The sequence below is a fragment of the Geobacter grbiciae genome (assembly GCF_018531165.1).
Classification (GTDB): Bacteria; Desulfobacterota; Desulfuromonadia; order Geobacterales; family Geobacteraceae; genus Geobacter; species Geobacter metallireducens.
Genome location: NZ_JAHDIW010000022.1, coordinates 1 through 42,193 on the forward strand (window position 1 = coordinate 1; position 42,193 = coordinate 42,193).

Genomic DNA, 42,193 nt, shown 5'->3' on the forward strand with positions numbered 1-42,193 from the left:
TGTCAAATCCGATGTACTTCCCTCTATCTAATCTCCTTCCTCCTGAATCTACGCTGCAACTAATTCACGAAAGAACCGTTTTTTGCGAGTGCTCTCAATGCAGGAGAAGGCATAATTTCTTTGTGAACATACGTTATTAGCAAGTCAACAACGCTCTGATCATCGATAGACATACTGAAAGAAGGCAAATTTACCGCCCCCAAACCAAAACATATGATTTCTTCATTATTTTTTGCGGGGTTGAAAAAAACAGCCAAGTCTTCCTTTTCTAAATATCTTAATAAGGTTAGATACTTAATTATAGTTTCTGTAAGTTGTGTCTGTTTGCTAATGCCCCACTGGCATTCTTCGGCGGTTGGTTCTTGTTGCTGTATTTGAAATAAAAAATTTGCTTTTCTATTTTTCTTATCAATTTCGATGCGTGTGCCTTCGAGATTATTTCGGCTATCGATCAAGTTTACAAAATTCCTTGCGCACCCTTTGCCGTTGAGTATTTTGTCGATTATCTGTTTCTCCTCTTCATCGAATATTCTCATAATTCTCCTGTCGTTCAACTCGTGATTGAGCGGTTCACGCGCGCACGCGCGTGAACCGCTCATCCTCCCGAATGGAACATTTCTACCTGTTCATTCCCCACAACCGAACAAGCATGTCTGTTTTTCGTGAGCCCACACCGTGCCATAGCGAAACAAGTCCGATGTACTCTTCAGTCACTTCGTAGATGATGCAGTATTTCACCGGGCCGGAATCAACATACAACTCTTTCAGCACCACCTGTTGGCCGGCAAGCAGATAGGGCGCATCGGCGCCGGCAAAGTTGTTTGAGTAGAGGAGTTTTTCCGCCGTTTCAATCCGCTCCAGAAACGCCTCCGCCACCTCAACCCGGTAACGCTCCGCCAGATTCTCCGCATACATCCGAACTCGGGCCTGGTATTCCAGCGAACGCTTAAGCGGACGTTTTGCCATTCCGCAGCTCATTTTTTAAGGTATCGAAGAATTCATCTTCTTCCGAAACGACCGTGCCCAACCCGGAACGAAGTTCGTACCAGCCCCGCTCAACCGAATCGAAGAACTCCTTCTGCTCATCGGCGTGCCGCACGTACATACGCAACGAGTCCCGGAGCACGTCCTGCTCGTTGCGTCCTTCCCGTTGAGCAATCCGCTTCAGGTTCATGCTGTCGGTTTCATCAAGTCTGAGCCCCATTTGTCTGCTACTTCCCATACATTTCACCCTCCCCGGTATCATTGATACCAATATACATCACCGCATATCAACCAACAAGATATCTATCTCCACTGGCGGCTAACGTCGGACGATGGGAGATCGCATCTACATTTTCTTAAGATCGTCACCGTCAACTTCCTGGCCATGGTCTACCGCAGCATTACCGGAAAACCGGTACGGCGGGGTGTGGTAACCATTGCCGTCCGCAAGGGCATTTCGACGTGACCGTTCAGATCTTGCGGCTGTCGTAAGCCCAGTGCAACAATGCCTGGCGCTGTTTTCTCCGGCAATCAAGATCTCCCGGAACACAATTCAACCTCAGCTGCGCTACATGCCTTCTCATGGCTTTCCACCGGCCGATCTGCCGGGCATCATCCGCACATCTCCGCCCCATGAAGTAGCGGCAGTACCACTGGAACCACCCCCGGGGGTCTTCGTGATAGATCCACCCCCTGGCCCGCCAGTAGGACAATGGTTTGGAGGCGTTGACGCCGAAATGGTTCAATTCGGGAACGTGGCGTTCGTGACAGAGCTTGGCATTGGTGAACCACTCTTCAGGGAACTCGTCGGTGCAGTCAGTCATGTACTTCCCGCCGAAAACGCCCAGCTCAAGCATCTCCCTTGGCCTCAGTTCGGGCTTGAATTCAGGATGGAAATTCATGCCCACCGGTTCTGACAGGGTATAGATGTAGTTCCTCTGCATGAGGTCGTCCACGACTACTTTTCTTTGATCCATGGTCCGTCTCTTTCTGCTACAGCCCTGCGGATCGCATGAGCTGTTCTTACAAACTTTGCAGCGGACGAGGTGCAGGGCTCACACATGGTTGCGCAGCATCAGCTCGGCCGGATGAGGCGACAGGTAGTACTGCTGCTGCAGGTAGCTCTGACCATACTTGCCGACATAATGCTTCACCAGGGTAAGCGGAACAATGAGGGGGACCAGCCGGTCATGATATTCCTTGATTACCCCGAGTAGTTCTTCCTTTTCAGCGGCGCTCAGATCCCGCTTGAAATAGCCCATGATGTGCATCAGCACGTTGGTGTTCTTCTTGACCGTGGCATGCAGGGCAAGGGCCTTCATGAAGAGCGCTTCGTAGCTTTGGGCCAGCTCGGTCCAAGACATCCCTTTTCCGTGCGCCACTAGGCTTCCCATTTCCCGGTAGATGCTGGTGCTGTGAGCCAGGATGAGCAGCTTGTGACGGGCATGGAAGGTCACCAGGCGGCCCAGGTCGGGACTGTCCAGCAGGAAATCCTTCCAGCGGCGGTAGCAGAAGATCCGCTCGATGAAATTTTCCCGGATGGCCGCGTCATTGAGCCTTCCCTCTTCCTCTGCCGGAAGGAGAGGGAAATACTTGACCACTGCTGCGGCAAACAGGCCGCTGCCGCTCCTGGCCGGCATCCCCTCGTTGTGAACCTTGACCCGGAACAGGCCTGAACTGGGGGAATCTTTCTTGAAGATGAAACCGCACAGCTCTTCATCCGCCAATTCCGTGACCTTTTGCTTACAGAAGGCGCGCATCTGTTCCGTCTTGTCGATGCGGGTCTTGTTCGTCACGAGCCGGGGATGCTCGGGGTCTCCCTCAAGGCGCATTGCCTCGCGAGGGACCGGCATGCCGCAGCCGACCTCCGGGCAGACCGGCACGAAGGTAAAGAACGTGCCCAGTACGTCGGTTATGTAGTGATCGTGCTTGTGGCCGCCGTCATAGCGCACCTTCTCTCCCAGGAGGCAGGAACTGACGCCAACCTTTATCGGTCTGTCGCTGGTGCACCACCCAGGCGCCTGGCCGTTGCGATCGACAAGGAACTTGGTGAAATTCCCTTTGACCGCCTCAGGCATAAACATCCTCCCATATCTCACTATCCTCGGGCCACGGCGACTCTTCGGCAAACTTCACCGCATCGGCAACCGTCACCAGGGCCTGCTGTTTGATCCCCTCCAGCTGGGCCTCGGTGGCTATCTCTTCCTCCACCAGCCGGTTCGCGAAGGCCGGGATGGGGTCGCGGCTCTTCCACAGCTCCACCTCGGCAAGGCTGCGGTATTTGCCCGGATCGGACATGGAGTGCCCCCGGAAGCGGTAGGTGATCGCCTCGATGAGGAAGGGGCGGTTGTGCTCCCGCACCCACTCGGCCGCCCATTTGACCGCCTCGTACACCGCGATCACGTCCATGCCGTAGACCCGCTCCGACGGGATGTCGTAGCCGCAGGTCCGCCGGTGGATGTCGGGGAGTGCCGAGGCCCGCGCCACCGATGTGCCGATGCCGTAACTGTTGTTCTCGCAGATGAAGAGGACCGGTAACTCCCAGAGCCGGGCCCAGTTGAGGGATTCGTGGAAGGTCCCCTGGTTCGCGGCGCCATCGCCGAAAAAGCAGGCGACGATCCGCCCCTCCTTCCGGAATTTGGCGGCAAAGGCGAGCCCCACGGCGATGGGGAACTGGCCGCCGACAATGGCGTATCCCCCCATGAAGGAGAGATTCGGGTCGAAGAGGTGCATGGAGCCCCCCTTCCCCTTGCAGATGCCGGTCCGCTTCCCGAAGAGCTCGGCCATGACCCGTCGCGGCTCGGCCCCCCGGACGATGGCCTGGGCGTGCTCCCGGTAGGCGGAGAGAATGTAGTCGTCCCGGTGGAGACCGGCGGTGGCCCCAACGGCCACGGCCTCCTGACCGCTGTAAAGGTGGAGGAAGCCGGTGATGTGCCCCTTGGTGTACTGCTCGGCGCAGGACTCCTCGAACTCGCGGGAAAGGACCATCTGCTCGTACATCCTGATAAGTTCGGCGTCGGGAAGAATGGCGCGGAGTTTTTCTTCCATGGTGACCTCGCTATCCGGGCGGGCAGTGCCCGCCCTGGGGGCAAACTCGGTGAGTTCAGTGTATTCTTTCAACCTGGGCCTGCTCCAGCAGGCTGTCGATGTGGAGCTTCATGCGCTGGATTTCCGCCACGACCCGCTCCAGGCACTGCTCCCCCCCTTCGCCGATCTGCCCGGCATGATCTTCCGCAAGGATGCGGCTGAAACTCTCCATGTGCCGCAGGGGGGCCCGCAGGTCATGGGAAACCGAATAGCTGAAGGACTCCAGTTCCCGGTTGGAGTTCTCGAGCTGCACCGTCCGCTCGGCGACCCGCAGTTCAAGGTCGGCATTGAGGCGGCGCAACTCGTCCTCGGCACGCTGCCGCTCCCGGATTTGCGCCTCCAGCTGCCGGTTGGCCTTCTCCAGGTCCGCCGTCCGCAGGAGAACCTCCTGGCGGAGCTTTTCCGGTTGTCTCAGCATGAGATAGGCGAGAAGCGCCAGGATGCCGCTGATGCCGCCAACCATGAGGTATTCCACGTAAAGGAACGGGGAAACCTGCCAACCCCGTTTCGGCGCCACGGCCAGCTTCCAGGTGCCGTTGGGGACGTCGATGGTGCTTTCCACCGGCGCCGGGAGCGGTCCGTCGGAGCGGGCAATGTATTCCCACCGGCCCGTGTCCGGGTTGAGCCTGGTGAGCTCATACCCGTATTCCCCCTTATCGAGGGCTTCCAGATTGCTTGCGGCGAGGAGGTCCGGGAGACGCATCAAGACATTGACGAACCCCCAGAAACGCTCCCTCCTGTCCGGTTCGGGAAGAAAAACCGCCAGCCTGCCAACGGCTCCTACCCCCCCCTGCCTCAGCTCGAAGGGGCCGGCAAGGGTCATTTGCCGGCTCTCGATCGCCCGCTGCGCCTCGACGCGACGGAGGGGATCGTTGAGGAGGTCGTGGCCTATGGCCTTTTCGTTGCCGGCAAGGGGGTAGATGGTGGTAATGACCCCTGCCGGGGCGAGTTGGAGGCTGCTGATACCGCCGTAGGTCCGGATCATCTCGGCGGCGAGGGCATCAAAGTCCTTAATGGTGCCGGCCTGGCGCAGGATGGCGGCAAAGGCGTAGGTGGCGGAGAGGGAGCCGGATATCTGGCGCTCCAGCGAAAAGGCGGCACCCGCGGCGAGCTGGGCCACGTTCCGGCGCTGCTCGCGGCAACGCCCTTCTTCCACCTGGCGCACGAAGACCGACCCGGCTCCCAGGAACAAAGCGAAGAGCAGGATCGCCCCCCGTATCGGACCGCCATTCTTCATGGCCGAATCCTCCCCACGCCACTACTCCTCACCCAGGGTAAAGAAGAAGGTGGCTCCACGGCCGACCGCCCCCTCCGCCCAGATCCGCCCCCCGTGGCGAAGGATTATCCGCCGCACCGTGGCCAGACCGACGCCGGTCCCCTCGAACTCCGCGGCGCCGTGCAGCCGTTGGAACACGCCGAAGAGCCTGTCGGCGTATTTCATGTCGAAGCCGGCGCCGTTGTCCCGGACGAAAAAAAACCGCTCTCCCTCCTCGGACTCCACCCCGAACTCGATCAGCGCCCCCTCTTTCCCCCCGGTATATTTCCAGGCATTGCCCAGGAGGTTTTCCAGGGCAACCCGCAGAAGCCCCGCATCGCCCGACACCACAACCCTGTCGGCAATGCGGAAGGTCACGGAACGGCCAGGATCGCCCCCCTGGAAATCCGCGGCGATTTCCCGGGCCATGGCGCCAAGATCGACGCTCTGGCGAACCAGTTCGCCGCCGCTCACCCGGGACAGCTCGAGGAGATGGCCGATGAGCTCCTTCATCCGGTCACCCGCCTTGCATATCCGCATCAGGACCTGCGTGCCGTTTTCGTCCAGGGAGCCGGCGTGCTCTTCCCTGATGGTCCGGGTAAAGCCTTCAATGGTGTCCAGAGGCGCCCGAAGGTCGTGGGAAACCGAATAGGTGAACACTTCCAGTTCCTGGTTGACGGCCGCCAACTGGGAAGTCCTCTCGGCAACCCGCTGCTCCAGATCGGCATTGAGACGCCGAACCTCCTCCTCGACCCGCGCCCGCTCCCGTGCTTCCTCTTCGAGACGCCCCCTGGCCGTCTGGAGCTCGGCCGTCCGTTTTACCACTTCGCTCCGCAACAGCTCCGGCTGCCGCTGAAACAGGTAGGCGAGGCTCCCCATCGCCAGGCTGACCAGGATAACCGTGGCGCCGTACCACACTATTTCCGAGCGCGTGAGCCATCCCCCCGACGGCGACACCGAGAGTGCCCATTTCCCGTTGGGCACGTCGAAGGCAAACTCCACCGGATCTGTCAGGAGAGTCCCCCCCCCTTGGGCAAAGACAATTTTTTCACCGCTGCCGGGATGGAGGCGGGACACCCGATACGCATAGCCGTTTTTTGCGAGAAGGTTCAGGTTGCTGGCGTCCATAAGGGTCCGCAGCCGGATGATGGCCGCCGTAAACCCCCAGAACCGCTCGCCTCCCCGGCTGTCGGGAAGGAACACCGCCTGCCGCCCCACAACCGCCTTCCCCCCCTGTTTGAGCTCGAAGGGACCATCGAGGGAAAGTCGGCGGGACTCGATGGCCCGCAGCGCTTCGAAGCTGCGAACAGGATCCCGGAGGATGTCGAACCCGACGGCCTTTTCGTTGCCGGCCAGGGGGTAGACCTCGGTTATGACCCCCTCGGGCACCAGTTGAAGAGCGTCGATGCCGCCGTAGACCTTGATCATCTCCGCCGCCAGGGGGGCGAAATTCTCAATCCTGCCCTGTTGCCGGAGGATCGCAGCCAGGGCGTTGGTGGCCGACAGGGAGCGAAAAAGCTGATGCTCAAGGGAGTGGGCCGCGTTGGCGGCAATCTGGGACACGGTTTGGCGGTACTCCTGCTTCCGCTCGCGCGCCAGCTCTCCGGCAAGCACCGCGCCTATCCCCATGAAGAGCGAAAATACCAGCAGTGCCCACAGGGCCGCTCTGTTCAGACTCACCGGCTTGTGCTCCACGGCTCATCCCTTCCCGTATGCCCTTACCCCTTCGTACCGCCTTTTTTCACAAAGTTCAGGGTCCCCCCGGCCAGAAGCTCCTGTCGCTGCCGGTCGGAGACCTCCAGAATGGTGACAATCTCCCGTCCGCCCACCTGCACCGGTATCTCGGCCGCGCCGGAGGCCACGAGCCGGCGCACATCGGGGAACACGAGGCGGTCCCCCTGCTTCACCAGGTCGTAGTCGGCGGGATTTCTGAACGTAAGGGGGAGGATGCCGAAGTTCACCAGGTTCGCCTTGTGGATCCGGGCGAAGCTTTTGACGATCTTGGCCCGGATGCCGAGGTAGCGCGGCGCCAGGGCCGCATGCTCCCGGCTCGACCCCTGGCCGTAGTTCTCCCCGCCAACGACCACGCCGCTCCCCTTCTCCTTGGCCCGCTTGTGGAAATCGGGGTCCAGATGCTCGAAGACGAACTGGCTGATGGCGGGGATGTTGCTCCGGTAGGGGAGCACCTTGTTGCCGGCCGGCATGATGGTGTCGGTAGAGATATTGTCCCCCACGGTGATGATGACCTCCGCCTCCAGGGTTTCGGGGAGGGGGTCGAAGTCGGGGAAGGGGATGATGTTGGGGCCGGTGACGATCTCCACCCGCTTCGCCTCCTCGGGGGGGAGGGGGAAGATAATGCTGGAGTCGTCCAGGATGTATTTCTCAGGGTTCTGGACGTTGGGCCACGGCATGAGGCTCTCCAGTTTACGGGGATCGGTGACCTCGCCGAAAATGCCGGCGGCGGCCGCCGTCTCGGGGGAGCAGAGGTAGACCAGATCGTCTTTGGTGCCGCTGCGCCCCGGGAAGTTGCGGGGGAAGGTGCGGAGGCTCACCTGGTTGGTCCCCGGGGCCTGCCCCATGCCGATGCACCCCAGGCACCCCGGCTGGTGGATCTGGGCTCCTGCCAGCAGGAGCATCATCACCCCCCCTTCGGCCGCCACGTTTTCCAGCACCTGGCGGCTGCCGGGATTCACGTTGAAGGAGAGGTGGGGGGCGATGCGCCGGCCGTCCAGAATGCGACAGACGGTCATGAGGTCCCGGAAGGCGGAGTTGGCGGAACTCCCCACGAGCACCTGGTCCACCTTGAGCCCCTCGATGTCGGCCACCCGCACCACGCTGCCCGGCGACGACGGCTGGGCGATGAGGGGTTCCACGGTGGCGAGATCGACCTCTTCGTACTCGTCGTAGGTGGCGTCGGGGTCGGCGGCAAGCTCCTGCCAGACCTGGCCGCGCCCCTGGGCCTCCAGGAACTCCCGGGTCCGGTGGTCCGAGGGGAAGACGGAGGTGGTGGCCCCCAGCTCCGCCCCCATGTTGCCGATGATGGCCCGGTCCGTGGCCGAAAGGGTCGCCACCCCGGGGCCATAGTACTCGATAATCTTCCCGACCCCACCCTTTACGGTGTGGCGGCGGAGCATCTCCAGGATTACATCCTTTGCCGAGACCCAGGGCTGGAGCTGGCCGGTGAGCTTCACCCCCCAGATCTTCGGGCAGGGGAGGTAAAAGGGATGCCCGGCCATGGCCAGGGAAACGTCGAGCCCCCCGGCGCCGATGGCGATCATGGAAAGGCCCGCGGCGGAGGTGGTGTGGGAGTCGGCCCCGAGCATGGTCTTGCCCGGCACGCCGAAGCGCTCCAGATGCACCTGGTGGGAGACCCCGTTCCCCGGCTTGGAGACGTGGATGCCGAACCGCTGGGCCGCGGTCATGAGAAAGATATGGTCGTCGGCGTTGCGGTTGTCGGTCTGGAGGAGGTTATGGTCGATGTACTGGGCCGCCAGCTCCACCTTCACCCGGTCGACCCCCATGGCGATGAACTCCAGCATGGCCATGGTGCCGGTGGCGTCCTGCAGCAGCGCGTGGTCGATCTTCAGGGCGATCTCGGTGCCCTGCTTCAGCTCACCCTTCGCGAGGTGCGCTTCGAGGATCTTCGTTGCGAGATTTTTTCCCATGGGGATCTCCTTTTAACGGCAACCGGAATAACACAGAGCAACAGAGCAACTGAGTTAATCAAATTCGAAATCGCTCTGTCTTTTTGTTTCGACTTTTGGGCGATGGTTTCAAACCGGCTGAAAAAGATTTTTTTCTGTTGCTCTGTTGCTCTGTGTTTCAAATGAATTTTCTGGATTCACGCGTGTATCGCCCGCTTCTCCACATCCAGGGCCGCCTCCTTCATGGCCTCGGAGAGGGTCGGATGGGCGTGGAAGGTCATGGCGATGTCGGCGGCGCTGCCGCCGTAGGTCATGACCGTGACCGCCTCGGCGATGATGTCCGAGGCCCGGGGGCCGATGACGTGGATGCCGAGGACCCGGCCGGTGCCGGGGGTAGCGAGGATCTTCACAAACCCTTCGGTCTCGTCCATGCACTTGGCGCGGCCATTGGCCATGAAGGGGAACCTGCCGGCGCGGTACTCGACCCCGTCCGCTTTCAGCTCCTCCTCGGTCCGCCCCACGCTTGCTGCCTCGGGCCACGTATAAACGATACCAGGGATATAGGCGTAGTCCACCACCGACGCCTGGCCGGTGAGCCGCTCGGCAAAGACCTCCCCCTCCGCCATGGCCTTGTGGGCGAGCATGGGGCCGTGGATCAGGTCGCCGACGGCGTAAATCCCCCGAAGGGATGTCTGGTAGTTATCGTCCACCGTAATCCGTCCCGCTTCCAGCCGGACTCCCAGATCCTCCAGGCCGAGCCCCGCCGTGAGGGGACGCCGCCCCGCCGCCACCAGCACCCGGTCGCAGACGATCTCCTCCGTGGCGCCCCCCGCCTCCACGGTCACCACTCCCTTCCCGTCACGCTTGGCAAAGCCGGTCACCTTGGTCTCCATCCGGAAGGCGATCCCCTGCTTTTTCAGGGAGCGCATCAGGGTGTCGGCCACCTGGCCGTCGGTGTTGGGGAGCATCTTCGGGAGCATCTCCACCACCGTCACCTGGCTTCCGAGCCGCCGCCAGACCGAGCCGAGCTCCAGGCCGACGTACCCCGCCCCCACCACCAGGAGATGCTCCGGCACCCGGTCGAAGGAGAGGGCTTCCCGGGCGCTCACCACCACTTCACCGTCAAAGGGCATGAACGGAATCACCGCCGCCTCGCTTCCCGTGGCCAGAAGCACCCACTTTCCCCTGAGCTGCTGCGTCCCCTCGGATGCCGAAACGTCAACGCCGTGGGCTCCGTCCCGCTCGCCCGTGAGCCGGGCCGTCCCCTGCACCCGTGCAATCTTGTTCTTCTTGAAGAGGAAAGCGACGCCGTCGGTCAGCTTCTTCACCACGTCGTCCTTGCGGGCCATCATCCGGGCCAGGTCGAGCCGCGGCGGATCGATGGCTATGCCGTGGCCGGCGAACCTGTCCCTGGCCAGGGCGAAGAGCTCCGAGGAATCCAGGAGCGCCTTGCTGGGAATGCACCCCTCGTTGAGGCAGACCCCTCCCAGGGTGTCCCGCTTCTCCACCACCGCGACGCTCATCCCCAGTTGGGCCGCGCGGATGGCGGCCACGTAGCCGCCAGGGCCGGCACCGATGACAATGAGGTCGTAAAGCTCTTCAGACATGGAATCCTCCCGGAATGATTGTAGTATCCGCTGCTGAAATGGGAAACAGGCCGGCGGAAGAACTACTTTGCACCCGGCCGGTAGATGATTTCGAACGTCCCCCCCTGGATGCGGTTCCAGACCCCCTTGTCCGGGGAATATGCCGGATAGACCGGGGCAATCGCCTCCTTCAGGTGGGGAACGGAAAACCGGAGGCCGAACTCCCCCTGGTCGAGGATCACCCCCATCCCTTCAAGATGCGCTCCCCCATCGGCGGCGTCGGCCGAAGGCGCGGCACGGGGCGCCGCAATGGACGGCTCCAGGGAGCGGATCTCGGTGGGGCGTCCCGGGAGGGCAACCAGCTGCCGGAGCACGTCCCGGGCCCCCCTGCTCCCCTGGCGAGACGCCTTGCCAAGCCACCCCATGGCTGCCACCTTGTCGACCGGAACCCCATCGCCGGAGAGAAGGAGGAGGCCATAGGCATACTGGGCCTCGGCATTGCCACCAGCCGCAGCCCTGGCGATCCAGCGGGCGGCTTCCTTCTGGTCCTGCTTCACTCCCACACCTTCGTGAAAGAGGGTGCCCAGGAAGTACTGGGCCCGGACGTGCCCCCGCTCCGCGGCGATCTTCATGAACCGGACCGATTCGGCGGGATTACGCGCAACGCCCGTGCCATCGAGAAACATCAGGGCAAGCCGGAAGGCGGCGCCGGCGTCACCCCTCTGCGCCGCGCCCCTGGTCCGGGCGAACTCCTGTGCCGCCGGTGTTTTGCCATTCCTGCCGACCCGGGCCGATGCCGACGGATCAGGAACGGCCAGGAGAAGGGCCGCCAGCAGTGAGCAGGTCACTGCGGCGGTCAATCTACCCTTCAAGGAAGAGTTCCTCGGGCTCTTCCACATACTCCTTCACCTTCTTCAGGAACCCGACCGCCTCGCGACCGTCGATGATCCGGTGGTCGTAGGAGAGGGCCAGGTACATCATGGGACGGGCCACGATCTGGCCGTCGCGGACCACGGGGCGCTCCTGGACGGCGTGCATGCCAAGGACGCCGCTCTGGGGCGGGTTGAGAATGGGAGTGGAAAGGAGCGAGCCGTAAACCCCGCCGTTGGAGATGGTGAAGGTCCCCCCCTGGAGATCCGACAGCTCCAGCCGGTTGGCCTTGATCTTGTCCGCGAACCCGGCGATGGCCGTCTCGATCTCGGCAAAGGAGAGCCGGTCGGCGTCCCGGAGCACCGGCACCACGAGCCCCTTCTCGGCCCCGATGGCAATGCCGACATGGTAGTAGTGGTGGGAGACGATGTCATCCCCCTCGATGGAGCCGTTCACCGCCGGATACTCCTTCAGGGCCTCCACGCACGCCTTCACGAAGAACGACATGAAACCGAGGGAGACGCCGTGCTTCTTCTGGAAATGCTCCTTGTACTTCTTCCGCAGTTCCATCACCCGCCCCAGATCCGCCTCGTTGAAGGTGGTGAGCATGGCGGTCTGCTGCCGGGCCGCCAGGAGCCGTTCGGCGATCCGTTTGCGGATGGGGGTCATCGGCGAGCGCGTAACGCGCTCGCCTTCCGGGACCGGGGACCGGGGACCGGGGGTCGGGGAAAAACCTTGTGCAATCGCTTCGCCCTTACCTTCACTGGAAGGTGGCGCCGGAGCCAAAGCTTCACCCGATTCCACCGCTGCAACCTTCAGCAGTTCTTCGGTTTTCCCGGTCCCCGGTCCCCGGTCCCCGGTCCCGGCTGCAAAAAGGTCATCCACCGTCACCCGCCCTCCCCGTCCGGTCCCCTTGACCGTTTCGGGACTGATCCCCTTCTCCTGAGCCAGCTTCCGGGCCGCCGGCGACAGGGGAGGCGCCTCCTTCGGGGCTTCGGGCCGGGAAGGAGGGGGCGCTTCGGCCGCAGCGGCCCCTTCCGCGATGATGCCGATGACGGAGCCGATCTTCACCGTGGCCCCCTCCGGCACCATGATGGTGAGCACACCGTCGGCCCCGGCGTCGATTTCCATGGTGATCTTGTCGGTCTCGATCTCGCAGACCGGCTCGTCCTTCCGGACCGCCTCGCCGTTCTTTTTCAGCCACTTCCCCACCAGGGCCTCGTAGACCGATTCGCCCACTGACGGAACCTTTATTTCCATAGGGGACACCTCTCTCTCATTACAAAAAACAGGTCCGGTTACCTTGCGGCAAGTACCGGCACCGGCTGGAGCCCCCAGATACCGTCGTTGTACTCCCGAATGGTCCGATCGGTGGAGAACTTGCCGCTGGAGGCGCTGTTGATGATGCTCATGCGGGACCACCGCTCCCGGTCCCGGTATGCGGCGGCAACCCTCTGCTGGGCGTTGACGTAGCCGCGGAAGTCGGCGGCGACCATCCAGGGATCATGGGGACTGGTGATTGCACCGATGATCGGATCGAAGATCCCCGGCTCGAACAGGTTGAAGTGGCCGAACGCCAACAGGTTCATCACCCGCCCGAGATCAGCGTCGGCTTCAATGATGGCACCGGGGTCGTACCCCCTGCGCGCCGCCTCCACCTCCTCGGCGGTGAGCCCGAACATGAAGAAATTCTCGTCCCCCACCTCTTCCCGAATCTCGATGTTGGCGCCATCGAGGGTACCGATGGTGAGGGCGCCGTTCATCATGAACTTCATGTTGCCGGTGCCCGATGCCTCCTTGCCGGCGGTGGATATCTGCTCCGACAGGTCGGTGCCGGGACAGACGACCTCCATGGCCGTTACCCGGTAGTTGGGGAGGAACGCCACCTTGAGCCGGTCTCCCACCTGGGGGTCGGCGTTCACCACCTGGGCCACGTTGCTGGTGAGCTTGATGATGAGCTTGGCCATGAAGTAGCCGGGGGCCGCCTTGCCGCCGATGAGGACGCACCGGTTGGTCCACCCCTCGGTGTCGCCGCGCTTGATCCGGTCATAGAGATGGATGACGTGGAGGATGTTGAGGAGCTGGCGCTTGTACTCGTGGATCCGCTTCACCTGCACGTCGAAGAGGGCCTCCGGGTCGAAGGCGACGCCACACTTATCCTGGACCAGGGCCGCCAGACGCTCCTTGTTGGCCCGCTTCACCGCATGCCAGCGGCTCCGGAAGCCGGGATCGTCGGCGAAGGCGGCGATCTTTCCGATCTGCGAGAGGTCTGAAACCCAGCCGTCGCCGATGGTCTCGGTTATGAGCCGGCTCAGTCCCGGATTGCACCAGGCGAGCCAGCGGCGTGGCGTGACCCCGTTGGTCTTGTTGTTGAATTTGTGGGGCCAGAGTTCGTAGAAGTCCCGGAACAGCCCCTGGGCCAGAAGCTGGGAGTGGAGGGCGGCGACCCCGTTGACGGAAAAGCTGCCGACAATGGCCAGGTAAGCCATCCGGATCTGGGGCACCGGCCCCTCCTCGATAAGGGACATGCGGCGGAGCCGCTCATGGTCGCCGGGCCAGCGCCTGGCAACCTCTGCCAGGAAGCGGGCGTTAATCTCCAGGATGATCTCCAGAAGGCGCGGCAGAAGCTGGGCGAACAGGGAGAGCGACCACTTCTCGAGGGCCTCGGGGAGGAGGGTGTGGTTTGTATAGGCCATGGTGCTGGTGGTGATACGCCAGGCCTCGTCCCACCCCATCCCCTGCTCGTCCATGAGAAGGCGCATCAGCTCCGGCACGGCGCAGCTGGGGTGGGTGTCGTTCAGTTGGAAGCAGTTCTTCTCGGCAAAACCGCTGAAATCCCCCTTGCTGATCACGACCCAGCGTTCAATGACATCCTGGAGGCTGGCCGACGCCAGGAAATACTGCTGGCGCAGCCGCAGCGCCTTGCCGCTCTCGCTGGCGTCGTTGGGGTAGAGCACCATGGTGATGTTCTCCGCCTCGTTCTTGGCGGCGACCGACTCGGTGTAGCTGCCGGCATTGAATTCAACCAGGTTGAAGGCGTCGGTGGCGACCGACTTCCAGAGCCGCAGGGTATTGACCGTGCCGTTGGTGTACCCCGGCACCGGCGTATCATAGGGAACGGCCAGCACGTCATGGGTATCCACCCACCGGACACGGAAACCGCCGTCGCCGGTCCCGTAGCGCTCCGTGCGCCCCCCGTAGCAGACCCGCTGGGTGTACTCCTGGCGCTCGATCTCCCAGGGGTTGCCGTTTCGCAGCCAGTGGTCCGGCTCCTCCACCTGGTGGCCGTTCACGATCCGCTGCCGGAACATCCCGTACTCGTAACGGATGCCGTACCCCATGACCGGCAGCTGCAGGGTGGCGCAGCTGTCGAGGAAGCAGGCCGCCAGGCGCCCCAGGCCACCGTTGCCGAGGCCAGCGTCGATTTCGGCCTCGGCCAGGTCTTCCATGGCAATGCCCAGGTCCATGAGGGCCTTGGCCGCGGTATCGGTAACGCCAAGGTTCAGCATGGCATTGCCGAGGGCGCGCCCCATGAGGAACTCCAGCGACAGGTAGTAGCCCCGCTTGCAGTCGGCGTCCAGGTAGGAGTAACGGGTGTTCTTCCAGTCCTCCATGAGGCGGTCCCGGACCGCGAGGGCCAGGGCCTTGTAGTGGTAGTGGACCGACCGGCAGAACTTGTCGCGTCCCAGGTTGTACGTATAGTAGTGGCGGAAATCATTAATCAGGCTCGGCACGTCCCGCGGCAGGGGGGGGAGGTCGGTAAGTCCCGGGATGTGCACTGTCTTGCCTTTTTTCTTCTGAATCATCCTTGCATGCTCCTGTCAGCGATAATTTTTATCTACTCGGTCTGTGATACCACAACGATGCCGGATTCGGTCACGGTATATCCCCTGCGGCGGTCTTCCCCGTGGTCATATCCTATGGTGGTCCCGTCGGGAATGGTGATGTTCTTGTCTATGATCGCCTTTCTGATCTTCACGTTTCTGCCGACGTTGACGTTCTCGAAGAGGATCGAGTCCTCCACGAGGCTGTAGCTGTTGATCTTGGTGAGCGGGCCAACGATGGACCGGCGCACGACGCTCCCGCTGGTTATGCAGCCGGCGCAGACGTAGGAGTCGATATTCATGCCACGGCGGCCATCCTCGTCGAACACCGTCTTCGCCGGCGGGTAATTCCCCTGGTTGGTCAGGATGGGCCACTTGTAGTTATAGAGATTCAGTTGCGGGGAGACATGGATCAGCTCCATGTTGGCCTCGTAGTAGGAATCGATGGTCCCCACATCCTTCCAGTACCCTTTTTCCTCGGGCTTCATGCCGGGGATCAGGTTGTCGTTGAAGTTATAGGCAAAGACCCGGTCCTTTTTTGCAAGCATCATGGGGATCACGTGCTTGCCGAAATCGAGATCGGCATGGAGCTTCTTCCCCTCCTGCAGAACCTCGATAAGCCTTCTTGTTGAAAAGATGTAGTTGCCCATGGAGGCAAAGCAGGTATCCCGACCCGGAATGGGGACGGGATTGGCCGGTTTCTCCTCGAATGCCGTCACCCGGTTGTCATCGTCCACTGAAAAGACCCCGAACCTCCTGGCCTCGGCACACGGCACCTCCAGGGCGGCGATGGTGATGTCCGCGCGGCTCATGCGATGGTAATGGATCATCTGGCTGATATCCATCCGGTAGATGTGGTCACCGCCGAAGATGGCCACATAGTCCGCATCGGACGATTCAATGAACCGCAGATAGTGATGGATGGCATCGGCGGTCCCCTTGAACCACTCCTCGCTCTCGCTGCTCGTCTCCGGCGATATGGCCACGAAGAACTCGCCGAGACCGGCCCATTTCCCCCATGATTCCCGGATGTGCTTCATGAGGGAGTATGCCTTGTACTGGGTCAGGATGTAGACCTTCTTGATCCCCGAGTTGAACATGTTGCTCAGAACGAAATCGATGATCTTGTACTTCCCGCCAAAGGCCACGCCCGGCTTCGGCCGTCTCAGGGTAAGGGGGGCAAGCCGCTCCCCCTTTCCTCCCGCCAGAACCATCGCTATCGTGTTCCCCGCAAGATTGCCCGTTACATACATGATGGTACCCTCCTTGCTCACAATTAAAATACACATGAACTGCTCGCCATAATACGGTCAATCGCCGGGTTTGCCGGAGGAGCCCCGTCAGGGATCCGCTCCGAGCGCGTCCTCCACAATCCGCCCCTGCTCCTCCCCGTGGAGCCGGTGGGACCCCACCGCCGGGACGTCGTTTTCCGGCCGCCCCACATAGCGGGGCTCCGCGCCGAGGATTGCCACCAGGTGCGGCCGGAGGAAGCTCCATGCCCCCATGTTCCGGGGCTCCTCCTGGACCCAGGCCACATCCGCCACGCCCCGGTACGGCTCCAGTACCTCCCCCAGGAGATCGGACCGCAGGGGGTAGAGCTGCTCCACCCGCACGATGGCCACGTCCTCCCGCTTCTCCTGCTCCAGCCGTTCCAGAAGGTCGTAGAAGATCTTCCCCGTACAGAGAATGAGCCGGCTGGCCTTATCCGGCCCTGCACCGGTAGCTATCACCTCCCGGAACCCTCCCTCCGCCAGCTCCTCCAGTGGCGAGACGCAGCGCGGGTGGCGCAGGAGGCTTTTGGGGGTGAAGACCACGAGGGGCTTGCGGAAGGGGTGCTTCATCTGCCGCCGCAGGAGGTGGAAGAGCTGCCCCGGGGTGGAGGGGTAGGCCACCTGCATGTTGTTGTCGGCGCAGAGTTGCAGATACCGCTCGATGCGGGCGCTGGAGTGCTCGGCCCCCTGCCCCTCGAAGCCGTGGGGGAGGAAGAGGACGAGGCCGCTCACCCGCTGCCACTTGGACTCGCCGCCGGCAATGAACTGGTCGATGATGACCTGCCCGCCGTTGGCGAAGTCGCCGAACTGGGCCTCCCAGATGACGAGGGACTCGGGAGCCTCCACCGAGTAACCGTACTCGAACCCGAGGACCGCGAACTCGGAGAGCATGCTGTCCCAGGCATGGAATGCGGCCCCTTCCGCCGCCACACCGGCAAGGGGGACGTGGTGTGCGTCCGTTGCCATGTCGTAGAGGAAGGAGTGGCGGTGGCCGAAGGTACCCCGCCGGGAATCCTCGCCGGAGAGGCGGATGGAGACCCCCTCTGCCAGGAGCGTGGCATAGGCGAGGGTCTCGGCGTTCCCCCAATCGATCCCCTCTCCCCCCTCCACCGCCTCCCGCCGTCTGTCCAGGAGCGCCGCCACCTTCGGATGGGGGGTGAAGCCGTCGGGGATGGCAGCAAGCCGGCCGGCCAGGTCCCGCAGGATGTCCGGGGAAACACCGGTTTCGACTGACACGGGGGCATAGTCACGCCGGTACCGCTCCCACTTCCCTTCGAAGCCCCCGGGGACGGGGCCCGGCGGAGCGGCAAGGGCCGCGTCGAGGCGCCGCCCCATGGCTGTTGCCCGGGCGTCGATCTCCTCCCGGCCGATTCCCTCCTCGGCCAGCCGGGAGGCATAGAGTTCGTGGACCGGTGGCCGGTCCTTGATGAGGCTGTACATGGCGGGCTGGGTGAAGTAGGGTTCGTCTCCCTCGTTGTGGCCGTGGCGGCGGTAGCAGATGATCTCCACCACCACGTCGGCGCCGAAGGCCTGCCGGTAGTCCAGGGCAAGCTTGACCACATGGACCGCCGCCTCCGGGTCCTCGCCGTGGACATGGAAGACCGGCGACGCCACCATCTTGGCCACGTCGGTGGCGTAGAGGGACGAACGGGCATCGGCGGGAAGGGTGGTGAAGCCGATCTGGTTGTTGATGACGATGTGAAGGGTGCCGCCGGTCCGGTACCCCTCCAGTTGGGAGAGGTTGAGGGTCTCGGCAACCACCCCCTGGCCGGCGAAGGAGGCGTCGCCGTGGATCAGGACCGGGAGCACCCGCTTGTCGCTCCCCGTCCCGGCGGAGTCCTGGCGGGCCCGGCATTTCCCTTCCACCACCGGGTCCACGGCCTCCAGGTGCGAGGGGTTGAACGCCATGGTGAGGTGGAGGGAGCGCCCCGGGGCCACCTCACGGTCCCTGGAGAACCCCTTGTGGTACTTCACATCGCCGTCCCCCACAATTCCCTCGTTGTCGGCAAACTCGGCAAAGATGTTCTCCAGGGGCTTGCCGAGGATGTTCGCCAGGACGTTCAGCCTCCCCCGGTGGGCCATTCCGAGGATGAGGTCGGTGACGCCGTGCTCTGCGGCCCGTTCGACCACGGCATCGAGGAGCGGAATGAGGCTTTCCCCCCCTTCGAGGGAAAAGCGCTTCTGCCCCGGGAACTTGCGGTGGAGGAACTCCTCGAAGAGGGCCGCCTCCTGGAGCGTGCCGAGGATGCGGAGCTTCTCCTCCCGGGAGAAGGCGGGCCGGTTGCGGACCGGCTCCATCCGCCCCATGAGCCAGCTCCGGACGGCGGGATCCTGGATATGCATGAACTCCACCCCCACGGAGCGGCAGTAGGTCTCCCGCAGGGTATCGAGAATCTCCCGGAGCGTGGCCTCCTTTTTCAGGAAGCGCCGGGGATGGAAGGTTCGGTCAAGATCTTCTTCGCCCAGGTCGTAGCGGTCCAGGGCCAGGAGCGGATGCTCCAGCTTGCAGGGGGAGAGGGGATCGGTGCAGGCCAGCAGGTGCCCCAGGTCCCGGTAGCGGTAAATGAGGGAATCCACCGCCGACTGTTTGGCGGCAAGCTCGGGAGGAATGACTTCCGCGCCGGGAATTCCCCGCCCCAGTTCGTACCCGCTGAAGAAGGCATGCCACTGGGGGGAAACGGCGACGGGATCGTCGCGCCACCGCAGGTAGAGGGATTCTATGAACTCCGGGTCGGCGCCGGGGAGAATGGTCATGGCTGCGTCCTCTCGACGGGATAACGCCGAAAGTATAGCAGAGGGGGGTGGGGTTTCAAATGGAGGGGATTGCCGTGGCGGGCGGGGAAATCAGAGCGAGAAATAGAATGCCGCTCCCTCGCCGGGCTTTCCTTCAGCCCAGAGATTTCCCCCGTGATGGTTGATGATGCGCCGTACCGTGGCGAGGCCGATGCCGGAGCCCTCGTATTCAGCGGCGCTGTGAAGCCGCTGGAACGGCGCGAAGAGCTTGTCGGCGTAAGCCATGTCGAACCCGGCGCCGTTGTCCCGGACAAAACAGGCTTCACTTCCTTCAACCTCCACCGTCCCGAACTCGATGACGGCAACATTCCTTTTGGCGGTGAACTTCCAGGCGTTGCCGAGGAGGTTTTCCAGCACGTTCCGCAGGAGGTGCGGGTCTCCCTCGACCATGACATTCTCCTGAATGCGAAAGGTTGCCTGACGCTCCCCTCCCGATGACCTGAGGCCATCCACGATGTCACGGGCAATGGTTCCGAGATTGACCCGTTCCCGCTTGAGCTCGGTCCTGCCGATACGCGACAGCTCCAGGAGGGAATCGACGATCTCCTTCATCCTCTCGCTGGAACCGTGGATGCGGGACAGCATCTCCCGAACATCTGGCCCGAGCTTGTCGCCGTGGTCTTCAAGGAGAACACCGCTGTAACCGCTGATATGGCGCAATGGCGCGCGGAGATCGTGGGACACCGTGTAGCTGAAGGATTCAAGCTCGGCTATGAGCCCCCCGATCTCCCCTTCGAGCCCCTTTGCCACCCGGGTGGGATAGTGGTAGACGGAGACCGCCAGGCCGAAACCAACAACGGCGAAAAAGAGAAAAACGGCAACGGTGGAGAGGATCAGCCGGTCCGACGCCGTTTCGATGACAACGGTCCCGATGGTTTGCCGGTTGAAGACGATGGGAGCCTCGCTGCTGAGGGCCAAGGGTCTGAAAATCGGCATTCCGTGGGCTTCAACACGATCGAACATCGTCAGCGCTTTTCCCGATTCATCGAGAATCCTTACATGCATGATGTTTTTCTGGGGGAGGAAATCGTCAAGGACAGCGGCATACTTCTGGTTCTGGAACTTCCAGAGGGTGACATCCTCGCGGGCCATTTTCCCGAGCCGCTCCGCCAGTTCCCCGGCGTGGCACGTCGCGGTATTCATCTGTACTTCGGCTGCCAGAATGGCATAGACCGCCGGAAAGCCGATGCCGATGAGGAGCGCGATCGCCAGGGCGAGGGGGTAGAGCCGGTTCGCCATCTGCTTTGCTATCGCTATATGTCCCCGCTTGCCTCCCCTCATCCTCACCTCATTCCGGCAGATAGCCATGCATTTTCAGTATTTTTCTTCCCCTGCCGGAAAAAACGAATCGAAGAAACGACGTGCCGGTCCGAGAAAGCGTTCCCGGACGATGGACAAAGGCAAGGGTCTTGGACAGGGGGTATCTCCCGCTGCGCACATTGTTGTCATGGGGTTCGACCCCGTTCAGACTCAACATCTTCACGGGAAGCTTTTCCGCCACAACGGCCCCCCGATCGGTAATGCCGAGAACGTCCCGCGACCGCGCAAGGGCCTGATTCATCTCCTGGTCGGTGTAAAAGGTTGCCCAGAATTTTTTGTCGCGACTGGCATCATAGGCTTCCCCGAACCCCGGGATTTTTCCCCGCAACACGGCTATGCCGCTGTCCCGGGGCTCCCTGGTCAGGACCACGATCGTACGGCCGTTCTTCCACCGGTTCTTCTGACCGCGGTAGATCGCAACGATATCCGCGGAGCTCAGGTCCCGGTCGGGAACCGAAGGAGATACGGCAAAGACGATCGCTGTACGGGCAAACGGTTTGAATACGAGCCCCTTTTCAGCTTCGTCGGTCAGGAGGGGGCGGGAAACCATACCGATCTCCACCGCTCCGTCAGCAACGGCCGTGACTCCGCCGGCAGAACCGACGCTGGGGGGAACCCGCACCTCCATGCCAGGATGGAAACGCTGGAATTCCTCGGCAAGAATGCGGACGATGGGGATGCACGTACCGGAACCGGCCACCACAATCGGCGGGTCTTGTGCCCATGAGGACGTAACGGCCGACATCATCACCGCGACAAAAAATGTCAGCACCATCCGTTCCATCCGCTCCATCCATCATCCCCCTGAACAACACTGACCGCCATGGTGCGCGGAACAGTGCTGGCGTCAAACTTTTGAAAACAAAAACAAATTAAATTTCATTCAAATTTCTTGCCAACTTTCCTGAGAAGAATCGAGTTGGTCACAACCGACACCGACGAGAAGGCCATGGCAAGCCCGGCGTACTCGGGCTTAAGGGTGATGCCGAGGGGATAGTAGAGAACCCCCGCGGCTACGGGAATGCCGAGGATATTATAGAAGAGCGCCCAGAACAGGTTCTGTTTCACCTTGGCGAGGGTGGCCCGACCAAGCCGGATGGCCCGCACCACATCCATGAGATCGTCCCGGACAAGTATCACGTCGCCGGTCTCCTTGGCAACATCGGTGCCGCCGCCGATGGCGATCCCCACGTCGGCCCGGGCCAGGGCCGGAGCGTCGTTGATGCCGTCCCCCACCATGGCCGTGAAAAGCCCCTTCGCCTGGTACTCCTTCACCACTTCCTGCTTGCGGCCCGGAAGGACCTCCGCCTCGAAGCCGTCGACCCCTGCCTCTTGGGCAACGGCAGCGGCCACGGCCCGGTGGTCGCCGGTAATCATGAAGGTGGCGATTCCCATGGCTTTCATGGCCGCCACGGCCGCGGCCGAACCCTCCTTGAGCCGGTCGGCCAGGGCAGCGACCCCCACAGGGCGCCCCCCTGCAGCCACGAAGACCAGGGATTTCCCCTCCCCCCCCAACCGCGCCGCATCGGCCACCAGTGGTGCGGTGACGATTCCCGCCTCCTCCAGGAAGCGGGCGTTCCCGGCCATGACCGGCTCTCCGGCCACGGTGCAGACAACGCCCCCCCCTTCGATTTCCCGGTAGTCGGCCGTCTCCGCCGGCATCACGCCCCGTTCCGCCGCACCGGCCACGGCAGCCTGTGCCAGGGGGTGGGTGGAGCGGGACTCGGCTGCGGCAAGGAGCGTCAGGAGCCGCTCCTCCGTCTCCCCCAGCACCGGCACGAGGTCGGTGAGGGCCGGCTCCCCCCGGGTAAGGGTACCGGTCTTGTCGAGAAGGATCGCCTGGACCCGGGAGATGTTCTCCAGTACCGACCCCCGCTTCACGAGGATCCCCCGATTGAGCCCCACGCCGCTCCCCACCATGATGGCGGTGGGGGTGGCAAGCCCCATGGCGCAGGGGCAGGCGATGACCACCACGGCGATGGCCAGCTTGAAGGCGAAGAGGAACTCCTGGTGGAGCCCCCAGTACCAGACCGCGAAGGTGATGACGGCCAGGGCGATGACCACCGGCACAAAGACGCCGGAAACCCGGTCGGCAAAGCGCTGGATGGGGGCCTTGTCAGCCTGGGCCTCGCGCACCATCCGGACGATCTGGGAGAGGAGCGTTTCCTCGCCAATGCGGGTCGCTCGGACCGTGAGGACGCCGCTTCTGTTCACCGTGGCGCCGGTGACCGGATTCCCCGGCTTTTTCGTCACCGGCACCGACTCGCCGGTGACCATGGACTCGTCCACGGTGGAGCTCCCCTCAACCACCTCCCCGTCCACGGGAAGGGCCTCGCCCGGGAAGACCCGCACCAGGTCCCCCACCCGGACCGCGGAGGCGGGCACCTCCCGCTCCCCCTCCGGGGTCACGAGCCGCGCCTTGTCGGCCTGGAGCCGCAGAAGCTTCTTCAGGGCCTCTCCCGCCTTGCCCCGGGCCCGGGCCTCCAGGTACTTGCCGAGCCGGATGAAGGCGATGAGCATGGCCGAGGTCTCGAAGAATACATGGCCCCCGTGCTCCCCGAAGGCGCCGAAGAAAGCGAAGAGGGAGTAGAAGTAGGCGGCGGAGGTTCCCAGCGCCACCAGAACATCCATGTTGGCGCTTTTGTTTTTCAGGGCGAACCAGCTCCCCCGGTAGAAGGTGAGCCCCGCCGAGAACTGGACGATGGTGGCCAGCACCAGGTTCATCCACCCCACGGCCCGGTTGTCGTGCTGGGCCATGGTGAGCATGATGGGGAGCGAGAGAACGGCACTCAGGATGAACCAGTTCCGCTGGGAGAGGAGCTCCGACGCGGCTTCCGCCCCCCCCCGCTCCGGCTCCACCGGGGTGTACCCGGCCTCCGTCACCAGGGCGAAGATGTCGGCCTGGCCGAGGCGGGCCGGATCGAACCGGACCAGGGCCTCCTCCTGAGCCAGGTTCACCACGGCGGCGGTCACGGCAGGGTTGGAGAGGAGCTTCTTCTCTAGGTTCGCCACGCAGGAGGCGCAGTGGAGCCCCCGGACCCCGAAGCGGAGCTCCCCTGCCACCGCGGCCCGACGCGTCCCGTACCCCAACTCCTTCACCCGTGCTTCGATGACGTCTTCCGAGGTCTTCTCCTCGTCGTACTCCGCCGCCATCTCCTCGGTGGCAAAGTTCACCACCGCCATGACGACCCCGTCCATCAGGCCGATCTCCCTCTCGATCCGGGCCGCGCACCCGGCGCAGTGCATCCCGGTTATGCCGAACATCGTCTTACGCATCCCTCTCACCTCCCACCAGATACCCCTTCAGCTCCACGGCGCAGATCTTCACCACCGCCGCCACCGGCACCGCCAGCACCACCCCCCAGAAACCCATGAGCTCCCCCAGGGCCATGAGGGCAAAGACCACCGCCAGGGGGTTCAGGCGCAGGGTTCCCCGCATGAGGAGCGGCTTGATGAGGTTCCCCTCGATAATGACGTTGATGACGAAGTAGGCGGCGCAGACCTTGGGAATGATCATGAGGTCCCCGGTCTCGGCATACCCCATGAGAGCCGGGGGGATCACCGCCACCATCACTCCCACGTAGGGGACCACCGACGCGAACCCGGCCACGAAGCCGTTCAGGAGCGGAAACTCGATCCCGAGGAGGTAGAGGGCCAGGGCCGACAGGATCCCCACCAGGAGGCAATCGAAGAACTGGGCCATGACGAACCGCTCCAGGGACTCCTTGATCCGCCTCCCCACCTCCCGGAAGGAGTGGCGCTCCCGGGGGGGGACGAAGCGGAGGGTCAGGTCCTTGAAGAACTGCTTGGAGGAAAGCATGAAGAAGACGAGGATCGGCGCCAGGACCAGGTTGAACAGTCCGAAGAGGGCCGCCTTCAACTCCTGGTATCCCTTGCCCGACACGTCCAGGGCCAGTTTTTTCAGGGAATCCTGGGCACTGGCGATGAGCCATGTCCCCTCGTCGCTGCCGTAATAGGGGGAAAGCCGTGCCTTCCACACCTCCATGACCCTCTCCAGGTTCTGTACGTAGCGGGGGACTGCCCGGGGAAACGCTTCCAGCTGATGGTTCAGGTACGGGATAAGCGCAAAGAGCGAAAAGAACACCATCACCGCGATGCAGAGGTAGAGGATGGCGATGGCGGGGATACGGCCGAGCCCCTTGCGCTCCAGGTACTTCATGAAGGGGTTCAGCAGGTAGGCGATGACGAGGGAAGTGAGGATTGCCGAAAGACTGTGACGGGCCACGTGGCCCGCCAGGAGCACCACCCCGAGGGTGGCGGCCAGAAACCAGGCGATATGGGCCGCGTCCCGGGGGCGCACCTTACGCCCCTCCCGAAAGATCGCCGCGCCGCACGTGGTCCGCGACGATCCTGACCGCAGCGGCGATGGGGATGGCGAGCAGGATTCCCCAGAACCCCATGAGCTCTCCGAAGAGCATGACGACCATAATCGTCACGAGGGGGTTGAGGTCCATGGACTCCTTGAACACCAGAGGCTTCACCACGTATCCCTCAAGGAAGTAGATCACCGCGAAGGACCCGATGACCTTCAGGAGCACGAAACCGCTCTGGAACTGGACATAGGCGAAGAACAACGGAGGAAGCGTCGCCAGGATCACCCCGATGAAGGGAAGAACCGAGGCGAGGCCCGCGAAGATGCCGTTCAGGAAGGGATAGTCGATACCGAGGATGAAGAGGGCGATGATGGAAAGGATTGCCACGATGGCCGAAACGATGAGCTGCCCCCGGATGTAGCCGCCGACGCTGGCGTTGATCTCCCGCCCCAGGGTAAGGACCGCTTCGCGCCGGGAACGGGGAAGCCACGTGATGATCCCGGTCTTGATCTCATTCTTGTACCAGAGCATGAAGAAGATGAGAATGGGGGCCAGGACCAGGTTGAACAGGTTGAAGACAAAACCCGTGGCTGCCTCATAGACGCCGGCGCCCAGGCGTGCCGCCATCTTGTCGATCTGGCCGGTTGCCGTCTCGAAGAGCCAGCGCCACTCATCGTCGGCACCGGCGGGAAGAGCCTGCATCTTCCAGGAGAGGACGATCGCCTTCCCCTTCTGGAGGTAGGCGGGAAGTCCCTTGAGGAACGCCTCCCAGCGGATGCTGGCAAAGGGGACAATGAAGGCGACAAAGAAGAGCGAGAGGACCGTGAGGACCAGGTAGAGGGCGACGATCCCCCAACTGCGGCGAAGGCCCCGCCGCTCCAGGAGGACCACGGCCGGATCGAGGAGATAGGCGAGGACAAAGGAGAGGAGAAAGCAGGAAAGGGTGTGGCTGACGGCATAGCCCGCGGCTATCACGGCCGCGGCCGCAAGGAACCACATGATCCCCCTCTGCGCGGCCGGTGCTCTCTCTCCCATGGTTGTCCCCGTTCCCTTGATGCCGCCATCGCTGGCCGGCAGGCTCTTAGAATTCCTCTTCAGCTCCGAAGAGATCATGCTCTTCGAGCCAGCGCCTGATCCGCTCGGAGATGATCTCCTCCTTCATGGCCATGAAGCGGTCGAACTCCTCGGGATAGAAGGAGAGGATCTCGTCCAGTTTCCCGAAGGGCTTCTTCCCCTCGAAGGCCCGTTCGAGCATCCGCTTCAAGGCCTCATTTTCGACCCCGCGGATGAACTCGTGGAGCAGCAGGCGCTCCTGATCGTAATCGAACGCGGGAATCTGGATGAAACGCTCGCCGCTCGCCTCCAGGTCGCGCCAGAACTCCTCGTCCTCGTAGTCGGCAGGGACGGCGAATATCTCCCCCGTCTCCCGGTCGAGGAAGTACATGATCCCTTCGTCCGGATTGTCAAAGGCCTCCAGGAGATCGTCCCAGACTATCTCCACATCACGCATGAACCCCATGGCTAACCCGTCTTCCTCTCTCTATCTTTACCTTTGCAGGCCTTTTGTTCTATAGTGCCGCCATGCGCGCTATCTTCATCGCCGATGCCCATCTGCGGCACGAGGGAGACGAAAACTACCGGCTCCTCGTGGAATTTCTGACAGAACTCCGGGGAACCGTCGACACCCTCTTCATCCTCGGCGATCTCTTCGAATTCTGGATCGGCTACGAAACGGTCCCCTTCGCCCACTACCTTCCGATTCTGAAAAAGCTCCAGGAACTGGCGGAAAACGGCACGGAAATCGTCTACCTGGAGGGAAACCACGACTTCCACATGGGGCCGTTCTTCACCAAGACCCTCGGCGCCCGGGTCCATCCCGGCCCGGCCCTCGTCACCATCGAGGGAAAGCAGGTCTATCTCTGCCACGGCGACGAGGTGAACAGCCGGGATTACTCCTACCGGCTCCTCCGCTTCATCCTCCACAGCTCCCTCGTCCGGGCGGCCACCCGTGTCGTTCCCCCCTCGGTCGCCTCCCGTATCGCCGAACGGATGTCCCGCGGCAGCAGGAAGAACCATGGCCGGCGGCAGCACCGCTGGGATTACCCGGCGCTCCTGCGGGAATTCGCCGCCCGGCGCTTCCGCGAGGGGTACGACGTGGTTGTCTCGGGCCACTTCCACATCCCGTTCCTGGACGAAGCCGGCGGAAAGGTTCTCCTCTCCCTGGGGGACTGGCTCACCCACTATACCTACGGGGAGTGGCGGGACGGGGTGGTATCGCTGAGGCGATACCGGGGACCGGGGACCGGGGACCAGTAAAAAACCTTCACGTCACGTCGAGGCCAAAGAGCCTCAAATATTTCCCAACCCGCTCCTCCAGGGTCGGCGCCGCCACCAGGAGGCAGGTTTCGTCGGGGCGATACCCCCGGCAGACCGCGGGGCGCACATCATAGGCGGTACAGAGCCCTGCCTCGCCCAGATGCCGACACCTCTCCCCAACCGGCTTTCCGAGCGTCGTAATATCAGGAGCGGTACAGCAAGTGCCGCACTTCAGACACTCCATGGATCTCCCCTCGACTACCGCCCCTTGGCGAAAAACGCCTCCAGGGCCTGTTCACCCAGATATGACGCCTTGATTTTCCACTTGTCCTGATTGATGACGAGGGCGGCGAGGGCGATCTGCGGATTCTCAACGGGAGCGTAGGCGGCAAACCAGTTGTAGTGCCCCTCGGGATCAGTGCCGTTGATGGAGCCGGTCTTGGCGGCTATGTTGACATTGGCGATCCGGGGACGTCCATGGTTGTCGTGGAAGGCTCGGCGGGAAGTGCCGCTGGTGACGGTGGTGGAGAGCATTCGCGTGAGCTGGGCAGTCACTTCGGGAGCAGCGATGGAGCGGATGGTCCGGGGCTGATGCGTGTAGGTCACCTTGTTTCCGGTGTTCCTGATCTCCTCCACGAGGGAGGGGGCGAGCATGGTGCCGCCGTTGGCGATGGCTGCCATCATGACTGCCACATGAATGGGAGAAATCTTCACTTCCCGGCCGAGGCCGGCACCCATGAGGCGCAGATCGTTGTCGGTCCGGGGGTACTCGGCCCGGCTCGGCTGGACCGGGGTCCCGGGGAGGAGGTAGTGGTTGAAACCGTAGCGCTCGGCGCAGCGCAGCACCGACTCCCTCCCGGCGATGTCGCAGGCGACCCGGCCGAAGACCGGGTTGACCGATTTCCCCATGGCGGTCGTCAGGTCCATCTCCTGGGCGCCCCGCTTCGGGAGGGAACTCCAGTAGCGGGCACTCTCCGAATAGAGCCCTCCCCGGAAGGGGATGACCGTATCGGGGGTTACCTTCCCCTGTTCCAGGGCCGCCGTGGCGGTGATGATCTTGAAGAGGGAGGCCATGGGGTAGACCCCGTAAAAGGCCCGCTCCTCCCACTCGGGAGAGACGGACGAGTGGGAAACCATGGCCAGGACCTTGCCGCTCTTGGGTTCGATGGCAACAAAGACCCCGTAGGGAACATCGAACTGGGTCATGACCTCCCTGACCCTCTCCTGAATCGTACTGTCGATGGCAAAGACCACTCTCCCCCCTTCGGGAACGGGAGCAACGAGGCGGTCGCCTTCAAGCCGGGCCAGGGGAAAGAGGCCGGCACCGAGACGGAAGGAGCTGTAAATATCCAGATCGCGGGGAAGCTTCCCGGCAGGTTGCGCCTCCTTCTGATCGCTGGAAACGGCCGTTCGCCCCGAAAGCACGGAAGAAAACACCGGATAGGCGGCAATAAGGGCCGCCAGCACGGGAAGGAGGACCCGAAGACTTTTTTTCCGGGGCTTCGATTCTTCGAGCCTCTTGCTTTCGAGTCTTTTGAAGGAGTTGCGGGGAGGGTCTTTCCGGCGCCCGGTGAGGGCGGAAAATGAAAAACGGCGCTTTCTCGTCAGATGTTTAAAATCTTGCATATATGGAAAAGGGTCCGGCTACCCGAAACAGGCGTGAATACATGGAATTCGTGGCGGTTACATTGCCGTCACTATATGCAAAACCCCTCCCTTTGTCAACGACGGCCCCCGTTACCAGCCTCTCATGAATCACGCCTCGACAGAGGTTCACCCGACGACGGCACACGCTCCGCCAGATCCCGGAAACTTAGATCACCCAGGGCGCTCCGAACCGCCGCCTCGATGGCTTCCCAGAGTTCGTCCACGACGGCATGGTCCTCCCCTCCCAGCTGGCCGGGCAGCCCGACTCCCTGATTCCTCAGGGAGGAGAGCACCTCCCCGGCCCTGATGTGCTCCAGGTCCCGGGCCGGTAGGTAGAGGGGATCATCGCCGCACCCCGCCGCCAGGACCCCTTCGTCTTCCAGACATTCGAGGAGCTCCCTCACGGAACGCTCGGGCACATCGAGGTGCTCGGCAAGCCCGGTAACACTCCAGGCCGGGCGATCATTATGGAACGCCAGGGAAATCTCGTAGATGACGACCAAGGCCAAGCGTTCCCGGGCCGCGCTGCTGATGGCGGGGGTGCGCACTTCGCGCCGGAAGGTCCTCAGATGCTGATGGGCGTAAACCACTTCCCCCCCCAGGAGAACAATGACCCAGCTGGCGTACAGCCAGACCATGAAGACCGGCAGCACCGCCAGTGTCCCGTAGATGGCGTTGTACTTTGCCACCCCCACCTGAAAGTGGATGTACCCCCACTGGGCGCCCTGCCAGATCGTACCGGCGATAATCCCTCCCACAAGGGCCGAGCGGAAGCGGACTTTGGTGTTGGGGATGAACATGTAGAGAAAGACGAGGGCAATCCAGATGCTGAGGTAGGGGACCAGGCGAAAAAGGGCCAGCAGCGCGTCGCCGAGATACGTGTATCCCATGATCCACTGGGCGAACGCCTGGCTTTCAATGGTGGTGGTCGTGCTCACCGCGGCAAAAAGGAGGATCGGGCCGCTCACCAGCACGCTCAGGTAATCACTGAACTTGCGGTAGAGGGTACGGGTTTCCCGGACCCCCCAGATGGTGTTGAAGGCCTCCTCGACGTTGCCGAGGAGCGTCACGACCGTGACAAAGAGGGCCGCAAGGCCGATGGCGCCGAGGGACCCGACCTTGGTGTTGTTGATGTAGGTGACGATCTTGTCGACAATCTCGTGGGAGCCGGCTGCCACTTGGTCGAGGATAAACGGTTCCAGGGTATTCTGGACTCCAAACCCCTTCAATACTGCGAAAGCGAGGGCAAAGAACGGGACGATGGAGAGGAGGGTGGAGAAGGCCAGGGCTGAAGCCCGGATGAGGCACTGGTCGTCCAGAAAGTCCTTGACCACCAGGGCGCCGATCTGCAGACACCGCAGCAGGCGCCCCTTCACCGGGCCAAAGGAGTCAGGCTCCATCTCCCAGAGGGCATGGGTGAAAAACCCTATGATCCTGTCCACCGCAGATTCTCTTTGCGCCATGGCTCCCGCACCGGCCGGCCCTGCTTACGAAAAAGCCCACGCGAGGTGGGCTTTTTCGTGCATAAACAGGAGGCTGCTACATCTGTCCGTACTTTTCTTTTTCCCGATCCATCGCTTCCTTGCCGGCCTCGATGGCGGAGGTGATGATCGACTTCTTCTCGGCGATCAGGTCCTTGGTCTCCTCATAGGTGTCCTTGATCTTGCCCTGGGCCTCCTTGGTGAAGCCCTTGATCTTGTCGATCGCATCATCGGTCAGATCCATGATGTTTTCCCGCATCTCCTTGCCGGTCTTCGGAGCAAGCAGGAGCCCCAGCCCCGCGCCGACCGCCGTGCCGGCCAGGAAGGAGAGGAACACCGTTCCGACGCTTATCCCTTTTTCTTCGTCTGCCATGTCATTACCCCCTTTTCGTGATGAGTCGTTGAGCAAGAAATTTGCCTGCCGCCCTGGCGCCAGTTATCCAGACCGACGAGGTTGCCGCAGCATGGGCCACCGAACTGACCACGGTGTTGATGGTGCGGAGGTTGCGGCCCGTGTCGCCGACCGCCTCCATGAAGGTCTGGACATCCTCGCGCTTCTCGGCGATCCCCTCGGTCACCGTACGCAGTTCGGTGAGGGTCCGCTCAAGCTCCAGGAGCACCGGCTTCAGTTCGCCGCCGGTACGGCTCACGAAGACGCGCAGGTCTGCCGCGGCCTTCCGAATCTCGATCAGAGTCGGGATAATGAAAGCCACCAGTACCACCAGGGCGAGGGCAATCACCACCACGGCTATTGCGGTCACAGTCATGCGGTCGATTCCTCCAGGAACGGAAAGTAGTGTAAGTATAGAAGAGGAGCGGGATAATGCAAGCGTACCGTTAAGGCCGGAAGCGGGGCCACTATACCCTATCCCCGTCGGCGTTTGCAAACGAAATGCTCAGGATTGGCGCGGAGTTTCACCTCCAGTGCCGGGGAAATTTTCATTTGACAAACCTCGGGGGCTTCCGTATTCTTTCTGGAAAATTAAATAGAAACGCATTCTTATCAAGAGTGGTGGAGGGAAAGGCCCTGCGAAGCCACAGCAACCGGTCTTCCGGGTCGCATTCGAGCACGAAGGCGAACCGGAAGGTGACAGGTGCTAAATCCTGCCGGGAGGCAAAGATGAGAACGGCGCTTGACGATAGCCACAACTGTCAACAAAGCCCCTTCTCGCCACCGCGGGAAGGGGCTTTTGTTTCCGAACCATTTATTCAGGATTGACGCATGTCCGTCGGCATCGTACAGGAACAATCAGTAACCTTCGACACGGAACTCCGGCTGGAGAGCGGCCGCATCCTCGGCCCCATCACCCTCGCCTACGAGACCTATGGCGAGCTGAACGCCGACCGCTCCAACGCGATCCTGGTGGCCCACGCCTGGACCGGCAACGCCCATCTGGCGGGGAAAAACAGCGAGGAGGACACGAAGCCGGGATGGTGGGACGCCATCGTCGGCCCCGGCCGGCTCTTGGACACCGACCGGTGCTTCGTCATCTGCTCCAACGTCATCGGCTCCTGCTACGGCTCCACCGGCCCCGCCTCCATCAACCCGAAAACCGGCAAGCGCTATAACCTCACCTTTCCCGTCATCACCGTCCGCGACATGGTCAGGGCCCAGGCCCTCCTCCTCGACCACCTGGGGATCGACCGGCTCCTCACCGTCCTCGGCGGGAGCATGGGGGGGATGCAGGCACTGGAGTGGGCCACCCAGTTCCCGGACAGGATCCGCTCCGCCATCGCCCTGGCCACCACGAGCCGCCCGTCCCCCCAAGCCATTTCCCTGAACGCCGTGGCCCGCTGGGCCATCTTCAACGACCCCACCTGGAAGAAGGGTGAATACCGGAAGAACCCCAAGGACGGCCTGGCCCTGGCCCGGGGGATCGGCCACATCACCTTTCTCTCCGACGAGTCCATGTGGCAGAAATTCGGCCGCCGCTTCAACGCCCGGGACGGCCTCTTCGACTTCTTCGGCCAGTTCGAGGTGGAGCGCTACCTCTCCTACAACGGCTACAACTTCGTGGACCGCTTCGACACCAACTCCTTCCTCTACCTGGCCAAGGCCCTGGACCTCTACGACACGGCCTGGGGGTACGAGTCACTGGAGGAGGCGTTTTCCCGGGTAAAGGCGCCGATCCAGTTCTTCGCCTTCACCTCCGACTGGCTCTACCCCCCCTACCAGACCGAGGAGATGGCGACCATCCTTCGCTCCCTCGGCAAGCCGGTCGAATACCACCTGATCGAATCGGCCTACGGCCACGACGCCTTCCTCCTGGAACACGAGACCTTCGCGCCGATGGTGCGGGAATTCCTCGACAAGGTGGAACGTTCGGAGTAGCCTCGGCTGAACATTGCGTTGCAGTGATGCACTGCCGGGAGGTGAACGATGGCGAGGAAAATCTTCATAGCGGCCACGGGACAGAACTGCGGCAAGACCACCACCAGCCTCTCGCTGCTCCACCTGGCCCGGAAGAAATACGGCAGGGTCGGCTTCATGAAACCCCTGGGTCCCAAGCCGGCGACGCTGCGCGGGGTCCCCATGGACAAGGACGCGGCCCTCATGGCCCAGGTCTTCGGCCTGACAAAAGACCTGCGCTGGATGTCGCCGGTGGTGGTCTACCCCGACACCAGCCGGAAGGTCATCGACGGCGAGATCTCCCCCGACGGACTCCGGGAGCGGATCCTGGAAGCCCATGCCGAGTTGGAGAAGCAGTGCGACTTCATCATCATCGAAGGGTCGGGGCATCCGGGAGTCGGCTCCGTCATGAAGCTCTCCAACGCCCGTATCGCCCGGATGCTCGATGCGCCGGTGCTCATGGTGACCGGCGGCGGCGTGGGGAACGTGGTGGACGCGGTCTCCGTGGACCTGGCCCTCTTCGAGAAGGAGGGTGCCCAGGTCCGGGCCATCCTGGCCAACAAGCTGGTCCCCCACAAGCGTGAACATATCCTCGACTACCTGCAGCGGGCCTTCGCCGACGAACCCTTCCCCGTCATCGGCGGCTTCGACTACCAGCCGGTCCTGGCCAACCCGACGCTGGACCGGGTCTCGAAGCTCCTGGACCTCCCCCTCCACGGCAACCGGCGCGACCGGAACCGGATCATCCACAACGTGCAGATCGGCGCCGCCTCTACCCAGCGGGTGGCGGAACTGCTGCGGGACTCCACCCTCCTCATCGTCACCAGCAGCCGCGACGAACTCCTCGTGACCCTGGCCAACCTCTACCAGATGCCCGAATACCGCTCCAAGCTCGTGGGGCTCGTCATCCCGGGGATCATCCCGGTCAGCACCATCACCCAGCAGATCCTGGAGCGGAGCAAAATCCCCTTCCTCCGCAACTACACCCACACCACTGCCGAGCTGTACCACCTCATCACCGAGGATGTCTCGAAGATCACCGCCGAAGACACCGAAAAGCTCGCCCTCATCAGGAGCCTGGCCGAAACCCGCCTCGATTTCGACCGGCTCGATGCGCTCTTCGGGCCGGCCCCACGTGATCCAGACCGTCCTCGCACTCCCTGACATTCAAATGCGTTTGAAACACTGAGCAACTGAGCAACGGAGTAAAATTTGAGGGGAAATTCCGTCGAAATCCGAGTACTACGCGTAACAGAGTTAAGCAGAATCTATAGCTAACCAACTGATTTCTCAGTTGCTCCGTTGCTCAGTGTTATTACAGCTGCCGTGTTTGAATAAACGACTCGAACGCCTCCCGGAGCGGCTCCCCCTCCCCTTCGCCGATGGCGTAAGAGGCACGGAGGACCGTCTTCCCCGTGCCGGTCAGGCGGGCGATGTCGATGGGGGTGGCAGCCACCACCAGGTCGCAGGGGACCGCCTCCATGGTGCGGGCCAGGTCCGCCACCTGGGCGGTGCTATACCCCATGGCCGGGAGGACCGGGCCGATGTGGGGCCAGGCGCCATAGACCTCCCGCAGCGACCCCTGGGCCCAGGGGCGCGGGTCCACCACCTCGGCGGCGCCGTGCTGGCGGGCCGCGGCGAGCCCGGCGCCCGAGGGCATGGAGCCGTGGGTGATGGTTGGCCCGTCCTCGATGACCAGCACCCGCTTCCCCCTGATCCGCTCCCCTTCGACCACGGTGATGACCGATGCCGTCCGCACCAGCAAGGCCGACGGGTTCGCGCTCCGCACCGCCGCCGCCACCGCCTCGATGGCCGCCGGCTCGGCGGCATTCACCTTGTTCATGACCACCACTGATGCCCGGCGCAGGTTCACTTCCCCTGGGTACCAGGAAGTCTCGTGGCCCGGCCGCAGCGGGTCCACCACTACGATCTCCAGGTCGGGCCGGAAGAAGGGGAGGTCGTTGTTGCCGCCGTCCCAGATGATGAGCTTCGCCTCCCTCTCCGCCCGCCGGAGGATGCGCCGGTAGTCCACCCCCGCGTAGACGATAGCCCCGTGGTCCAGGAGGTGCTCATACTCCTCCCGCTCCTCGATGGTGCACCGGAAGCGGTCCAGGTCCGCCAGCCCCTCCAGCCGCTCCACCGCCTGGGCCGCCAGGTCGCCGTAGGGCATGGGATGCCGGACCACCACGGGGCGGACCCCCCTCTCCCGCAGGATGTCGCAGAAGTAGCGGACCACCTGGCTCTTGCCGCAGCCGGTCCGTACCGCGCAGACCGACACCACGGGGAGCCGGCTTCTGAGCATGGTGGCGTCCGGCCCCATGAGGAGGAAATCGGCGCCCAAGGCCAGGACCCGGGATGCGATGTGCATGAGCCGCTCGTGGGAGACGTCGCTGTAGGCGAAGACCACCTGCTCCGCCCTGAGGCGGCGGATGAGTTCCCCCAACTCCTCCTCGGGAAAGATGGGTATCCCGTGGGGATAGAGTTTGCCGGCCAGTTCCGCCGGATAGCGCCGTTTGCTGATATAGGGGATCTGGGCCGCGGTGAACGCCACGACCCGGAAGACGGGGTTGTCCCGGAAGGAGCAGTTGAAGTTGTGGAAGTCCCGCCCGGCTGCCCCCATGATGATGATTCGTTTCCGCTTCATGGCGTCCCTCCGGTTATTTCCGTTCCTGCCGTGCCCGCAACGGCCTGTTCGATCTCGTCCAGATGGCAGATGACCCCCCTCTTCCCGCCTCCGCGGACAAAGCGGAGGACCGCCTCCACCTTCGGCCCCATGGAGCCCGGAGGAAACTGGCCGGCCGTCAGCAATCGCCCTGCCTCGTCCGCATCGAGGTGCTTCAGGAACTCCTCGGCCGCTGTGCCGAAGCCGGTGGCCACCCCCGGCACGTCGGTGGCAATAACCAGAATATCCACCCCCACTTCAAGGCAAAGGCACGCGCTTGCCAGATCCTTGTCGATCACCGCATCGATGCCGTGGAAGGCGCGCCCCTCCCTGGTCACCGGAATCCCGCCTCCGCCGCAGCAGACCACGATGAAATCCATCTCCACGAGGCGTCTGATCTCTTCCTTTTCAACCACGGTCAGGGGTTCCGGCGATGCCACCACCCTGCGGTACCCCTTGGGGGTGCCCGCCATGGGCCACGGGAACCGCGCGGCCTCCTCAGCCGTGTAGCAGGGACCAATGGGCTTGGTGGGGGTGCGGAATGCGGGATCATCCTCCGCCACCTGCACGTAGCTGATGAGGCTCACCAGAAACCGTTTTTCCCCGCCGAGGGCCAGAAGCTCGCTTTCCAGGCTCGATTCGATCATGTAGCCGATCTGTCCCTGGGTCTGGGCCACCAGGATCTCCAGAGGCATGGCCGGCACCTCTGGGCAGCTTTCCTGCTGCATCAGAAGGTTTCCCACCTGGGGGCCGTTGCCGTGGGTGATGATAATCCGGTAGCGGTCCGCTAGGCGCGCGATCTGCTCCATGGGGCGCCTCAGGTTGGCGAACTGCTCCGCGCAGGTCCCCCGCTCCCCCTGGCGGATCAGGGCATTGCCGCCGAGGGCGATCAGGAGGATGGGGCGGTTCACGTTACGGGTCATGGGTGCTCTCCCCGGTGTGAATTCATGAGAGTCTCTGCAATGGTACCACAGAGATGGCCCCGATGCAGGCGGCGGCATTGACAAGGGGGGGTTCGGGGGATTTACTGTGTTTATGCTCTTGAGGCAATCGGAATAACACAGAGCAACTGAGCAACAGAGAAATCTGTACATTAATCGGCATGACTTGAGAAATGTGATTCAGAACCACAATACCTTTTTCAGATCTACTCAGTTGCTCTGTTGCCCTGTGTTTCATAGATTTTTTATGGTGAGGTGCAACCCATGCCACCCTTCCCGACGTATATCCCCCCCGATTTCACCCGCCCCGGCCTGGCCGCCGCCCCCCCGGCCCGCACGGAGAAGGCGCCCCGCGACGGCGTGCTCCCCGCAGGCTTCCACGCCACGTCCAACCACCCGGAGTATGTCCACCTGGGGGGCGGGAGGTGGCTCCTGGCCGTCGAGAGCAGAATGGATGCGGTTCTCGTTCTTGAGGATGAGAGAGTGAGGGTGGTGGAGCCCCGCTTGGTGCGGGAGGGGGAAAGGGTCGTCATGGGGCGCGCGGAGAACGGCGAGGATGGCATCTACGTGCACACCACGGGATTCGAACCGACGGCGGATGCCTCATCGGGCGACAAGTTCGGCTTCCGGAGCCGCGGCACCTGGGAGACCCCCTTTTCCCGCTCCTACGACGAACTGTACGACATCCTGCGCCACGACCGCGACAACGGCCACATTGTCTGGGTCCTGGGACCCGCCGTGGCGTTCGACCGGGACAGCCGCGACGCCATGGCCAGCCTGATTGGTGCCGGCTACTGCCATGCCCTCCTGGCCGGCAACGCCCTTGCCACCCACGATCTGGAAGCGGGCCTGTTCCACACCGGACTCGGCCAGGACATCTACACCCAGGCACTGGTCCCCCGGGGGCACTACAATCACCTGGACGCCATCAACGAAGTCCTGCGCCACGGCTCCCTGGAGAGGGCCGTCACCGAACTGGGGATCGGGGACGGGATCATCCGGACCTGCCTGGAACGCCGGGTGCCAGTGGTCCTGGCCGGCTCCATCCGCGACGACGGGCCGCTCCCCGAGGTCATCACCGACTCCGGCCGGGCCCAGGACGCCATGCGGGTCCACGCCCGCCGCGCCACCACCGTCATTGCCCTTGCCACCCAGCTCCACGCCATCGCCGTCGGGAACATGACGCCGGGCTACCGGGTCATGGACGACGGCACGGTGCGGCCGGTCTATTTCTATGTCGTCGACATGTCCGAATTCATCGCCGACAAGCTGGCCAACCGGGGCTCCGCCCAGGCCCGGGCCATTCTGACCAACGCCCAGGACTTCATGGTGAACCTCTGGCACAACCTGCGGGGGTGAGTGCGCCCTACCCTCCATTGGCCGGCAGCTGAAAACAGAACGTGCTCCCTTCCCCCTGGCGGCTTTCGACCGTAGGCCGTGTTGGACATCAGTACTTCCATATTTGTCAATTTTATTACTATTTTTGTCCTGGCTTTACTGGCTTCTCGGGGTCTTGGGCATCCTGTCTCTGACTATTGGATTTTTGGAGGAAGTCAGCGGGGTCAGGGTGGCAAGAGAGGATAAGGCCAGTCGGTCGTCTCATCCCCGACGGCGGGCCGGCCTGCCGCAGAGAGCCCGGAGTTCGTCCTTGGCCCGCTCCAGGACATGCCGCCGGTCGGCGGGAAGGTTCCGCCCGGCCCGGTTGATGTAGAAGGTTAGCATGGACATGGACGAAGCAAAGGGCGACCCCTTGCGGCGATCGCTCTCGTCGGCGGAGCGCTTGAGGGAGCGGGCGATCTCCCGGGGATCGTCCCAGGTGAAGACCCCCGGCTCCAGGTCCAGGGCGTTGCTCGTCTCCGTCACCCGCCGGGACCAGCGGGACGGTTCGTTTTCCTTCGCCATCTCCGTCTCCTCTCCTCCGTTCGCCGGCACTTGCCCTCCTGTCTCAGGGGTTCCGTATGGCGACGCGCCCCGGCGCGGCCCAGTCGTTGTGTCCTCCCGGTATCTCGTGGAAGCGGGCGGACGGGAGGCTGTCGGCCAGGGCCCGGGCATGGGCAGCCGGGATAATGGTGTCATCGCGGGCGGCGAAGATCTCCACCGCTTCCCGGCACCCTTTGAGGGCCGCCACGTTGTCCCACCGGTCCCGTAACATCAGGCCGATGGGGAGGTAGGGGAAATGTCGCCGGGCCACCCGGGCCAGGGTGTCAAAGGGGACGATGAGGACCATCTTCTCCGGCGGGCGTGGCTGGCCTGCCAGTACCGACGCCGGCCCGCTCCCCACCGACTCGGAGACGACGCATACGGGGGTCTTGGGGAAACGCGCCCGTAGCGCACTGTAGGCCTCGACTGCGGCCCCGTTGATTGATTCCATGGAGGGGCTCCCGGCCCTGGAGCCGTAGCCGGGGTATTCGAGGATGTAGACCGAGTCCCGCCCCGAGAAGGAGGAGAGCGCATAGGCCCGGTCACTGGCTTGGCCGCCGTTGCCGTGCAGCATGAGCCAGATATTCTCCGGCGCCGGCACCTCGCGGCTGTAGCCGATGAGCTCTCCGTTGACGCGCCACTCGCCAAGGCCCGGATGGCCGGCATGGTGGGTGGGGTAGTAGAGGAGCCGACGCTGCAGCAGGGTCGCTGCCACGAGCAGGAGGATATAGGCGAGGGCTATGAAGAGAAGGATACGGAGCATGGGGGGTGTTTACCGTATTCAGCATAACGGGCATGGCTTTGACCTGCCGGGTTTTCGGGCAGGTCGTAAGCCTTGTTGGAATCGTCTTCTTTTTATAGGTTACGACTGAACTGACCATTATCCGAAGGTATTTTAGGCAGTAAAACCGTGCCAGTTATCAGAAATTTATGGATGTCACATTGACATCGGTGCCACCGCTTGTATAGTTTATATGCGTGTGAGGTCGTTAGACTGAAATATCGGGGAGCTTCTGTGCTCCCCGACGCATTTCCAGCGCAGAGGAGCAATTCTATGACCCGAAGATTTCACGCTGCGACCTTCATTGTCAGTCGAACCAGTCTTTTCCCGAACCTGCTGCAAGACAAGTCCGTTCGCCCTTGGTTTACAAAGGCAGTACAGGCTCGTCACACAGTGATGTCGAAAACCGTCGAGGAAGCCAGAAAACTACAGTTTGGCGAAAAAGTTGTCCCCGAAAGCGAATTCTTCATTCAGGGCCTTGGCCCGTTATTCCAACACCCTCCAAGAAGTCCTCTGATAAAGGGAATCTACCCGAACTCCGGTCTTATTATCGAACCATTCTGCATCCCAGCAAACTGGCGCATTACCACCGCGAATACTCTTGAAAACATTTCTTTCACTGTGCGGTTGCGAATTCATTTGTATCAGCATGGGGTCTGCACTCCAGCTCTTTATTGTCAGATTACCCATGTGGAGCGGGGCTGGACAGGGGAAGAGTTTGTAGACCTTCTCAGAGGATTTGTTGACGCTAACCATCGTGAGGCTACAGTCTTCAATGTGACCACTAATTGGGACAACTTCAAAGGCACAGCAAATGACATACTAAACCGTGCCATCCACTCAATAGCCAAAGGTGTGTTTCAAGCAGAGCACCGTGATGACGCTTTAATGCGTTGCCGCAGGCTTGAGCCGGATCATCTGCTACTGGATGTTGGAAAGACATCGCCACAACTGAGCTTACCGGAAGACGACGAAGAGATCGCACGTTTGCTCGCACTTACTGCCAACCCCGATCGCCAGGTAACACATGATCGGCAGGAAAAGCTTGGTTTGTTAAAAAAGGACTGGATCGGTGCAAACACGAAGCACTTCCTGTTCTGTGACACTATGCACCCATGGCCGACGCGGAACCCTGCTAAAGGGCGCAAGCGCTTCCGGGGTGCCAGACGTAGTTTGCGGAAGCAAGGCCCCATAGTGTGGCGCATGTTCAAGGCGGTAGAACTGGTTAGATCACACAGGTTATTGGCTCAGGTGCTGACCGAAATGTTTCAGAAAAGCAACCTTGCTATGACACGAGCAAGAAATCTTAGTAAAGACTTTCTTAAAAATATGATCAAGACCACGTTCTATGACGATCGACTCTTTACCCTCGCGCTTGATATCCCGTCTGTGCAGACGAGTATCTATGGAAGAGACAAGGCTATTCTTAATTACCTTGCTAACATCATGTCTCTCAAGGAGTCGGAAGTTGCGATGGAAGCCGAAGCTGCAAAATTCGAAGGTAAGGTCAAAGACTGGAAACCCACAATTCTGTGCTTGACCGATCTTTTAAAACTACTCAAGTAGCCTCTCTAACCACATGAGGAAAAGGGTGCCGTTCTTGATTTAGTGCGTTTCCTGCTTATTTTGAGAAAAATGCATGCCATAAGCCTGACCGGCGTTTTCTTGGCCAGTCTTGGGGCTATCGATCTGGGTCATAGCGAAAATTGTTTCGCTTCAAGACGCTCATCCAGAGGAAGATCCAATAATTCTCTGACCAATTCCTCGCGAAATGATTGTTTTGTATCAGAGGGGTGTGCATGAAATGCGTACTTTGTCCTCAGATACAGCGGCAGACCCTTGTTAATGTCTTCCGCTCTGACAACCACTTGGTATTTCGTGCTATCTGGTGGCAAATTTGCTACATCACCTTGAATGATCATTGTTTCCCATCCAACTCCACCAAGCCTGCCATCCGCCTTTTGCTTGTAGGTTTCATCGCATACAACTATTACCTTCTGGGCCAATGCGAGTTCATTGCACATCCATTGTGGCAAGTCCATTCCTCGGCGGAGGTGGAAACGATCTAACCTAGCCTGAATTCCGTTGTCGATTAGAAATAAAGCCAACTCTTTAACCCATTCAGCGCCTTCGTCTGTTGTTGATGTGTGGCTTATAAAGACTCGCACCGCATCTTTAGGTCGCCCGGCAATTCTCCTTCTATTCCCTCGTAAACGATCGAATACTTCTTTGTGAAGAACATGAACAATAAGGGTTGCGCCATCATGGGCGGAGTTTTCGAATCCTTTTTTGAGTGCAGCTATAACCGCTTCACTTTGCAGTCCTCCGGCACCAGCGCCCAGTAGAGGTACAGAGATTACACGCGCTGAGGATTCTTTTCTTGTAAATTCTCCAAGCTTGACAGCGATAGATTCAATAGCGTCCAACGAAGAAGTCATTGACTTTACTGATGCGGCGAATGCAACAAATTGAGCAATGTTCTCGCCCCCCTCGAATGGCAAGATTTCCACTTCACCAAGCCGCATTCCGGCAGCGGGGTGAGGCAGCGAATAATGGCTAAGTGTTCGGGCTACAAAACCAGTTACAGTGCCTCCAGTTGAGCATGGGAGAACAACCACGTCAGTCGGTCCGTCAAACATGTTCCCTAAGTTAAGCTTCACAGAAGCCGTCATATTTCCTCCTTAACTTTATTCATGCGGTCAACGATCAGCTATGAGCCGCTGGACGGCTCGAAAAAGCTGGTTATGCCATTTCGGTGGTAGAAAGGAAGACAGATGAAACTTATAGAAGCAATCAAAGTCATTAGCCACCATTGTCCGTGTCCTCACGACAATTATGATACTCGGTTCGGTGACGGTCAAACGTGGGCAATTTGTGAGGACTGCGGCGAAACATTCCAAACCGCAAATCTTCAACGTCACCAGAAATTGGCAAAGGATTTTGAAGAGGCGATGGACTGCCTAAACGCCATTGTCAAGGTTACGGCATAACGGTGGTGAGCGCAGCGGCAGGCGCGGCCTTATCGCGTCCGACCGTCTGCCGCGCTTTGTGGCTCTTCGACGTTTCAAGTGGGTTGAGGGTATAGCGACTTGAAGTTGAGCTTTCCGGCGATGATATAGGCCATCGT

37 protein-coding genes and 1 riboswitch are annotated in these 42,193 nt (G+C 61.9%); of the genes, 6 read left to right on the forward strand and 31 right to left on the reverse strand.

Annotation, left to right across the window (positions count from 1 at the left end):
- Positions 1–59: 59 nt before the first annotated feature.
- The 21 genes from KJB29_RS17465 to KJB29_RS17565 all read right to left on the reverse strand — a co-directional run bounded on the left by KJB29_RS17465 (position 60) and on the right by KJB29_RS17565 (position 26,487).
- On the reverse strand, positions 60–599 hold the full coding sequence (locus KJB29_RS17465) for a hypothetical protein (RefSeq protein WP_215735612.1): 540 nt from the start codon (positions 597–599) through the stop codon (positions 60–62).
- A gap of 19 nt (positions 600–618) precedes the next feature.
- Positions 619–966 carry a hypothetical protein gene (locus KJB29_RS17470; RefSeq protein WP_215735613.1) on the reverse strand — a complete coding sequence of 116 codons (348 nt, stop codon included), beginning with the start codon at positions 964–966 and terminating at the stop codon, positions 619–621.
- On the reverse strand, positions 947–1,222 hold the full coding sequence (locus tag KJB29_RS17475) for a hypothetical protein (RefSeq protein ID WP_215735614.1): 276 nt from the start codon (positions 1,220–1,222) through the stop codon (positions 947–949). The genes KJB29_RS17470 and KJB29_RS17475 overlap by 20 nt, the downstream gene beginning before the upstream one ends.
- A 232-nt stretch (positions 1,223–1,454) precedes the next feature.
- On the reverse strand, positions 1,455–1,961 hold the full coding sequence (locus tag KJB29_RS17480; RefSeq protein ID WP_215735615.1) for a hypothetical protein: 507 nt from the start codon (positions 1,959–1,961) through the stop codon (positions 1,455–1,457).
- A 78-nt stretch (positions 1,962–2,039) separates the two neighbouring features.
- The gene (locus KJB29_RS17485) at positions 2,040–3,062 is read right to left on the reverse strand and encodes a YbgA family protein (RefSeq protein ID WP_246561888.1); all 1,023 of its coding nucleotides are present in this window, start codon (positions 3,060–3,062) and stop codon (positions 2,040–2,042) included.
- Positions 3,055–4,032, reverse strand: a complete 978-nt coding sequence (gene pdhA / locus KJB29_RS17490) for a pyruvate dehydrogenase (acetyl-transferring) E1 component subunit alpha (protein WP_215735616.1) — start codon at positions 4,030–4,032, stop codon at positions 3,055–3,057. Before pdhA ends, KJB29_RS17485 begins: the two co-directional genes overlap by 8 nt.
- A 55-nt stretch (positions 4,033–4,087) precedes the next feature.
- Complete coding sequence (locus KJB29_RS17495) at positions 4,088–5,308, reverse strand: CHASE domain-containing protein (RefSeq protein ID WP_215735617.1); 1,221 nt, start codon at positions 5,306–5,308, stop codon at positions 4,088–4,090.
- 21 nt (positions 5,309–5,329) lie between these two features.
- On the reverse strand, positions 5,330–7,006 hold the full coding sequence (locus KJB29_RS17500) for a sensor histidine kinase (protein WP_215735618.1): 1,677 nt from the start codon (positions 7,004–7,006) through the stop codon (positions 5,330–5,332).
- Between the two features lie 38 nt (positions 7,007–7,044).
- Positions 7,045–8,991, reverse strand: a complete 1,947-nt coding sequence (locus tag KJB29_RS17505) for an aconitate hydratase (protein WP_215735619.1) — start codon at positions 8,989–8,991, stop codon at positions 7,045–7,047.
- Between the two features lie 176 nt (positions 8,992–9,167).
- Positions 9,168–10,577, reverse strand: a complete 1,410-nt coding sequence (gene lpdA / locus KJB29_RS17510; protein WP_215735620.1) for a dihydrolipoyl dehydrogenase — start codon at positions 10,575–10,577, stop codon at positions 9,168–9,170.
- 62 nt (positions 10,578–10,639) lie between these two features.
- Entirely contained in the window at positions 10,640–11,428 is a 789-nt protein-coding gene (locus KJB29_RS17515) for a tetratricopeptide repeat protein (protein WP_215735621.1), read from the reverse strand.
- Entirely contained in the window at positions 11,418–12,686 is a 1,269-nt protein-coding gene (gene odhB / locus KJB29_RS17520) for a 2-oxoglutarate dehydrogenase complex dihydrolipoyllysine-residue succinyltransferase (protein WP_215735622.1), read from the reverse strand. The genes KJB29_RS17515 and odhB overlap by 11 nt, the downstream gene beginning before the upstream one ends.
- 38 nt (positions 12,687–12,724) lie before the next feature.
- Positions 12,725–15,232, reverse strand: coding sequence for a glycogen/starch/alpha-glucan phosphorylase (locus KJB29_RS17525; protein ID WP_215735623.1), 2,508 nt, complete (start codon positions 15,230–15,232; stop codon positions 12,725–12,727).
- A gap of 32 nt (positions 15,233–15,264) precedes the next feature.
- Positions 15,265–16,503 carry a glucose-1-phosphate adenylyltransferase gene (gene glgC, locus KJB29_RS17530; protein WP_215735624.1) on the reverse strand — a complete coding sequence of 413 codons (1,239 nt, stop codon included), beginning with the start codon at positions 16,501–16,503 and terminating at the stop codon, positions 15,265–15,267.
- An 87-nt stretch (positions 16,504–16,590) separates the two neighbouring features.
- The gene (locus KJB29_RS17535) at positions 16,591–19,275 is read right to left on the reverse strand and encodes a 2-oxoglutarate dehydrogenase E1 component (protein WP_215735625.1); all 2,685 of its coding nucleotides are present in this window, start codon (positions 19,273–19,275) and stop codon (positions 16,591–16,593) included.
- A gap of 90 nt (positions 19,276–19,365) precedes the next feature.
- Positions 19,366–20,595, reverse strand: coding sequence for a sensor histidine kinase (locus KJB29_RS17540; protein WP_246561893.1), 1,230 nt, complete (start codon positions 20,593–20,595; stop codon positions 19,366–19,368).
- A 7-nt stretch (positions 20,596–20,602) separates the two neighbouring features.
- Positions 20,603–21,427 (reverse strand): PstS family phosphate ABC transporter substrate-binding protein, encoded by an 825-nt coding sequence (locus KJB29_RS17545; RefSeq protein ID WP_215735627.1) that lies wholly within the window; start codon positions 21,425–21,427, stop codon positions 20,603–20,605.
- 86 nt (positions 21,428–21,513) lie between these two features.
- Positions 21,514–23,910, reverse strand: coding sequence for a heavy metal translocating P-type ATPase (locus tag KJB29_RS17550; RefSeq protein WP_215735628.1), 2,397 nt, complete (start codon positions 23,908–23,910; stop codon positions 21,514–21,516).
- A complete protein-coding gene (locus tag KJB29_RS17555; RefSeq protein WP_215735629.1) occupies positions 23,903–24,955 on the reverse strand; it encodes an AI-2E family transporter in 1,053 nt (350 codons plus the stop codon). The genes KJB29_RS17550 and KJB29_RS17555 overlap by 8 nt, the downstream gene beginning before the upstream one ends.
- 1 nt (position 24,956) lies before the next feature.
- Complete coding sequence (locus KJB29_RS17560) at positions 24,957–26,003, reverse strand: AI-2E family transporter (RefSeq protein WP_215735645.1); 1,047 nt, start codon at positions 26,001–26,003, stop codon at positions 24,957–24,959.
- A 46-nt stretch (positions 26,004–26,049) separates the two neighbouring features.
- Complete coding sequence (locus KJB29_RS17565) at positions 26,050–26,487, reverse strand: UPF0158 family protein (RefSeq protein ID WP_004511686.1); 438 nt, start codon at positions 26,485–26,487, stop codon at positions 26,050–26,052.
- A 62-nt stretch (positions 26,488–26,549) separates the two neighbouring features.
- Here KJB29_RS17565 and KJB29_RS17570 point away from each other — a divergent pair, with 62 nt between their 5' ends.
- Positions 26,550–27,284: a UDP-2,3-diacylglucosamine diphosphatase gene (locus KJB29_RS17570; RefSeq protein ID WP_215735630.1), complete on the forward strand. Its 735-nt coding sequence runs from the start codon at positions 26,550–26,552 to the stop codon at positions 27,282–27,284.
- 7 nt (positions 27,285–27,291) lie between these two features.
- On the opposite strand, the gene KJB29_RS17575 is transcribed toward KJB29_RS17570, so the two are convergent.
- From KJB29_RS17575 to KJB29_RS17595, 5 genes are all read right to left on the reverse strand, one after another.
- Entirely contained in the window at positions 27,292–27,528 is a 237-nt protein-coding gene (locus tag KJB29_RS17575; protein WP_215735631.1) for a YkgJ family cysteine cluster protein, read from the reverse strand.
- A 14-nt stretch (positions 27,529–27,542) separates the two neighbouring features.
- Positions 27,543–28,910 (reverse strand): penicillin-binding transpeptidase domain-containing protein, encoded by a 1,368-nt coding sequence (locus KJB29_RS17580; protein WP_215735632.1) that lies wholly within the window; start codon positions 28,908–28,910, stop codon positions 27,543–27,545.
- Between the two features lie 122 nt (positions 28,911–29,032).
- Positions 29,033–30,394, reverse strand: coding sequence for a YhjD/YihY/BrkB family envelope integrity protein (locus KJB29_RS17585; RefSeq protein ID WP_215735633.1), 1,362 nt, complete (start codon positions 30,392–30,394; stop codon positions 29,033–29,035).
- A 76-nt stretch (positions 30,395–30,470) separates the two neighbouring features.
- A complete protein-coding gene (locus KJB29_RS17590; RefSeq protein WP_004511681.1) occupies positions 30,471–30,785 on the reverse strand; it encodes a YtxH domain-containing protein in 315 nt (104 codons plus the stop codon).
- Between the two features lie 4 nt (positions 30,786–30,789).
- Complete coding sequence (locus KJB29_RS17595) at positions 30,790–31,179, reverse strand: DUF948 domain-containing protein (RefSeq protein WP_215735634.1); 390 nt, start codon at positions 31,177–31,179, stop codon at positions 30,790–30,792.
- A 230-nt stretch (positions 31,180–31,409) separates the two neighbouring features.
- Positions 31,410–31,539: riboswitch (SAM riboswitch) on the forward strand.
- 95 nt (positions 31,540–31,634) lie between these two features.
- On the opposite strand from KJB29_RS17595, the gene metX reads away from it, so the two are divergent.
- Both metX and KJB29_RS17605 read left to right on the forward strand, forming a co-directional pair.
- Positions 31,635–32,744 (forward strand): homoserine O-acetyltransferase MetX, encoded by a 1,110-nt coding sequence (gene metX / locus KJB29_RS17600; RefSeq protein WP_004511679.1) that lies wholly within the window; start codon positions 31,635–31,637, stop codon positions 32,742–32,744.
- A 48-nt stretch (positions 32,745–32,792) separates the two neighbouring features.
- Positions 32,793–33,926: a phosphotransacetylase family protein gene (locus KJB29_RS17605; RefSeq protein ID WP_215735635.1), complete on the forward strand. Its 1,134-nt coding sequence runs from the start codon at positions 32,793–32,795 to the stop codon at positions 33,924–33,926.
- 151 nt (positions 33,927–34,077) lie between these two features.
- Here KJB29_RS17605 and KJB29_RS17610 read toward each other — a convergent pair whose 3' ends face one another.
- A complete protein-coding gene (locus tag KJB29_RS17610) occupies positions 34,078–35,406 on the reverse strand; it encodes a cyclic 2,3-diphosphoglycerate synthase (RefSeq protein ID WP_215735636.1) in 1,329 nt (442 codons plus the stop codon).
- Positions 35,403–36,347, reverse strand: a complete 945-nt coding sequence (gene arcC, locus KJB29_RS17615; protein WP_215735637.1) for a carbamate kinase — start codon at positions 36,345–36,347, stop codon at positions 35,403–35,405. Before arcC ends, KJB29_RS17610 begins: the two co-directional genes overlap by 4 nt.
- 282 nt (positions 36,348–36,629) lie before the next feature.
- Between arcC and KJB29_RS17620 the strand changes: the two genes are divergently transcribed.
- Entirely contained in the window at positions 36,630–37,724 is a 1,095-nt protein-coding gene (locus tag KJB29_RS17620) for a putative NPN-dependent ornithine cyclodeaminase (protein WP_215735638.1), read from the forward strand.
- A gap of 240 nt (positions 37,725–37,964) precedes the next feature.
- Here KJB29_RS17620 and KJB29_RS17625 read toward each other — a convergent pair whose 3' ends face one another.
- Positions 37,965–38,267 (reverse strand): DUF3175 domain-containing protein, encoded by a 303-nt coding sequence (locus KJB29_RS17625; RefSeq protein WP_215735639.1) that lies wholly within the window; start codon positions 38,265–38,267, stop codon positions 37,965–37,967.
- A 43-nt stretch (positions 38,268–38,310) separates the two neighbouring features.
- Positions 38,311–39,048 (reverse strand): alpha/beta hydrolase family protein, encoded by a 738-nt coding sequence (locus tag KJB29_RS17630; protein WP_215735640.1) that lies wholly within the window; start codon positions 39,046–39,048, stop codon positions 38,311–38,313.
- A 291-nt stretch (positions 39,049–39,339) separates the two neighbouring features.
- On the opposite strand from KJB29_RS17630, the gene KJB29_RS17635 reads away from it, so the two are divergent.
- Positions 39,340–40,632 (forward strand): hypothetical protein, encoded by a 1,293-nt coding sequence (locus KJB29_RS17635; RefSeq protein WP_215735641.1) that lies wholly within the window; start codon positions 39,340–39,342, stop codon positions 40,630–40,632.
- 128 nt (positions 40,633–40,760) lie between these two features.
- Here the strand turns inward: KJB29_RS17635 and KJB29_RS17640 are convergent, their stop codons facing one another.
- Entirely contained in the window at positions 40,761–41,738 is a 978-nt protein-coding gene (locus KJB29_RS17640) for a toll/interleukin-1 receptor domain-containing protein (protein ID WP_215735642.1), read from the reverse strand.
- Between the two features lie 102 nt (positions 41,739–41,840).
- Between KJB29_RS17640 and KJB29_RS17645 the strand changes: the two genes are divergently transcribed.
- Positions 41,841–42,056, forward strand: coding sequence for a hypothetical protein (locus tag KJB29_RS17645; protein ID WP_215735643.1), 216 nt, complete (start codon positions 41,841–41,843; stop codon positions 42,054–42,056).
- Positions 42,057–42,193 lie beyond the last annotated feature (137 nt).

What these genes read in the sequence shown, in the direction of transcription:
- KJB29_RS17505 (WP_215735619.1), bottom strand. Translation starts at nt 8,991, where the DNA reads ATGGGAAAAAATCTCGCAACGAAGATCCTCGAAGCGCACCTCGCGAAG.
- metX (WP_004511679.1), top strand. Translation starts at nt 31,635, where the DNA reads ATGTCCGTCGGCATCGTACAGGAACAATCAGTAACCTTCGACACGGAA.
- KJB29_RS17465 (WP_215735612.1), bottom strand. Translation starts at nt 599, where the DNA reads ATGAGCGGTTCACGCGCGTGCGCGCGTGAACCGCTCAATCACGAGTTG.
- KJB29_RS17550 (WP_215735628.1), bottom strand. Translation starts at nt 23,910, where the DNA reads ATGCGTAAGACGATGTTCGGCATAACCGGGATGCACTGCGCCGGGTGC.
- KJB29_RS17610 (WP_215735636.1), bottom strand. Translation starts at nt 35,406, where the DNA reads ATGAAGCGGAAACGAATCATCATCATGGGGGCAGCCGGGCGGGACTTC.
- KJB29_RS17560 (WP_215735645.1), bottom strand. Translation starts at nt 26,003, where the DNA reads ATGGGAGAGAGAGCACCGGCCGCGCAGAGGGGGATCATGTGGTTCCTT.
- KJB29_RS17640 (WP_215735642.1), bottom strand. Translation starts at nt 41,738, where the DNA reads ATGACGGCTTCTGTGAAGCTTAACTTAGGGAACATGTTTGACGGACCG.
- KJB29_RS17620 (WP_215735638.1), top strand. Translation starts at nt 36,630, where the DNA reads ATGCCACCCTTCCCGACGTATATCCCCCCCGATTTCACCCGCCCCGGC.
- KJB29_RS17605 (WP_215735635.1), top strand. Translation starts at nt 32,793, where the DNA reads ATGGCGAGGAAAATCTTCATAGCGGCCACGGGACAGAACTGCGGCAAG.
- KJB29_RS17590 (WP_004511681.1), bottom strand. Translation starts at nt 30,785, where the DNA reads ATGGCAGACGAAGAAAAAGGGATAAGCGTCGGAACGGTGTTCCTCTCC.
- odhB (WP_215735622.1), bottom strand. Translation starts at nt 12,686, where the DNA reads ATGGAAATAAAGGTTCCGTCAGTGGGCGAATCGGTCTACGAGGCCCTG.
- KJB29_RS17630 (WP_215735640.1), bottom strand. Translation starts at nt 39,048, where the DNA reads ATGCTCCGTATCCTTCTCTTCATAGCCCTCGCCTATATCCTCCTGCTC.
- KJB29_RS17485 (WP_246561888.1), bottom strand. Translation starts at nt 3,062, where the DNA reads ATGCCTGAGGCGGTCAAAGGGAATTTCACCAAGTTCCTTGTCGATCGC.
- KJB29_RS17540 (WP_246561893.1), bottom strand. Translation starts at nt 20,595, where the DNA reads ATGAGGGGAGGCAAGCGGGGACATATAGCGATAGCAAAGCAGATGGCG.
- arcC (WP_215735637.1), bottom strand. Translation starts at nt 36,347, where the DNA reads ATGACCCGTAACGTGAACCGCCCCATCCTCCTGATCGCCCTCGGCGGC.
- KJB29_RS17480 (WP_215735615.1), bottom strand. Translation starts at nt 1,961, where the DNA reads ATGGATCAAAGAAAAGTAGTCGTGGACGACCTCATGCAGAGGAACTAC.
- KJB29_RS17575 (WP_215735631.1), bottom strand. Translation starts at nt 27,528, where the DNA reads ATGGAGTGTCTGAAGTGCGGCACTTGCTGTACCGCTCCTGATATTACG.
- pdhA (WP_215735616.1), bottom strand. Translation starts at nt 4,032, where the DNA reads ATGGAAGAAAAACTCCGCGCCATTCTTCCCGACGCCGAACTTATCAGG.
- KJB29_RS17470 (WP_215735613.1), bottom strand. Translation starts at nt 966, where the DNA reads ATGGCAAAACGTCCGCTTAAGCGTTCGCTGGAATACCAGGCCCGAGTT.
- KJB29_RS17625 (WP_215735639.1), bottom strand. Translation starts at nt 38,267, where the DNA reads ATGGCGAAGGAAAACGAACCGTCCCGCTGGTCCCGGCGGGTGACGGAG.
- KJB29_RS17570 (WP_215735630.1), top strand. Translation starts at nt 26,550, where the DNA reads ATGCGCGCTATCTTCATCGCCGATGCCCATCTGCGGCACGAGGGAGAC.
- KJB29_RS17525 (WP_215735623.1), bottom strand. Translation starts at nt 15,232, where the DNA reads ATGATTCAGAAGAAAAAAGGCAAGACAGTGCACATCCCGGGACTTACC.
- KJB29_RS17545 (WP_215735627.1), bottom strand. Translation starts at nt 21,427, where the DNA reads ATGGAGCGGATGGAACGGATGGTGCTGACATTTTTTGTCGCGGTGATG.
- KJB29_RS17495 (WP_215735617.1), bottom strand. Translation starts at nt 5,308, where the DNA reads ATGAAGAATGGCGGTCCGATACGGGGGGCGATCCTGCTCTTCGCTTTG.
- KJB29_RS17535 (WP_215735625.1), bottom strand. Translation starts at nt 19,275, where the DNA reads ATGACCATTCTCCCCGGCGCCGACCCGGAGTTCATAGAATCCCTCTAC.
- KJB29_RS17595 (WP_215735634.1), bottom strand. Translation starts at nt 31,179, where the DNA reads ATGACTGTGACCGCAATAGCCGTGGTGGTGATTGCCCTCGCCCTGGTG.
- KJB29_RS17635 (WP_215735641.1), top strand. Translation starts at nt 39,340, where the DNA reads ATGACCCGAAGATTTCACGCTGCGACCTTCATTGTCAGTCGAACCAGT.
- KJB29_RS17580 (WP_215735632.1), bottom strand. Translation starts at nt 28,910, where the DNA reads ATGCAAGATTTTAAACATCTGACGAGAAAGCGCCGTTTTTCATTTTCC.
- KJB29_RS17585 (WP_215735633.1), bottom strand. Translation starts at nt 30,394, where the DNA reads ATGGCGCAAAGAGAATCTGCGGTGGACAGGATCATAGGGTTTTTCACC.
- KJB29_RS17565 (WP_004511686.1), bottom strand. Translation starts at nt 26,487, where the DNA reads ATGGGGTTCATGCGTGATGTGGAGATAGTCTGGGACGATCTCCTGGAG.
- lpdA (WP_215735620.1), bottom strand. Translation starts at nt 10,577, where the DNA reads ATGTCTGAAGAGCTTTACGACCTCATTGTCATCGGTGCCGGCCCTGGC.
- KJB29_RS17645 (WP_215735643.1), top strand. Translation starts at nt 41,841, where the DNA reads ATGAAACTTATAGAAGCAATCAAAGTCATTAGCCACCATTGTCCGTGT.
- KJB29_RS17475 (WP_215735614.1), bottom strand. Translation starts at nt 1,222, where the DNA reads ATGGGAAGTAGCAGACAAATGGGGCTCAGACTTGATGAAACCGACAGC.
- glgC (WP_215735624.1), bottom strand. Translation starts at nt 16,503, where the DNA reads ATGTATGTAACGGGCAATCTTGCGGGGAACACGATAGCGATGGTTCTG.